The 57,337-nt window shown below is 42.9% G+C and carries 57 protein-coding genes and 9 tRNA genes (1 of these 66 cut by a window edge); 57 read left to right on the forward strand and 9 right to left on the reverse strand.

The genetic code is table 11. The annotated features are described in order from the left end of the window. Window positions 1–52 precede the first annotated feature (52 nt). The 23 genes from QM873_RS08270 to purH all read left to right on the forward strand — a co-directional run bounded on the left by QM873_RS08270 (window position 53) and on the right by purH (window position 18,037). Window positions 53–126 (forward strand) — tRNA-Pro (locus tag QM873_RS08270). A gap of 5 nt (window positions 127–131) precedes the next feature. Continuing rightward, window positions 132–205 (forward strand) — tRNA-Met (locus tag QM873_RS08275). A gap of 16 nt (window positions 206–221) precedes the next feature. After that, a tRNA-Ile gene (locus QM873_RS08280) sits at window positions 222–295 on the forward strand. 9 nt (window positions 296–304) lie between these two features. Beyond that, window positions 305–394: transfer RNA gene (locus tag QM873_RS08285), tRNA-Ser, on the forward strand. A 9-nt stretch (window positions 395–403) separates the two neighbouring features. After that, a tRNA-Met gene (locus QM873_RS08290) sits at window positions 404–477 on the forward strand. A 5-nt stretch (window positions 478–482) separates the two neighbouring features. Continuing rightward, window positions 483–555, forward strand: a tRNA-Phe gene (locus QM873_RS08295). A 17-nt stretch (window positions 556–572) separates the two neighbouring features. Beyond that, a tRNA-Gly gene (locus tag QM873_RS08300) sits at window positions 573–643 on the forward strand. 33 nt (window positions 644–676) lie between these two features. Next, window positions 677–750 (forward strand) — tRNA-Ile (locus QM873_RS08305). 3 nt (window positions 751–753) lie between these two features. Further along, window positions 754–841: transfer RNA gene (locus tag QM873_RS08310), tRNA-Ser, on the forward strand. A gap of 144 nt (window positions 842–985) precedes the next feature. Further along, window positions 986–2,230, forward strand: coding sequence for a peptidoglycan hydrolase PcsB (gene pcsB / locus QM873_RS08315; RefSeq protein ID WP_270296977.1), 1,245 nt, complete (start codon window positions 986–988; stop codon window positions 2,228–2,230). Window positions 2,231–2,390: 160 nt separating this feature from the next. After that, window positions 2,391–3,365 carry a ribose-phosphate diphosphokinase gene (locus QM873_RS08320; protein ID WP_123159759.1) on the forward strand — a complete coding sequence of 325 codons (975 nt, stop codon included), beginning with the start codon at window positions 2,391–2,393 and terminating at the stop codon, window positions 3,363–3,365. Window positions 3,366–3,744: 379 nt separating this feature from the next. Continuing rightward, window positions 3,745–4,350 (forward strand): amylase-binding adhesin AbpA, encoded by a 606-nt coding sequence (abpA, locus tag QM873_RS08325; RefSeq protein ID WP_123159757.1) that lies wholly within the window; start codon window positions 3,745–3,747, stop codon window positions 4,348–4,350. Window positions 4,351–4,443: 93 nt separating this feature from the next. Next, the gene (gene srtB / locus QM873_RS08330; RefSeq protein ID WP_123159756.1) at window positions 4,444–5,307 is read left to right on the forward strand and encodes a class B sortase, LPKTxAVK-specific; all 864 of its coding nucleotides are present in this window, start codon (window positions 4,444–4,446) and stop codon (window positions 5,305–5,307) included. Between the two features lie 162 nt (window positions 5,308–5,469). Further along, window positions 5,470–6,651: a pyridoxal phosphate-dependent aminotransferase gene (locus tag QM873_RS08335; RefSeq protein ID WP_414279142.1), complete on the forward strand. Its 1,182-nt coding sequence runs from the start codon at window positions 5,470–5,472 to the stop codon at window positions 6,649–6,651. Next, the gene (gene recO / locus QM873_RS08340) at window positions 6,635–7,414 is read left to right on the forward strand and encodes a DNA repair protein RecO (protein WP_414279143.1); all 780 of its coding nucleotides are present in this window, start codon (window positions 6,635–6,637) and stop codon (window positions 7,412–7,414) included. Before QM873_RS08335 ends, recO begins: the two co-directional genes overlap by 17 nt. Continuing rightward, window positions 7,411–8,415, forward strand: coding sequence for a phosphate acyltransferase PlsX (gene plsX, locus QM873_RS08345; RefSeq protein ID WP_414279144.1), 1,005 nt, complete (start codon window positions 7,411–7,413; stop codon window positions 8,413–8,415). Before recO ends, plsX begins: the two co-directional genes overlap by 4 nt. After that, window positions 8,412–8,657, forward strand: coding sequence for an acyl carrier protein (locus QM873_RS08350; RefSeq protein WP_006595305.1), 246 nt, complete (start codon window positions 8,412–8,414; stop codon window positions 8,655–8,657). The genes plsX and QM873_RS08350 overlap by 4 nt, the downstream gene beginning before the upstream one ends. 169 nt (window positions 8,658–8,826) lie before the next feature. Continuing rightward, window positions 8,827–9,534, forward strand: a complete 708-nt coding sequence (gene purC, locus QM873_RS08355) for a phosphoribosylaminoimidazolesuccinocarboxamide synthase (protein ID WP_414279145.1) — start codon at window positions 8,827–8,829, stop codon at window positions 9,532–9,534. A 62-nt stretch (window positions 9,535–9,596) separates the two neighbouring features. Further along, complete coding sequence (locus QM873_RS08360; protein WP_414279146.1) at window positions 9,597–13,322, forward strand: phosphoribosylformylglycinamidine synthase; 3,726 nt, start codon at window positions 9,597–9,599, stop codon at window positions 13,320–13,322. 12 nt (window positions 13,323–13,334) lie between these two features. Further along, window positions 13,335–14,774 (forward strand): amidophosphoribosyltransferase, encoded by a 1,440-nt coding sequence (purF, locus tag QM873_RS08365; RefSeq protein ID WP_048717059.1) that lies wholly within the window; start codon window positions 13,335–13,337, stop codon window positions 14,772–14,774. A 64-nt stretch (window positions 14,775–14,838) separates the two neighbouring features. Further along, complete coding sequence (gene purM, locus QM873_RS08370; RefSeq protein WP_223141487.1) at window positions 14,839–15,861, forward strand: phosphoribosylformylglycinamidine cyclo-ligase; 1,023 nt, start codon at window positions 14,839–14,841, stop codon at window positions 15,859–15,861. Then, complete coding sequence (gene purN, locus QM873_RS08375) at window positions 15,861–16,415, forward strand: phosphoribosylglycinamide formyltransferase (protein ID WP_414279147.1); 555 nt, start codon at window positions 15,861–15,863, stop codon at window positions 16,413–16,415. The genes purM and purN overlap by 1 nt, the downstream gene beginning before the upstream one ends. A 74-nt stretch (window positions 16,416–16,489) precedes the next feature. Next, window positions 16,490–18,037 (forward strand): bifunctional phosphoribosylaminoimidazolecarboxamide formyltransferase/IMP cyclohydrolase, encoded by a 1,548-nt coding sequence (purH, locus tag QM873_RS08380; protein ID WP_414279148.1) that lies wholly within the window; start codon window positions 16,490–16,492, stop codon window positions 18,035–18,037. 54 nt (window positions 18,038–18,091) lie between these two features. Here the strand turns inward: purH and QM873_RS08385 are convergent, their stop codons facing one another. Beyond that, the gene (locus QM873_RS08385; protein WP_414279149.1) at window positions 18,092–19,096 is read right to left on the reverse strand and encodes a GBS Bsp-like repeat-containing protein; all 1,005 of its coding nucleotides are present in this window, start codon (window positions 19,094–19,096) and stop codon (window positions 18,092–18,094) included. Window positions 19,097–19,290: 194 nt separating this feature from the next. On the opposite strand from QM873_RS08385, the gene purD reads away from it, so the two are divergent. From purD to purB, 8 genes are all read left to right on the forward strand, one after another. Next, window positions 19,291–20,553: a phosphoribosylamine--glycine ligase gene (purD, locus tag QM873_RS08390; RefSeq protein ID WP_414279150.1), complete on the forward strand. Its 1,263-nt coding sequence runs from the start codon at window positions 19,291–19,293 to the stop codon at window positions 20,551–20,553. Window positions 20,554–20,747: 194 nt separating this feature from the next. Further along, window positions 20,748–21,236, forward strand: coding sequence for a 5-(carboxyamino)imidazole ribonucleotide mutase (gene purE / locus QM873_RS08395; protein WP_201553411.1), 489 nt, complete (start codon window positions 20,748–20,750; stop codon window positions 21,234–21,236). Beyond that, window positions 21,223–22,314 (forward strand): 5-(carboxyamino)imidazole ribonucleotide synthase, encoded by a 1,092-nt coding sequence (gene purK, locus QM873_RS08400; RefSeq protein WP_414279151.1) that lies wholly within the window; start codon window positions 21,223–21,225, stop codon window positions 22,312–22,314. The genes purE and purK overlap by 14 nt, the downstream gene beginning before the upstream one ends. A 1-nt stretch (window position 22,315) precedes the next feature. Next, window positions 22,316–23,494 (forward strand): DUF262 domain-containing protein, encoded by a 1,179-nt coding sequence (locus QM873_RS08405; protein ID WP_414279152.1) that lies wholly within the window; start codon window positions 22,316–22,318, stop codon window positions 23,492–23,494. Next, entirely contained in the window at window positions 23,491–24,240 is a 750-nt protein-coding gene (locus tag QM873_RS08410) for a hypothetical protein (protein ID WP_414279153.1), read from the forward strand. Before QM873_RS08405 ends, QM873_RS08410 begins: the two co-directional genes overlap by 4 nt. A gap of 222 nt (window positions 24,241–24,462) precedes the next feature. After that, the gene (locus tag QM873_RS08415) at window positions 24,463–24,687 is read left to right on the forward strand and encodes a phosphoribosylaminoimidazole carboxylase (protein ID WP_414279154.1); all 225 of its coding nucleotides are present in this window, start codon (window positions 24,463–24,465) and stop codon (window positions 24,685–24,687) included. A 2-nt stretch (window positions 24,688–24,689) separates the two neighbouring features. Then, window positions 24,690–25,445: a hypothetical protein gene (locus QM873_RS08420; protein ID WP_414279155.1), complete on the forward strand. Its 756-nt coding sequence runs from the start codon at window positions 24,690–24,692 to the stop codon at window positions 25,443–25,445. Window positions 25,446–25,461: 16 nt separating this feature from the next. Continuing rightward, on the forward strand, window positions 25,462–26,760 hold the full coding sequence (gene purB / locus QM873_RS08425) for an adenylosuccinate lyase (RefSeq protein ID WP_070845603.1): 1,299 nt from the start codon (window positions 25,462–25,464) through the stop codon (window positions 26,758–26,760). A 237-nt stretch (window positions 26,761–26,997) separates the two neighbouring features. On the opposite strand, the gene QM873_RS08430 is transcribed toward purB, so the two are convergent. Next, a complete protein-coding gene (locus QM873_RS08430; RefSeq protein WP_006595289.1) occupies window positions 26,998–27,714 on the reverse strand; it encodes a GntR family transcriptional regulator in 717 nt (238 codons plus the stop codon). Window positions 27,715–27,845: 131 nt separating this feature from the next. On the opposite strand from QM873_RS08430, the gene QM873_RS08435 reads away from it, so the two are divergent. From QM873_RS08435 to QM873_RS08500, 14 genes are all read left to right on the forward strand, one after another. After that, window positions 27,846–29,633 (forward strand): glycoside hydrolase family 35 protein, encoded by a 1,788-nt coding sequence (locus tag QM873_RS08435; protein ID WP_414279156.1) that lies wholly within the window; start codon window positions 27,846–27,848, stop codon window positions 29,631–29,633. Next, complete coding sequence (locus QM873_RS08440) at window positions 29,630–30,106, forward strand: PTS system mannose/fructose/N-acetylgalactosamine-transporter subunit IIB (protein WP_023024885.1); 477 nt, start codon at window positions 29,630–29,632, stop codon at window positions 30,104–30,106. The genes QM873_RS08435 and QM873_RS08440 overlap by 4 nt, the downstream gene beginning before the upstream one ends. A gap of 39 nt (window positions 30,107–30,145) precedes the next feature. Continuing rightward, on the forward strand, window positions 30,146–31,060 hold the full coding sequence (locus QM873_RS08445; RefSeq protein WP_023024887.1) for a PTS mannose/fructose/sorbose/N-acetylgalactosamine transporter subunit IIC: 915 nt from the start codon (window positions 30,146–30,148) through the stop codon (window positions 31,058–31,060). Then, entirely contained in the window at window positions 31,047–31,868 is an 822-nt protein-coding gene (locus tag QM873_RS08450; RefSeq protein ID WP_023024889.1) for a PTS system mannose/fructose/sorbose family transporter subunit IID, read from the forward strand. Before QM873_RS08445 ends, QM873_RS08450 begins: the two co-directional genes overlap by 14 nt. Window positions 31,869–31,879: 11 nt before the next feature. Further along, the gene (locus QM873_RS08455; RefSeq protein WP_023024891.1) at window positions 31,880–32,284 is read left to right on the forward strand and encodes a PTS sugar transporter subunit IIA; all 405 of its coding nucleotides are present in this window, start codon (window positions 31,880–31,882) and stop codon (window positions 32,282–32,284) included. A 97-nt stretch (window positions 32,285–32,381) separates the two neighbouring features. Then, the gene (locus QM873_RS08460; RefSeq protein ID WP_414279157.1) at window positions 32,382–33,545 is read left to right on the forward strand and encodes an SIS domain-containing protein; all 1,164 of its coding nucleotides are present in this window, start codon (window positions 32,382–32,384) and stop codon (window positions 33,543–33,545) included. 27 nt (window positions 33,546–33,572) lie between these two features. Continuing rightward, window positions 33,573–34,613: an aldose epimerase family protein gene (locus QM873_RS08465; protein ID WP_414279158.1), complete on the forward strand. Its 1,041-nt coding sequence runs from the start codon at window positions 33,573–33,575 to the stop codon at window positions 34,611–34,613. Between the two features lie 483 nt (window positions 34,614–35,096). Beyond that, on the forward strand, window positions 35,097–36,095 hold the full coding sequence (ruvB, locus tag QM873_RS08470) for a Holliday junction branch migration DNA helicase RuvB (RefSeq protein WP_045760104.1): 999 nt from the start codon (window positions 35,097–35,099) through the stop codon (window positions 36,093–36,095). 6 nt (window positions 36,096–36,101) lie between these two features. Then, on the forward strand, window positions 36,102–36,668 hold the full coding sequence (locus QM873_RS08475; RefSeq protein ID WP_414279159.1) for a nucleotidyltransferase family protein: 567 nt from the start codon (window positions 36,102–36,104) through the stop codon (window positions 36,666–36,668). 118 nt (window positions 36,669–36,786) lie between these two features. Next, window positions 36,787–37,209, forward strand: coding sequence for a low molecular weight protein-tyrosine-phosphatase (locus QM873_RS08480; RefSeq protein ID WP_061564578.1), 423 nt, complete (start codon window positions 36,787–36,789; stop codon window positions 37,207–37,209). Between the two features lie 57 nt (window positions 37,210–37,266). Continuing rightward, window positions 37,267–37,680, forward strand: coding sequence for an MORN repeat-containing protein (locus QM873_RS08485; protein ID WP_195348269.1), 414 nt, complete (start codon window positions 37,267–37,269; stop codon window positions 37,678–37,680). Then, the gene (locus QM873_RS08490) at window positions 37,670–39,487 is read left to right on the forward strand and encodes an acyltransferase family protein (RefSeq protein ID WP_414279160.1); all 1,818 of its coding nucleotides are present in this window, start codon (window positions 37,670–37,672) and stop codon (window positions 39,485–39,487) included. The genes QM873_RS08485 and QM873_RS08490 overlap by 11 nt, the downstream gene beginning before the upstream one ends. 358 nt (window positions 39,488–39,845) lie before the next feature. Beyond that, window positions 39,846–42,497 (forward strand): bifunctional acetaldehyde-CoA/alcohol dehydrogenase, encoded by a 2,652-nt coding sequence (gene adhE, locus QM873_RS08495; RefSeq protein WP_118096325.1) that lies wholly within the window; start codon window positions 39,846–39,848, stop codon window positions 42,495–42,497. A gap of 219 nt (window positions 42,498–42,716) precedes the next feature. Further along, complete coding sequence (locus tag QM873_RS08500; RefSeq protein WP_195214398.1) at window positions 42,717–43,766, forward strand: zinc-dependent alcohol dehydrogenase family protein; 1,050 nt, start codon at window positions 42,717–42,719, stop codon at window positions 43,764–43,766. Between the two features lie 318 nt (window positions 43,767–44,084). On the opposite strand, the gene QM873_RS08505 is transcribed toward QM873_RS08500, so the two are convergent. The 6 genes from QM873_RS08505 to QM873_RS08530 all read right to left on the reverse strand — a co-directional run bounded on the left by QM873_RS08505 (window position 44,085) and on the right by QM873_RS08530 (window position 45,260). After that, on the reverse strand, window positions 44,085–44,246 hold the full coding sequence (locus tag QM873_RS08505; protein ID WP_006595272.1) for a hypothetical protein: 162 nt from the start codon (window positions 44,244–44,246) through the stop codon (window positions 44,085–44,087). A gap of 12 nt (window positions 44,247–44,258) precedes the next feature. Beyond that, window positions 44,259–44,426 carry a hypothetical protein gene (locus tag QM873_RS08510; protein WP_023024913.1) on the reverse strand — a complete coding sequence of 56 codons (168 nt, stop codon included), beginning with the start codon at window positions 44,424–44,426 and terminating at the stop codon, window positions 44,259–44,261. A 196-nt stretch (window positions 44,427–44,622) separates the two neighbouring features. Next, window positions 44,623–44,775: a class IIb bacteriocin, lactobin A/cerein 7B family gene (locus tag QM873_RS08515; RefSeq protein ID WP_195214397.1), complete on the reverse strand. Its 153-nt coding sequence runs from the start codon at window positions 44,773–44,775 to the stop codon at window positions 44,623–44,625. After that, complete coding sequence (locus QM873_RS08520) at window positions 44,776–44,946, reverse strand: hypothetical protein (protein ID WP_164555422.1); 171 nt, start codon at window positions 44,944–44,946, stop codon at window positions 44,776–44,778. It abuts the gene before it with no gap. A 5-nt stretch (window positions 44,947–44,951) separates the two neighbouring features. Next, entirely contained in the window at window positions 44,952–45,098 is a 147-nt protein-coding gene (locus QM873_RS08525; RefSeq protein ID WP_126403595.1) for a class IIb bacteriocin, lactobin A/cerein 7B family, read from the reverse strand. Between the two features lie 33 nt (window positions 45,099–45,131). Continuing rightward, window positions 45,132–45,260, reverse strand: a complete 129-nt coding sequence (locus QM873_RS08530; RefSeq protein ID WP_267472029.1) for a hypothetical protein — start codon at window positions 45,258–45,260, stop codon at window positions 45,132–45,134. A 537-nt stretch (window positions 45,261–45,797) separates the two neighbouring features. On the opposite strand from QM873_RS08530, the gene QM873_RS08535 reads away from it, so the two are divergent. The 8 genes from QM873_RS08535 to QM873_RS08570 all read left to right on the forward strand — a co-directional run bounded on the left by QM873_RS08535 (window position 45,798) and on the right by QM873_RS08570 (window position 53,077). After that, complete coding sequence (locus QM873_RS08535; RefSeq protein WP_048717101.1) at window positions 45,798–46,496, forward strand: N-acetylmannosamine-6-phosphate 2-epimerase; 699 nt, start codon at window positions 45,798–45,800, stop codon at window positions 46,494–46,496. 143 nt (window positions 46,497–46,639) lie between these two features. Beyond that, window positions 46,640–47,956, forward strand: a complete 1,317-nt coding sequence (locus QM873_RS08540; RefSeq protein ID WP_048717102.1) for an extracellular solute-binding protein — start codon at window positions 46,640–46,642, stop codon at window positions 47,954–47,956. A 205-nt stretch (window positions 47,957–48,161) separates the two neighbouring features. Further along, window positions 48,162–49,049 carry a carbohydrate ABC transporter permease gene (locus QM873_RS08545; RefSeq protein WP_048717104.1) on the forward strand — a complete coding sequence of 296 codons (888 nt, stop codon included), beginning with the start codon at window positions 48,162–48,164 and terminating at the stop codon, window positions 49,047–49,049. Window positions 49,050–49,064: 15 nt separating this feature from the next. Then, window positions 49,065–49,904 carry a carbohydrate ABC transporter permease gene (locus QM873_RS08550; RefSeq protein ID WP_048717106.1) on the forward strand — a complete coding sequence of 280 codons (840 nt, stop codon included), beginning with the start codon at window positions 49,065–49,067 and terminating at the stop codon, window positions 49,902–49,904. A 164-nt stretch (window positions 49,905–50,068) separates the two neighbouring features. Further along, entirely contained in the window at window positions 50,069–50,521 is a 453-nt protein-coding gene (locus QM873_RS08555; protein ID WP_342992199.1) for a NanQ anomerase/TabA/YiaL family protein, read from the forward strand. Between the two features lie 21 nt (window positions 50,522–50,542). Further along, window positions 50,543–51,190, forward strand: a complete 648-nt coding sequence (locus QM873_RS08560) for a YesL family protein (protein WP_306474563.1) — start codon at window positions 50,543–50,545, stop codon at window positions 51,188–51,190. Between the two features lie 45 nt (window positions 51,191–51,235). Further along, window positions 51,236–52,153 (forward strand): dihydrodipicolinate synthase family protein, encoded by a 918-nt coding sequence (locus tag QM873_RS08565; RefSeq protein ID WP_342992200.1) that lies wholly within the window; start codon window positions 51,236–51,238, stop codon window positions 52,151–52,153. A gap of 30 nt (window positions 52,154–52,183) precedes the next feature. Continuing rightward, window positions 52,184–53,077 carry an ROK family protein gene (locus QM873_RS08570; RefSeq protein ID WP_342992201.1) on the forward strand — a complete coding sequence of 298 codons (894 nt, stop codon included), beginning with the start codon at window positions 52,184–52,186 and terminating at the stop codon, window positions 53,075–53,077. Between the two features lie 174 nt (window positions 53,078–53,251). On the opposite strand, the gene QM873_RS08575 is transcribed toward QM873_RS08570, so the two are convergent. Beyond that, window positions 53,252–54,091, reverse strand: coding sequence for a MurR/RpiR family transcriptional regulator (locus QM873_RS08575; protein ID WP_048717114.1), 840 nt, complete (start codon window positions 54,089–54,091; stop codon window positions 53,252–53,254). A 267-nt stretch (window positions 54,092–54,358) separates the two neighbouring features. Between QM873_RS08575 and QM873_RS08580 the strand changes: the two genes are divergently transcribed. The 4 genes from QM873_RS08580 to QM873_RS08595 all read left to right on the forward strand — a co-directional run. Further along, complete coding sequence (locus QM873_RS08580; protein WP_342992202.1) at window positions 54,359–54,682, forward strand: hypothetical protein; 324 nt, start codon at window positions 54,359–54,361, stop codon at window positions 54,680–54,682. Beyond that, on the forward strand, window positions 54,672–56,621 hold the full coding sequence (locus QM873_RS08585; protein WP_368387527.1) for a V-type ATP synthase subunit I: 1,950 nt from the start codon (window positions 54,672–54,674) through the stop codon (window positions 56,619–56,621). Before QM873_RS08580 ends, QM873_RS08585 begins: the two co-directional genes overlap by 11 nt. 41 nt (window positions 56,622–56,662) lie before the next feature. Beyond that, the gene (locus QM873_RS08590; protein ID WP_342992204.1) at window positions 56,663–57,142 is read left to right on the forward strand and encodes a V-type ATP synthase subunit K; all 480 of its coding nucleotides are present in this window, start codon (window positions 56,663–56,665) and stop codon (window positions 57,140–57,142) included. 85 nt (window positions 57,143–57,227) lie between these two features. Next, window positions 57,228–57,337: the 5' portion of a hypothetical protein gene (locus tag QM873_RS08595; protein ID WP_342992205.1), read on the forward strand. Its footprint extends 481 nt past the window's final position; the window shows 110 of its 591 coding nt (coding positions 1–110); the start codon lies at window positions 57,228–57,230; its stop codon lies off the right edge, out of view.

A 57,337-nucleotide genomic window follows, 5' to 3' on the forward strand; every position in this document is an offset into this window, starting at 1 on the left:
AGGCGGTTAGAGGTTCGACTCCTCTAGGGTGCATAAAGCGTAAGCTTTAGTTCGGGAAGTAGCTCAGCTTGGTAGAGTACTTGGTTTGGGACCAAGGTGTCGCAGGTTCGAATCCTGTCTTCCCGATTTATGGCGGTGTAGCTCAGCTGGCTAGAGCGTCCGGTTCATACCCGGGAGGTCGGGGGTTCGATCCCCTTCGCCGCTATACTATTGATCTTGTCGGACCTTTAGCTCAGCTGGTTAGAGCTCTCGGCTCATAACCGAGTGGTCGTAGGTTCAAGTCCTACAAGGTCCATAATTAGCTGGAGGATTACCCAAGTCCGGCTGAAGGGAACGGTCTTGAAAACCGTCAGGCGTGTAAAAGCGTGCGTGGGTTCGAATCCCACATCCTCCTTAATATTAACGCGGGATGGAGCAGCTCGGTAGCTCGTCGGGCTCATAACCCGAAGGTCGTAGGTTCAAATCCTGCTCCCGCAATATTTGGCTCGGTAGCTCAGTTGGTAGAGCAATGGATTGAAGCTCCATGTGTCGGCGGTTCGATTCCGTCTCGCGCCATTTTCTTTTAATACTAAGCGGGTGTAGTTTAGTGGTAAAACTACAGCCTTCCAAGCTGTTGTCGCGAGTTCGATTCTCGTCACCCGCTTTGAACATTCGTTCAATACCAAGTTTTTTACTTGGGCGCGTAGCTCAGGTGGTTAGAGCGCACGCCTGATAAGCGTGAGGTCGGTGGTTCGAGTCCACTCGTGCCCATTAGGAGAATTACTCAAGAGGCTGAAGAGGACGGTTTGCTAAATCGTTAGGTCGGGTAACCGGCGCGGGGGTTCGAATCCCCCATTCTCCGTATAAAATTAAGTTAGCTTTCTAGCTAACTTTTTTTGTTATTTTAATACATCAATAGAAATAAAAATGTAACAAAGGCGTAACATAAAATCTTTTTTTTTCTGTTATACTAGTTAGTGTCTTATATGAAGGAGTCTTTTATTTTATGAAGAAAAAATTATTAACGACTATTTTACTTAGTACAGTTGCTTTATCACAAGTAGGTACAGTTATTTCTGTAGGAGCTGATTCTACTGATGATAAAATCGCAGCACAAGATAGTAAGATTGCTGATTTGAGTTCAAAAGAACAAAGTGCTCAAGCAGAAGTTGATCAAATTCAATCTCAAGTTTCTGAAATCAAAAAACAACAAGAAACTCTTAAAGCCGAGAATGAACGTTTGAATGAAGAGTCTGCTCGTCTCTCTGCTGAGATTGAAGAACTCTCTAAAAACATTGTTGCTCGTCAAGAATCATTGGCGAACCAAGCACGTAGTGCTCAAACAACAGGAACTGCTACAAGTTACATTAACGCTATTGTAAGTTCTGGTTCTTTGACTGAAGCTATTTCACGTGTTTCTGCTATGAATGAAATTGCTAGTGCTAACAACAAAATGCTTGAAGAGCAAAAACGCGATAAAGAAGCAATTGACGCTAAGCAAAAAGAAAACAATGAAGCAATCAACACTGTTATTGCCAACCAACAAAAATTAGATGAAGATTCGCAAGCATTGACAACTAAAGAAGCTGAGTTGAAGGTTGCACAATTGAATTTGGCAGCTGAAAAATCAACTGCAGAAAATGAAAAGAATGCTTTGCTTGCAGAAAAAGCGGCTGCAGAGAAAGCAGCAGCTGAAGCAGCAGCGGCTGAAGCAGCATACCGCGCACAACAAGAAGAGCAACGTAAGGCTGTAGAAGCATCTGCTAATACGAACTTGCAAGCACAAGTGCAAGCTGCTACTCAAACACCAGCAGCTGAAGCAGCACAACCTCAAGCAACTGTTTCAACTCCTGTAGCACCAGCAGTTCAAACTCAAACTGTTGCTACACCTGCTGCAACTAGTCGTCCAACATACAGCAGTTCTGCAAGTTCATATCCAGTAGGTGAATGTACTTGGGGTGCGAAAGTATTGGCTCCTTGGGCTGGTGATTACTGGGGGAACGGAGCGCAGTGGGCTGCAAGTGCTGCAGCAGCTGGATTCCGTACTGGTAGCCAACCACAAGTCGGGGCTATTGCTTGTTGGAATGACGGTGGATATGGACACGTAGCAGTGGTTACAGCTGTTCAGTCAACTACAAGTATTCAAGTATCTGAATCTAACTACTTAGGTATCCGTAGCATTGGGAACTACCGTGGATGGTTTAACCCAGTTAATGCACAAGGATCAGTTACTTATATCTATCCAAACTAAGAATTCAAAACACCCACTAAAAGTGGGTGTTTTTTACTATAGTTACTATTTTAATTTTTGGTGGATTATGGATTGAAAAATCATGTAAAAAGGGTTACAATGGGTAAAGAGAAGATTTGTACAATTTGTACATTGTGGTTAAATTTATGTGGAGGAAATCATGTCGTTTTCGGATTTAATGCTGTTTGCTTTATCTTCTAACCAAGATTTGGCTAAACGTGTCTCTAAGGAGATGGGACTGCCACTTGGTAAGTCGACCGTACGTCAATTTTCTGATGGGGAAATCCAGGTTAATATTGAGGAGTCTATTCGTGGTAAAGAGGTTTATATTCTTCAGTCTACGAGCTCTCCTGTAAATGATAATTTAATGGAAATTTTGATCATGGTAGACGCTCTAAAACGTGCCAGTGCTCAAACCATTAATGTAGTGATGCCCTATTATGGTTATGCTCGTCAAGACCGTAAAGCTCGTGCTCGTGAGCCGATTACATCCAAATTGGTTGCCAATATGTTAGAGATTGCTGGTGTAGATCGTCTTTTGACCATTGATTTGCATGCAGCTCAGATTCAAGGATTCTTTGATATTCCGGTGGATCATTTGATGGGAGCTCCATTGATTGCTGACTACTTTGAACGTCGTGGAATGGTTGGTTCTGACTATGTGGTAGTTAGTCCGGACCACGGTGGTGTGACCCGTGCTCGTAAGTTAGCCGAATTTTTAAAAACACCGATTGCTATCATTGATAAACGTCGGAGTGTTGATAAGATGAACACCAGTGAAGTCATGAACATCATTGGGAACGTTGAAGGGAAAACTTGTATCCTGATTGACGATATGATCGATACTGCGGGAACAATTTGCCACGCTGCAGATGCACTTGATGAAGCAGGAGCAGTAGAAGTCTATGCTAGCTGTACGCATCCGGTATTGTCTGGCCCAGCTATGGACAATATTCAGAAATCAGCCATTAAGAAGTTGGTAGTATTGGATACCATTTACCTACCTGAAGAGCGCTTAATCGATAAAATTGAACAAATCTCTATCGCAAAACTATTGGCAGAAGCGATTATCCGTATCCATGAAAAACGTCCTCTGTCTCCTCTATTTGAAACTGGAAATGCGAAAAAATCTTAAAATGTAAAAAAGAGGTTGTAGAAAGCCTCTTTTTTAAGAAAGGAAAAATATGTTTTTCAACTGGTTAAAAAAAGGAAGTAAGATCAATAATCAGAGGGAGGAGTTGCTGAAGGAAGCACAAAAAAATGAGGATAGATTGGATCCTTATCTCCCCAAAAAGACCTTGCCAAAAAGTGGTGCAATCAAATAAAAGAAGGAAAACACTTACAAAATAAAAGATTTCTACTTTAAAGGTCAAATCTTCTCTTACCTTAAAAAAATATAAAATTAATTTAAAAAATAGGTCAGATTTTATTGACAAATAAAATATATCGTAGTAAACTAATAATAGTTACGAAGTAACGAACTATTTTTTAAAATGAAAAAAGGAGATAAAACAATGAAAAAAGTTTTATTATCATCAGTAGCAGCTCTTGCACTTTTTGCAGCAGCAGCACCAGCATTTGCGAACGAAAACCCTATTAACGGTGGAGCTAACACTCCAGGTGCTTTTGATTCACGTGAAGCATACGAAAACCAATCAGAATTTGTAAGTGCTCGTACAGTTGAAGAATACCTTAACGGTCACATGCCAGACATCATGGCTGAAGCAGCTCAAGATCCTGCTGTAGTTGCAGCTAAAGCTGAATTGGATGCTGTTGAAGGTGGTTCACACCTTTACGGTGAAAAGAAAGCAGCTTATGATGCAGCATTCAACACTGCATTCTTGAACGTACGTAACAAATATGTACAACAATTCCAAAAAGTTCAAAATTCAGCTAAAAAAGCAGAAGGTCGTTACTACATCTTGAACGAAACTCCAGAACAAAAGAATGCTCGTTACTTGAAAGAACATGGAATCAATCCAGAACAAGCTAAAGCTGAACAAGAAAAAGCTAAAGAAGAAGCAGCTAAATCAGAAGAAGCAGCTAAAGCAGCAACAGCTGGTAAAGCTGGATCTAAACAAGCTGACAAAGCTCTTCCAAAAACAAGCGCAGTTAAATAATTCTTATTAATTAGCTCTTAAATTAAATATCACTGGGCCTTCGGGCTCGGTGTTATTTTTTAGATTAAACGGTATATAGGGGATCTTATTTTTATGAATCGTACAGATAAACATTCTAGTTCTAAAAGAAAGGGCATTTCGCTTATTCTTGCTTTAGTTGCTCTTGTAGCCCTTGTAGGTGGTTTTGTCCTCTTTAATCCATTTGGGAAACATACCTCATCTGATAAAAAGGATACGAGCTCATCATCTAGTGCAAGTAGCAAAGAGGTCAAAGAAGTCAAGTATGAGCCAAGTCAAGAAGAAAAAGAGTATTTAGCCAACCGCTTTGCTCAATTAACTGCTGTCAATCCAGAAGCGATTGCCTATGTTTATGCTCCAGGAACTCAGTTGGATGAGCCTGTTGTTCAAACAGGGGATAATGCTACGTATTTGGATAAAACTTTTGAGGGTGGAAACCAACCTTTAATGGGAACTGTTTTCATGGATACTGATAATAAAAAAGACTTTAGTGATCGTTTGACGTGGTTATTCGGTCATGCTCGTGGTAGCCAGGTTGAAGATCATCGGATGTTTAACGATGTTAACTTCTATGATAACCAAGAGTACTTTAATCAGCATCCTTACGTAGTTATTGAAACACCTGAACGCAAGTATTATTATGAAGCAATGGGCTTGGTCATTGTCCCTGAAACCACTGCTTTCTATCGTACAAGTTTCACGGATGATGAAGATTTCACTACCCAGTTGAAAAATATCTATGAGTCAGCTCGTACCAAGAATCCAAATATCAAAATCAATGCTTCTGATAAGTACCTAGTTTTGTCTACTTGTCGTGAAGAAGATGATACTATTCGTTCCAATCTCTACCTTCGTCAAATTCCGGATTCGGAAATGAAGGATTTCTTGGCGAAACATGGTGACCAGTTGAATTATGTGGCAACACGTGGTCAAGAATAAAAAAGATTTGGTAAAATTTATTCAATGAGAGGATTTAGCATGTGCTAGGTCCTTTTTTGATGAAAAAGGTCATTATTGTATCATTTTAGTTGGGACTACCCCCTTTTTTGCGATGGCTTTCTATTTATAGTATAATGGTGATAGAACTTTTTGGAGGTGGCTATGGATTTAACAAAACGGTTTAATCAAAATTTGAATCGAATCGAGATTTCCTTGATTCGTCAGTTTGACCAAGCCATTTCTTCTATTCCAGGTGTCTTACGATTGACCTTGGGTGAGCCAGATTTTACGACACCAGATCATGTAAAGGAAGCGGCAAAAGCAGCTATTGACGCTAATCAAAGTCATTATACGGGTATGAGTGGCTTACTACCTCTACGAGAAGCTGCTAGTCAGTTTGTTGCTGAAAAGTATAACCTAGAGTATCGACCAGAGGATGAAATTTTAGTTACAATTGGGGCAACGGAGGCCCTTTCTGCGACCTTGACTGCTATATTGGAACCTGGAGATGTGGTATTATTACCAGCACCTTCTTATCCTGGTTACGAACCCATTATTAAACTGATGGGGGCTAGTGTCGTCGAAATTGATACGACTGATAATCGCTTTGTCCTTAGCCCAGAGGCCTTAGAAAAGGCTTTAGAAGAGCAAGGGGATCGCGTCAAGGCGGTTATTCTCAACTATCCAGCTAATCCAACAGGTGTCACCTACTCTAAAGAGCAGATGCAGGATTTGGCTAGTGTCTTGAAGAAATATGAAGTTTTTGTCATTTGTGATGAGGTCTACTCAGAATTAACCTACACAGGTCAGCCTCACGTTTCCTTGGGATCCTATCTACGGGATCAAGCCATTATTATCAATGGCTTATCTAAGTCTCATGCTATGACAGGCTGGAGACTTGGTTTTATCTTTGCTCCGGCTCCTTTGACAGCTCAATTAATCAAGAGTCATCAGTACTTGGTGACTGCAGCGGGGACCATGAACCAGTATGCAGCCATTGAAGCCTTAACGGTTGGTAAAGACGACGCAGAGCCGATGAAACGGGAATACATAGAGCGTCGAGATTATATCATCAAAGAAATGTCTGCCATGGGCTTTGATATTATCCGCCCGGATGGTGCCTTCTATATTTTTGCTAAGATCCCACAAGGATATAACCAAGACTCCTTCGATTTTTTGAAGCTCCTAGCCCAAGAAAAGGCTGTTGCCTTTATCCCAGGAATGGCTTTTGGTCCTTATGGCGAAGGCTATGTACGCTTGTCTTATGCAGCCAGTATGGAAGTGATCCAAGAAGCAATGAGTCGGTTGAAGGAGTTTATGAAAGAACATGCTGGAGAGCATTGAGAGTCGTGGTATCGTCCTCTACCATCGGGATTATCGAGAGGATGATAAGCTGGTTAAAATCTTTACAGAGCAAGCTGGCAAGCTCATGTTTTTCGTGAAACATGCCAATCGTTCTCGGTTGAATTCTATGATTCAACCTTTGACTTTAGCGGATATGTATCTGAAAATCAATGATGACGGACTCAGCTATATCGAAGATATTCATGAGGTTCAAAGTTTCCAAGGGATTAATCAAGATCTTTTTCGTCTTTCCTACGCAACCTATATACTAGCCTTGGCAGATGCTAGTATACAGGATCGTCAACCTGATCCAGCTTTATTTGCTTTTTTAGAGCAGACCTTGCAATTGATGGATCGGGGCTTGGATTATGAAATCTTGACCAATATTTTTGAAATGCAGATTTTATCCCGATTTGGTGTTGCCTTAAACGTCCATGAGTGTTGTGTCTGTCATCGAGTGGGGTTGCCATTTGATTTTTCATTCCGCTTGGGTGGTGTCCTTTGCCCAGATCATTATGATCGTGACGAAAGACGAGCCCACTGGGATCCAAACGCCCTCTATTTGCTGGATCGTTTTCAAGCTGTGAAATTTGGTGAGTTAGAGACGATTTCCATCCATGATGCGATGAAGAAAGAGTTGAGAAAGTACCTAGACCAACTCTATGATGAATATGTAGGCATTCATTTAAAAGCTAAGAAATTTATTGATTCCCTGGGAAGCTGGGGAGAGATCTTAAAAGATCAGTCTGGAGGTAAGAAATGAAAAAAATTGCAGTTGATGCAATGGGTGGAGATCATGCTCCACAGGCCCTAGTAGAAGGGGTCAATCAAGCCATACAAGAATTTAAGGATATCGAAGTCATTTTGTATGGGGATGAGGCTAAAATTAAGCAATACCTGACAGCAACTGAGCGGGTATCCATCGTCCATACGGATGAGAAAATCAACTCAGATGATGAGCCAACTCGTGCGATTCGTCGGAAAAAGCAAGCCAGTATGGTCTTAGCAGCGCATGCAGTTAAGAATGGGGAAGCGGATGCGATGCTTTCTGCAGGAAATACAGGAGCTCTTCTTGCCTCTGGTTACTTCATCGTCGGTCGGATCAAGGTCATCGATCGTCCAGGTTTGATGTCGACTCTTCCTACCCTTGATGGGAAGGGCTATGATATGTTGGATCTGGGGGCAAATGCTGAAAATACGCCAACTCACTTGCACCAATATGCGATTATGGGAGCCTATTATGCAGAGAATGTCCGTGGCATTAAGCGACCTCGTATCGGTCTCTTAAATAACGGAACAGAGGAAAGCAAAGGGGATCCCCTACGCAAGGAGACCTATCAATTATTAGCAGCAGATCCTTCTCTTAATTTTGTAGGAAATGTGGAAGCGCGTGACTTGATGGATGGAGTTGCTGACGTCATTGTCACAGATGGATTTACAGGAAATGCTGTCCTTAAGACTATGGAAGGAACTGCTCTGGGCCTCTTTAAACAGTTGAAAACGGTCCTTAGTGGTGGCGGGTTGAAAGCTAAGATTGGAGCCCTCCTCTTGAAGAATAATCTACGAGGTTTGAAAAAGACCTTGGATTATTCAGATGTTGGAGGTGCGGTCTTGTTTGGCTTACAAGCCCCTGTCGTGAAAACCCATGGTTCTAGTGATGCCAAGGCAGTCTATAGTACGATCCGCCAGATCCGGACCATGTTAGAAACAGATGTTATCCGTAAATCTGTGGTTGAATTATCAGAATTGGAGGAAGAGAAATGAGTCGTCATCAAGAAATTTTTAAACTAGTTGAAGGGTTGATTAAAGATCATAAGGGATCTGAGTATGAGGTTACTTTGGATTTGGACTTACGAAAGGACTTGGAAGTAGATTCCGTTGATCTCATGGAATACATTATTTATTTGGAAGAAGCCTACCAAATTGATATCCCAGATAAAGACATTGATGCCATGGCAACTGTTGGAGATATGGTAGACTACGTTTTGAAGAAAACAAGCAAATAAAGTTCGGTTTTTACGAACGAATAAGCATCTAAAAATAAGAGGTTGAATCTTTTTGATTCAATCTCTTATTATTTTTGTATTACAAGCGAACAAGATACGGATTTAACTTGAAAAAACAACATCTCTGTGATACACTGAAAGGGATAAAAGATGAAAGGCGAACAAGAAGATGTCCGATCAATTAATTTATACGGGGAAAGCAAAAGATATTTATAGTACAGAAGACGAACATGTGATTAAGTCCGTTTATAAGGACCAGGCTACCATGCTGAATGGAGCTCGCAAAGAGACCATTGAGGGGAAAGGTGTGCTGAATAATCAGATTTCGTCTCTTATTTTTGAAAAATTGAATGCTGCGGGTGTAGCGACGCACTTTATTGAACGTATTTCTGATACCGAACAATTGAACAAGAAAGTGACCATCATTCCTTTGGAGGTTGTTCTTCGCAATGTGACTGCGGGTTCTTTCTCTAAACGTTTTGGCGTGGAAGAAGGTTTGGACTTGAAAACTCCAATCGTTGAATTTTACTACAAGAACGATGAGTTGGACGATCCATTCATCAATGATGAGCATGTGAAGTTTTTGGAAATTGCCAATGACGAACAAATTGCCTATATCAAGGAAGAAACGCGTCGTATCAATGAGTTGCTGAAAGATTGGTTTGCACAAATTGGTCTTCGTTTGATTGACTTCAAATTGGAATTTGGTTTTGATAAGGATGGCAAGATTATCTTGGCAGATGAATTTTCACCAGATAATTGCCGCCTTTGGGATGCGGAAGGGCACCATATGGACAAGGATGTTTTCCGTAGAGATTTGGGCAGTCTGACAGATGTGTACAAGGTTGTGTTGGAGAAATTACAGGGCTTGAAGTAATCTGTTTGAAGGGAAAACCTTCGTCTTTAATAACTTTTTTGAATAGAAATAAAGGAAATAAAATGGATAAACGTATTTTCGTTGAGAAAAAAGCTGATTTTCGTGTGAAATCGGACTCTTTAGTAAAAGAATTACAGCATAATCTTCAGTTGAAAACCTTGAAGGATCTTCGGATTGTTCAGGTTTACGATGTCTTTAATTTGGCAGAGGATTTGTTTGCGCGTGCGGAAAAACACATCTTCTCTGAGCAAGTGACTGATACTGTTTTCGACGAAGCTACGGTTCAGGCTGATCTTGAGAAGTATGCATTCTTTGCTATCGAAAGTTTGCCTGGCCAATTTGATCAACGGGCGGCATCTTCGCAAGAAGCTTTGCTGTTGTTGGGTAGTTCAAATGATGTAACAGTGAATACAGCACAATTGTACTTGGTTAACAAGGATATTGATGCGAATGAATTGGAAGCTGTCAAAAACTACCTCTTGAACCCAGTAGACTCTCGTTTCAAAGATATCACTGTTGGTATTGCGAAACAGGATTTCTCTGAGTCTGATAAGACCATTCCAAGCTTGGATTTCTTTGAAACTTATACGGCAGAAGATTTTGCACAGTATAAGGCTGAGCAAGGATTGGCAATGGAAGTGGATGACCTTCTCTTCATCCAAGATTACTTCAAATCTATTGGACGTGTACCAACTGAGACTGAACTTAAGGTTTTGGATACTTACTGGTCTGACCACTGTCGTCACACGACTTTCGAAACTGAGTTGAAAAATATCGACTTCTCGGCTTCTAAATTTGAAAAACAATTGCAAGCGACTTATGACAAGTATATTGCCATGCGTGATGAGTTGGGACGTACAGAAAAACCTCAAACCTTGATGGATATGGCGACTATTTTTGGCCGTTATGAGCGTGCTAATGGTCGTTTGGACGACATGGAAGTGTCTGATGAAATCAATGCCTGCTCAGTTGAAATTGAAGTGGATGTCAATGGTGTCAAAGAACCATGGCTTCTCATGTTCAAGAATGAAACCCACAACCACCCAACGGAAATTGAACCATTTGGTGGAGCGGCTACTTGTATCGGTGGTGCCATTCGTGACCCATTGTCAGGGCGTTCCTACGTTTACCAAGCCATGCGTATCTCAGGTGCTGGTGATATTACAGCTCCAATTTCAGAAACTCGCGCTGGTAAATTGCCACAACAAGTGATTTCTAAAACAGCAGCTCACGGTTATTCTTCATATGGTAACCAAATTGGTCTTGCAACAACTTATGTTCGTGAATACTTCCACCCAGGTTTCGTTGCTAAGCGTATGGAGCTAGGTGCCGTTGTCGGTGCGGCTCCTAAGGAAAATGTTGTCCGTGAAAAACCTGAAGCAGGCGATGTGATCATTTTACTCGGTGGTAAGACTGGACGTGACGGTGTCGGTGGTGCGACAGGTTCATCTAAAGTTCAAACAGTTGAATCTGTTGAAACAGCTGGTGCTGAGGTTCAAAAAGGGAATGCTATCGAAGAACGTAAGATTCAACGTCTTTTCCGTAATGGGGATGTGACCCGTCTGATCAAGAAATCAAATGACTTTGGTGCTGGTGGTGTCTGTGTGGCTATCGGTGAATTGGCAGATGGTCTTGAAATTGATCTAGACAAAGTGCCATTGAAATACCAAGGTTTGAACGGTACAGAAATTGCCATCTCTGAATCTCAAGAACGGATGGCTGTCGTGGTTCGTCCAGAAGATGTAGATGCCTTCGTCGCAGCATGTAACAAAGAAAATATTGATGCTGTTGTCGTTGCAACAGTGACGGAGAAACCAAATCTTGTCATGCACTGGAATGGTGAAACCATCGTGGATTTGGAACGTCGTTTCCTTGATACAAACGGTGTACGTGTGGTTGTAGATGCTAAGGTAGTTGACAAGGCTGTTAAGCTTCCAGAAGAACGTCAAACATCTGCTGCAACCCTTGAAGCTGATACTCTTGAAGTCCTGGCTGACCTTAACCATGCCAGTCAAAAAGGGTTACAAACCATCTTTGATAGCTCAGTTGGTCGTTCAACAGTCAATCACCCACTCGGTGGTCGCTACCAAATTACACCAACGGAAGCTTCTGTACAGAAATTGCCAGTTCAACACGGCGTGACAACAACTGCTTCTGTTATGGCGCAAGGGTTTAACCCTTATATCGCCGAATGGTCTCCATATCATGGTGCTGCTTATGCGGTCATCGAAGCAACTGCTCGTTTGGTTGCTGCTGGTGCCAACTGGTCTAAGGCTCGTTTCTCTTATCAAGAATACTTCGAGCGGATGGATAAACAAGCAGAGCGTTTTGGCCAACCAGTAGCTGCTCTTCTTGGATCCATTGAAGCTCAGATTCAACTTGGTTTGCCATCTATCGGTGGGAAAGACTCGATGTCTGGTACCTTTGAAGAATTAACCGTACCACCAACCTTGGTTGCTTTTGGGGTAACAACTGCAGATAGCCGTAAGGTTCTTTCTCCAGAATTCAAAGCTGCTGGTGAAAATATTTACTACATTCCTGGTCAAGCTTTGGCACAAGAAATTGACTTCGAACTTATCAAATCTAACTTTGCTCAATTTGAAGCCATCCAAGCTGACCACAAAGTGACAGCCGCATCAGCTGTTAAATATGGTGGTGTGGTTGAAGCTCTTGCACTTGCAACTTTTGGTAACCATATCGGAGCAAATGTCGAATTAGCTGACCTTGACACTAGCTTGACAGCCCAATTGGGTGGACTCGTCTTCACATCGCCTGAAGAAATTGCAGGTGTTGCCAAGATTGGACAAACAGTAGCAGACTTTACACTAGTTGTCAACGGTGTAACGCTTGATGGACACAAACTTGACAGTGCCTTCCAAGGTAAATTGGAAGAGGTTTACCCAACGGAATTTGCACAAGCAACAGAGTTGGAAGAAGTACCTGCTGTGGCATCAGATGCTGTGATCAAAGCTAAAGAAACAGTTGAAAAGCCAGTGGTTTACATCCCAGTATTCCCAGGTACCAACTCAGAATATGACTCCGCTAAGGCCTTTGAAAAAGAAGGTGCAAAAGTCAACTTGGTACCATTTGTCACACTCAACGAAAAAGCGATTGTCAAGTCTGTTGACACCATGGTTGACAATATTGAAAAAGCCAACATTATCTTCTTTGCAGGTGGCTTCTCAGCAGCGGATGAACCAGATGGATCAGCTAAATTTATCGTGAACATCTTGCTCAATGAAAAAGTTCGTTCGGCTATTGATAGCTTCATCGAAGGTGGTGGTTTGATCATCGGTATCTGTAATGGATTCCAAGCTCTTGTCAAATCAGGTCTTCTTCCATATGGTAACTTTGAAGATGCAAGTAGTACGAGTCCAACCCTCTTCTACAATGATGCCAATCAACACGTGGCTAAGATGGTGGAAACACGGATTGCTAATACCAATTCACCATGGCTTGCTGGAGTTGAAGTTGGGGACATCCATGCCATCCCAGTATCACACGGTGAAGGGAAGTTTGTCGTGACAGCTGAGGAATTCGCGGAGCTTCGTGACAATGGTCAAATCTTTAGCCAATACGTTGATTTCGAAGGCCAACCAAGCATGGATTCTAAATACAATCCAAATGGTTCTGTCCATGCAATCGAAGGAATTACCAGCAAGAACGGTCAAATCATTGGGAAGATGGGTCACTCAGAACGTTTTGAAGATGGTCTCTTCCAAAATATTCCAGGAAATAAAGATCAACATCTCTTTGCATCAGCAGTTCAATACTTTACTGAAAAATAAAAGGTGTACAACATGACATACGAAGTAAAATCTCTTAATGAAGAGTGTGGAGTCTTTGGGATTTGGGGACATCCAGACGCAGCAAAACTCACCTATTTTGGCCTTCACAGTCTCCAACACCGGGGACAAGAAGGGGCAGGAATCCTGGCCAATGACCAAGGAACTTTGAGACGTCATCGGGATACAGGTCTGCTTTCAGAAGTCTTTCGGAATCCTTTAAATTTGGAAAAATTGACAGGATCTTCTGCTATTGGACATGTTCGCTATGCGACAGCGGGGGAAGCGTCTGTGGATAACATCCAACCCTTCCTCTTCCGCTTTCAAGATACGCAGTTTGGTCTGGCCCATAATGGGAATTTGACCAATGCCCAATCGCTTAAATCGGAATTAGAAAAAAATGGAGCCATCTTTAGCTCGACCTCTGACTCAGAAATTCTGGCCCACTTGATCCGTCGGAGCCACAACCCTTCCTTTATGGGGAAAATCAAGGAAGCACTCAATACGGTCAAAGGTGGATTTGCTTATCTGATGTTGTTTGAAGATAAGCTGATCGCAGCTCTAGACCCAAATGGATTCCGTCCTCTTTCCATCGGGAAAATGGCCAATGGTGCCTTGGTTGTTTCTTCGGAAACCTGTGCCTTTGAGGTGATTGGGGCAGAATGGATCCGAGATGTGCATCCTGGTGAGCTCGTGATCTTTGATGAAAATGGCATTACCTATGATCGCTATACGGATGATACTCAACTAGCAATTTGTTCTATGGAGTATATCTATTTTGCTCGTCCTGATTCCAATATCCAAGGGGTCAACGTCCATACAGCTCGCAAGCGGATGGGAGCTCAGTTGGCTAGAGAATTTAAGAACCAGGCAGATATTGTGGTGGGGGTGCCCAACTCTTCTCTCAGTGCGGCCATGGGCTTTGCGGAAGAATCCGGTCTGCCAAATGAAATGGGCTTGATCAAGAATCAGTATGTCCAACGGACCTTTATCCAACCGACTCAGGAATTGCGGGAACAAGGAGTGCGAATGAAGCTCTCTGCCGTATCTGGGGTCGTGAAAGGCAAACGGGTTGTCATGATTGATGATTCCATCGTGCGTGGGACAACCTCTCGTCGGATTGTGAAACTGTTGAAAGAAGCAGGGGCTACCGAAGTCCATGTAGCAATTGCCAGTCCAGCTCTGGCTTATCCATGTTTCTATGGAATTGATATCCAGAGCCGCGAAGAGCTAATCGCAGCTAACCATACAGTAGAGGAAACTTGTGAGATTATCGGTGCGGACAGCCTGACCTACTTGTCCATTGATGGCTTGATTGATTCTATTGGCATTGATACCGATGCACCAAACGGTGGTCTTTGTGTAGCCTACTTTGATGGGAAATACCCAACCCCATTGTATGACTACGAAGAACGCTATTTGGAAAGCTTGAATGAGCAGACCTCCTTTTATTAGGAATGTTTGCAAGTGAATCTGCCCATTCACAGTAGGCTCTAGGAAGAGAAAAAGGAATAAACAAATGACAAATAAAAATGCGTATGCCCAATCGGGTGTGGATGTTGAAGCGGGTTATGAAGTTGTTGAACGGATCAAAAAACACGTAGCACGTACAGAGCGTGCGGGTGTTATGGGAGCTCTTGGTGGTTTCGGTGGTATGTTTGACCTTTCAAAAGCAGGTGTCAAAGAGCCTGTATTGATCTCAGGAACAGATGGTGTTGGAACTAAACTCATGCTGGCTATCAAGTACGACAAACACGATACCATCGGACAAGACTGTGTGGCCATGTGTGTCAACGATATCATCGCTGCAGGTGCTGAGCCTCTCTACTTCCTTGACTATATCGCAACTGGTAAAAATGAACCAGCTAAACTGGAACAGGTCGTTGCAGGTGTTGCTGAAGGTTGTGTGCAAGCTGGTGCAGCCCTTATCGGTGGGGAAACGGCTGAAATGCCTGGTATGTATGGTGAAGATGACTATGACTTGGCTGGATTTGCTGTCGGTGTTGCAGAAAAATCTCAAATCATCGATGGGTCAAAAGTAGCTGAAGGCGATGTGATTCTGGGGCTTGCTTCAAGTGGCATCCACTCAAATGGTTACTCACTCGTGCGTCGTGTCTTTGCGGATTACACAGGGGAAGAAGTATTGCCTGAATTGGAAGGCAAAAAACTCAAGGACGTTCTTTTGGAGCCAACTCGTATTTACGTCAAAGCAGCTTTGCCACTCATCAAAGAAGAATTGGTCAACGGGATTGCCCACATCACAGGTGGTGGTTTCATCGAAAATGTACCACGTATGTTCGCTGATGACTTGGCTGCTGAAATTGACGAAAGCAAAGTGCCAGTTCTTCCGATTTTCAAAGCCCTTGAAAAATATGGCCAAATCAAACACGAAGAAATGTTTGAAATCTTCAACATGGGGATTGGTCTCATGCTTGCGGTCAAACCAGAAAATGTGGAACGTGTCAAAGAACTTCTTGATGAACCTGTTTATGAAATCGGTCGAATTGTGAAGAAAGATGGCGCAAGTGTGGTGATTAAATAATGGCTAAAAGGATTGCTGTTTTTGCTTCCGGGAATGGTTCAAACTTTCAGGTGATTGCGGAACAATTTCCAGTAGAATTTGTCTTTTCAGATCACCGGGATGCCTATGTCATAGAACGTGCCGAAAAGCTTGGGGTTTTAACCTATGCCTTCGAACTCAAAGAGTTTGAAAACAAGGCAGACTACGAAGGAGCCATCGTCGAACTCTTGGATGAACACCAGATTGACCTAGTTTGTTTAGCTGGTTACATGAAAATCGTCGGACCGACCTTGCTAGCAGCTTATGAAGGTCGTATCATCAATATTCACCCAGCCTATCTTCCAGAATTTCCAGGTGCTCATGGCATTGAGGATGCTTGGAATGCAGGCGTTGACCAGTCTGGCGTGACTATTCACTGGGTGGACTCTGGTGTTGATACCGGTAAGGTCATCAAACAAGTCCGTGTGCCACGCCTTGAAGGGGATACCCTTGATACTTTCGAGACGCGCATCCACGAAACAGAGTACAAGCTCTATCCAGAAGTGTTGGAACATTTGGGAGTTGCACGAAAATAAGGAAGCCCTAGAGCTGAAAAACATTTTTGACTGTAGCAGATGAAGAACTTTTTTAAAAAAGGAAAAGAAAGAAAATGACTAAACGCGCACTAATTAGTGTTTCAGACAAAGCGGGCATTGTTGAATTTGCCCAAGAACTCAAGAAACTTGGTTGGGACATTATCTCAACAGGTGGGACTAAAGTTGCCCTTGATAATGCTGGGGTGGACACTATCGCCATCGATGATGTGACTGGTTTCCCAGAAATGATGGACGGTCGTGTGAAGACCCTCCACCCAAATATCCACGGAGGTCTCCTCGCTCGTCGTGACCTTGATAGTCACCTAGAGGCTGCTAAGGATAATCAGATTGAGCTCATCGACCTTGTTGTGGTCAACCTTTACCCATTTAAGGAAACCATCCTTAAACCAGATGTGACTTACGCTGACGCGGTGGAGAACATTGATATCGGTGGACCATCCATGCTTCGTTCAGCAGCGAAAAACCACGCTAGCGTAACGGTTGTGGTAGACCCTGCTGACTATGCTGTCGTGCTTGACGAATTGGGAGCCAACGGCGAAACCACATACGAAACTCGCCAACGCTTGGCAGCGAAAGTTTTCCGTCACACAGCGGCCTATGATGCTTTAATCGCAGAATACTTCACAGCCCAAGTAGGTGAAACAAAACCGGAAAAACTTACTTTGACTTATGATCTCAAGCAAGCCATGCGTTACGGGGAAAACCCTCAACAAGACGCAGACTTCTACCAAAAAGCTTTGCCAACGGATTACTCCATCGCTTCAGCGAAACAGTTGAACGGGAAAGAATTGTCCTTCAACAATATCCGTGACGCGGATGCTGCGATTCGGATCATCCGTGATTTCAAAGACCGTCCAACCGTTGTGGCCCTGAAACACATGAATCCATGTGGGATTGGTCAAGCTGACGATATCGAAACGGCTTGGGACTACGCTTATGAGTCTGACCCAGTATCCATCTTCGGTGGGATCGTGGTTCTCAACCGTGAGGTAGACGCTGCGACAGCTGAGAAGATGCATGGTGTTTTCCTCGAGATCATCATTGCACCAAGCTACACAGATGAAGCGCTTGAAATCTTGACAACTAAGAAGAAAAACTTGCGTATCCTTGAGTTGCCATTTGACGCTCAAGATGCTAGCGAAGTGGAAGCAGAATACACTGGTGTTGTTGGTGGTCTCCTCATTCAAAACCAAGACGTTGTCAAAGAAAGTCCAGCTGACTGGCAAGTAGTGACCAAACGCCAACCAACGGAGACAGAAGCGACAGCTCTTGAGTTTGCTTGGAAAGCCATCAAGTACGTCAAATCAAACGGAATCATCGTAACTAATGACCATATGACACTTGGTGTTGGCCCAGGTCAAACCAATCGTGTGGCTTCCGTTCGTATCGCTATTGACCAAGCTAAAGACCGTCTTGACGGCGCTGTTCTTGCTTCAGATGCCTTCTTCCCATTTGCGGATAACGTGGAAGAAATCGCCAAAGCAGGGATCAAGGCTATCATCCAACCAGGTGGATCAGTACGTGACCAAGAGTCAATCGAGGCTGCTGACAAATATGGCTTAACCATGATCTTTACAGGTGTTCGTCACTTCAGACATTAACCTAAAAAGGCACTCATCGATGGATGAGCGCCTTTTTTGTTGGTTAGGAATTCCTTAATTTGGATAGATATAGCTGACCGTTCCCCAGACAACATTCGTGGGGTCAAACCAGCCACGGAAATTGTTGATGGTCCGATTTCCATTGTAATTAGCTTCCTTCACTTGGATCTTTTGATCATGTTCGACCTCCGTCACGACTGCAACGTGGCCATAGCCTCCATTATCCCAACAGGCGATAGCACCGACCTCTGGGGTATTTCCTGTCCGGAAGCCCGCAGCGCGTGCACTAGCTGACCACATGCCACCGTTTCCCCACCAGTTTTGTGACCAAGGAGCCAGCTCTTTGGCTGCCCAGGTACATTCACCGACGGGATAGTAATTATCCGGTTGGGTGACCATTGGAGCAGATTTAGCCCGCTCGACCTGAAATTCAGTGGCAAGCAGGCCTTTTAAGTGCCCCTTGTCTTTTTGATAGACGTGGAGATGAAAGGTTCCTTTCCCTGTATGTTTCTCTGCATTGAAGGATAACTGGTAGCGACCAGGTGCCGTCTTTTTTGCGGGATACCAGATCAAGTCGTCCTGGCCATCTTGTTCAGACCAGATGGGAAAGAAGACCTCCTCCACATCTTCAAAAAGCTGGAGTTGGATCTCAAATAGCTGTGCAGTGCTAGGTCGGACGGTAATCTTGGGTTGGGAAGAAGCCAGGTCTTTTTTTTCAACGATTGTCTGTAGAGGAAACAGTCCTTCAAGGTTTCCGTAAGAATTGATGCCGTAGACATGGATATGATAAAGTCCAGCTTGATCCAAATGATTGGTCAGAGGCACTTGCAAATCAAATCCATTTTCACCTCGTTGGACAGGATACCAAATGAGGTCGTCCTGTCCATTTTGCTCGGACCAAATGGGGACGCTAACACTTTGGAAGCGGTCTGGAACGGTCCCGAGGTGGACAACTAATTGTCCCTTTTCCTTGTAGATATAATTGACGTTTTGCTCTGCTCTAGCAACTTGTGAAGCTCCTGCCCAGAAAAGACAAGCTGCCAAGAGTAGTTTCTTCATTCTCTGCATAAAACTCCTTTTTTAAAAAATATTAGAGGTCTCAATTATAATATTCGTAAAAAGGAGCAGAAATTTAAAAAATAATGAAAAAAGTTTGTTTTCTAACGAAAATCATCGGATATTCCTTGAAATATTAGAATAAAACGAACGATTATGATATAATTTAATAAAATAATTCGCAAAAGAGGTTCGAGATGAAACTTTTGGTTGTTGGATCTGGCGGTCGTGAGCATGCGATTGCCAAGAAATTGTTGGAGTCTAAAGACGTTGAGCAGGTTTTTGTGGCTCCTGGTAATGACGGGATGCGATTAGATGGTCTGGATTTGATCAATATCGGAATTTCCGAACATTCTAAGCTGATTGACTTCGCAAAAGTCAACGATATTGCTTGGACCTTTATCGGTCCAGATGATGCCCTTGCGGCTGGTATTGTGGATGATTTCAATGCGGCAGGACTCAAAGCCTTTGGTCCGACCAAGGCTGCGGCTGAACTTGAGTGGTCTAAGGATTTTGCTAAGGAAATCATGGTCAAATACAATGTTCCGACAGCAGCCTATGGAACCTTTTCAGATTTCGAAGAAGCCAAGGCCTACATCGAAGAAAAAGGCGCTCCAATCGTCGTCAAGGCAGACGGCTTGGCCCTTGGGAAAGGTGTCGTCGTTGCGGAGACAGTTGAGCAAGCCGTCGAAGCCGCTCACGAGATGCTTTTGGACAATAAATTCGGTGATTCAGGTGCACGTGTGGTCATTGAGGAATTCCTTGACGGGGAAGAGTTCTCTCTCTTTGCTTTTGTCAATGGGGATAAGTTCTACATTATGCCGACGGCTCAGGACCACAAACGTGCCTACGATGGCGACAAAGGTCCTAACACTGGTGGGATGGGGGCCTATGCGCCAGTTCCTCACTTGCCACAGAGAGTGGTTGACACAGCGGTTGACACTATTGTCAAGCCAGTTCTTGAAGGTATGATTAAAGAAGGACGTCCCTACCTTGGTGTCCTTTACGCGGGGCTAATCTTGACAGCTGATGGCCCGAAAGTCATCGAGTTCAACTCTCGTTTTGGAGATCCTGAAACGCAAATCATCTTGCCTCGTTTGACATCTGACTTTGCACAAAACATCACTGACATTTTGGATGGCAAAGAGCCGGCCATCACTTGGACGGACAAGGGTGTGACATTGGGCGTGGTTGTAGCCTCAAACGGCTACCCACTCGCTTATGAGAAGGGTGTCAAGCTTCCAGCCAAGACAGATGGTGACATCATCACTTACTATGCCGGTGCCAAATTCGTTGAAAATGGCCAAGACCTCCTCTCAAACGGCGGACGCGTCTACATGCTGGTCACAACAGCAGACACCGTCAAAGAAGGTCAAAATATCATCTACAACGAACTCGACAAACAAAACACAGAAGGCCTGTTCTATCGTACGGATATCGGTAGCAAGGCGAATAAATAATTAGCGACCGTAGGTCGTAAAAGGCGAGCGAAAGCGAGCTAGTATAGAATAATTGTCGCAGTAGTGGAACTCCTAGTAGCTTTGCTACTAGGAGCGGGAAACTGGAGACTCGGGCTCCAGTTTTAGTAATGGAACGCCCCAGGCGGTCGCTTACGTCCGCACTACAATAGACGATTATCAAAAAAGGAGAAGAAATGAAACCAGTAATTTCCATTATCATGGGCTCAAAATCCGACTGGGCAACCATGCAAAAAGCTGCTGAAGTCCTCGACAACTTCGGCGTCGCTTACGAAAAGAAAGTTGTTTCCGCACACCGGACGCCTGACCTCATGTTCAAACATGCAGAAGAAGCACGTAGCCGTGGCATCAAGGTCATCATCGCGGGTGCGGGTGGTGCAGCTCACTTGCCAGGGATGGTCGCAGCTAAAACGACCCTTCCGGTTATCGGCGTACCAGTCAAATCACGTGCTCTTAGTGGTGTGGATTCGCTCTACTCTATCGTTCAGATGCCAGGTGGAGTACCAGTCGCAACTATGGCGATTGGTGAAGCTGGTGCGACCAATGCAGCCCTCTTTGCCCTCCGTCTCCTCTCAGTAGAGGATCAGGCTATTGCAATAGCGTTAGCAGATTTTGCAGAAGAGCAAGGAAAAATCGCAGAGGAGTCTACAAATGAGCTCATCTAAAACAATCGGAATTATCGGTGGCGGTCAGCTGGGGCAGATGATGGCCATTTCTGCTATCTACATGGGGCACAAGGTTATCGCGCTGGATCCTGCGGCGGATTGCCCGGCCTCTCGTGTGGCAGAGATCATCGTGGCTCCTTATAATGATGTAGATGCTCTTCGTCAGTTGGCGGAGCGTTGCGATATTCTCACTTATGAATTTGAAAATGTCGACGCCGATGGTTTGGATGCCGTTATTAAGGATGGACAGCTCCCTCAAGGGACAGACCTACTCCGTATTTCTCAAAATCGCATTTTTGAAAAGGACTTTCTCTCAAATAAGGCCCAAGTCACCGTGGCACCTTATAAGGTCGTGACTTCTAGCCAAGACTTGGCAGATATTGACCTGTCTAAAAGTTATGTCCTCAAGACTGCGACGGGTGGCTACGATGGGCATGGACAAAAGGTCATCCGCTCGGAAGTGGATTTAGAAGAAGCCTATACACTAGCGGTTTCAGCAGACTGTGTCTTGGAAGAATTTGTCAATTTCGACTTGGAGATTTCTGTCATCGTATCTGGGAATGGCAAGGACGTGACGGTTTTTCCAGTTCAGGAAAATATCCACCGCAACAACATTCTTTCAAAGACCATTGTGCCAGCTCGTATTTCAGAAAGTCTAGCTGAAAAAGCCAAAGCCATGGCAGTGCGAATCGCTGAACAGCTGAACTTGTCTGGAACTCTTTGCGTGGAAATGTTTGCGACCGCTGATGACATCATCGTCAATGAAATTGCGCCACGTCCACACAATTCTGGCCACTACTCCATTGAAGCCTGCGACTTCTCCCAGTTTGACACCCATATTCTCGGTGTTCTCGGAGCACCACTTCCAGCAATCCACCTGCATGCTCCAGCTGTCATGCTCAATGTACTCGGTCAACACGTCGAGGTCGCTGAAACATATGTCACAGAAAATCCAAGCGCCCACCTCCACTTATATGGTAAACTAGAAGCAAAGCACAACCGCAAAATGGGACATGTGACTTTGTTTAGTGATGTGCCGGATAGTGTGGAAGAATTTGGGAAAGGAAAGGAATTTTAGTATGGAGAGCAAAGTATATTACGGTGAGTACACTTTAGAACATTGGATGAACTTAATTTTAAAAAAAAATATTATTCTTCCAGATTATCAGAGATTGTTTGTTTGGGATAAAGAGAAAACGGAGAAATTAATTGAGAGTATACGAAAAAATGAATTTGTACCACCGGTTACTATCGGTTCTTATGATAAGAGAGAAGGACGTGAAAATTTAATTTTGGATGGACAACAACGTTTGACTAGTATTTTTCTTAGTTTTTTAGGTATTTTTCCAAATAAAGAAAAATATAAAAAGAAAATTGCAAACTTGATTGATGATAATGACTCAGAAATAGATATTGATGAGTTTGACAATATTTTAGAGTGGTCGTTGAAGAAATTAACGGAGAAAGGAAACAGCAAGGAACAAATACTTTCACAAATTAAAAAAGATAATTATGATGAGATTCAAGAAATAAGTTTAGACTTCATGCGTTCTCATTATCTTGGTTTTTGTTATCTTGTGCCACAAGTGACAAATGGTGAGAGTGTTGATGATTTTTATTCGGAACAGCAAAGATATTATTCCTCTGTATTTAGAAACATAAACATCCAAGGTGAAACATTACTCCCTCAGGAAAGTAGAAAATCATTATATTTCCTTAGAGATACTCTTGTCGATTTTTTTGAACCTGAATTTAGCAAATCAATCAGAGTTAATGATGCTCAAATGGATTTTGTTCGTTATATTGCTTTAATCTCTCACTATGATAAACAGGTGAATATAAACAAGGTTGGCTATAGATATGCTCGAAGAATGGAAAAACTATATGAAGAGTTCATTTACTTTGTTGCATATGGTGAACATAGTGATTTATTTTCGTCATTACCAGAATATGTTACAGAAGAAAATTATTCAACTAAACTAACGAAAGTTGGAGAGCAGATAGCAACCATAACTAAACAAATGGATTTAAATTCAATTATTGATATAGACTTGGTTTCTTTTGGTTTGTTAAAGTATACAATTTTTGAAAATAAAGAACTAAATCCCGAATCTATAGATAACTTAGTTCAAGAATTAAAAGAGAAAATTCAAATATTTAAAGGTGACTTGAAACATACAAAGAATCCAAGTGCTTTAAGGCATTTACGTGATAGAATTCAGACATCTTATGAAATTTACAGTAGGTATATAAAATGAGCAATCATGAAGCATTTATTTTCACACCCATAACTACCGTTTTAGAAGAGGCAGTATCAGCAAGTTATGTGATTAATGATGGTGTTGAAACTTATCCTTTATCTGAGTATATTATTCATTCATTATTTTTAAAGATGACTGGTTTTCAAGAGCAAAAAATGAAATGTATAGCATGGGAAATGGCTACATATGACTATGGATATCGAAGAAGTCTTCTACAAAATGAAGACAAGTTAGGAGAGTATTCAAGTTATAAAGCTAAGTCTGCCATCTATAAGCGTTTGAATGAGCTAATAAAATCGCTAAAGGCATCTTATGATGTAAATTACTTAACAAAACAGCAATGGATTGATGAATCAGTAGAAGAAATAAAAAAAATTTTTAGTAATTCAGTTTTAGTTACTTGGACGCAAAGGAAATACGATTATTTTGTACATGGTTTTAAAATAGGAGAGGAACAGATTCTTCCCAGTGATACAAAAATGTTTAAGAACAAAGCACAACTTTCTGCTAGTGTAGAAGTTGTGTTGGAGTTACAATATGAGGAATTATACAATAATAGGAATAGGTTAGCTCATAATACTTTGTCCTATCAAGAAAACTTACCATCGTTAAAATCTCTTCAAAAAGAGGATGACACCTCAAGAAATTATTTCATCTGGTTCTTTATACTTGTTCTTATTGATAGGATATTTATGGAGATATTCAAGGTGTATTTAAAAGAATTGGAAGAAAATGATTTTTAAACGATATTATCTTGAGTAAAAATTAAATAATGGTATCACAATTTATCTGAGCAAATCAAGAAGTCTAATCTCAGATAGTGAAAAAATAGAAAACAGGAGAGGAATAGTTCAATTGTTTGAACTGGGGCTAAAATTGTGTCTCCTCCTGTAAAATATAATAGAAAGGAACAAGGGCTCCGTATCCTCTAAACTGAATATAGGTTATGGAATTGGTCAATTATTATGATTCAACTCATTGTCAACGCATTTGTTGAAAAAGAGAAGACGGGGGCAGTCGTCGAAGTTTTGTATGCTAGTAGCGATCACGAAAAGGTGAAAGCTAAGTATGAAGAGCTGGTTGCACAATACCCTGAAAACTATCTAGCTATCTATGATGTCCCGCTGGATACAGATTTGAATACACTAGATCATTATCCATCTGTGTGGATTGGGAAAGAGGAGTTTTGATATTGAATAATGTTACTAATGAGATGTTATTGGATGAAATTCAAAAAATAACAATTAAGACTAATTTACTTACCATATTACCGGGAGTATTAGCATTAATTGGTGTGATAATAACATTAATTATTCAGCAAAGAAATTTGAAAAAAACTAATAAGGAACAAAAAAAACAAGATGCTTTAACATGGTTGTTAAATCTGATTCGTGATTGCCGAGAATTTTATAATGAATTTACTCCTAAGAAAAAGATATTTAAATATGTGGGTAATTATGATGAGATAGAAAACGATATAGATTTTTCGGAATTTGAATACAATCAATTAGAGTCTATGTCTTCTAAAATTAAAGACATAGACCCATTGCTTTCAAAATCTGAGATAAAGTCTATAAGAAAGGATTTATTTGAACTGATTAAAAAGAATCCAGAAGTTTTTGATTGGTTTAAAGAGGAATTGACAAAAAGAGAAAACGGTATGGATTCGGAAATAACTGTACTTGTTAAACCTAACGCACGTAGATATCTATCTGACATAGAATTTTATCTGAGGCGAGCTCAATTAATTAAAAGTATTCAAGTTGGTTTGACATATTTAAATGTAACATTGTCAAATAGCAAGCGGTTTGCAGATTTATTACCAATTATTGACTACTTAAAAAATGAAATTAGTGTTTTCGCAAATTTACGGGATATGTCCCAAACGTTGTCGTACGATTTTATTAAAAAAGTAGATGAAATTGAAGATTTATCAAGAAGATTATAGTTAAAGGAGAAACAACATGATCGAACGTTACTCTCGCCCAGAAATGGCGAACATTTGGACTGAAGAAAATAAATACCGTGCTTGGCTTGAGGTGGAAATCTTGGCTGACGAGGCATGGGCTGAGTTGGGAGAAATTCCTAAGGAAGATGTGGCTTTGATCCGCGAAAAAGCGGACTTTGATATCGACCGTATTTTGGAGATTGAGCAGGAGACTCGCCACGATGTGGTGGCTTTTACGCGTGCGGTTTCTGAGACTCTTGGTGAAGAGCGCAAGTGGGTTCACTATGGTTTGACATCTACTGACGTGGTAGATACGGCCTATGGTTACCTCTACAAACAAGCCAACGACATCATCCGCAAGGACCTTGAAAACTTCCTCAACATCATCGCTGACAAGGCTAAGGAGCACAAGTTTACTATCATGATGGGTCGTACCCACGGTGTGCACGCTGAGCCAACAACTTTTGGTCTTAAATTGGCCACTTGGTACAGCGAAATGAAACGGAACATCGAGCGTTTCGAGCATGCGGCTGCTGGCGTAGAAGCTGGTAAGATCTCTGGTGCGGTTGGTAACTTTGCCAACATCCCACCATTCGTTGAAAAATACGTCTGCGACAAGCTTGGTATCCGTGCCCAAGAAATCTCTACACAGGTCCTTCCTCGTGACCTTCACGCTGAGTACTTTGCAGTTCTTGCTAGCATCGCAACTTCTATCGAGCGGATGGCAACTGAAATCCGTGGTCTTCAAAAATCTGAACAACGGGAAGTGGAAGAGTTCTTTGCTAAAGGTCAAAAAGGGTCTTCAGCCATGCCTCACAAACGTAACCCAATCGGTTCTGAAAACATGACAGGTCTTGCGCGTGTGATCCGTGGTCACATGGTAACAGCTTATGAAAATGTGTCCCTCTGGCACGAACGTGATATCTCTCACTCATCAGCTGAGCGCATCATTGCACCAGACACAACTATCTTGATTGACTACATGCTTAACCGTTTCGGAAACATCGTCAAGAACTTGACAGTCTTCCCAGAAAACATGATCCGCAACATGAACTCTACATTTGGTTTGATCTTCAGCCAACGTGCTATGCTGACTTTGATTGAAAAAGGCATGACGCGTGAACAGGCTTACGATCTTGTTCAACCGAAGACCGCCCAATCATGGGATAACCAAGTAGACTTCAAACCACTTCTTGAAGCAGATCCAGAAGTAACATCACGCCTCACTCAAGAAGAAATCGACGAAATCTTCAACCCAACTTACTACACCAAACGGGTGGATGAAATCTTCGAACGCATCGGTTTGGGTGACTAATCCCCCTCATAGATTTGATCAAAAAAAGACAAACATCATGAGATGTTTGTCTTTTTCTTTGCCGATATCAGGTGCTCTAGGCCCTGAATTTATCATAATAAATTTTGACTGATTAAACTATTTATAGGAAGTCTATCACTAATTATAGATTATTCGTTTTACATGTTTTAGGAACTATTATTTCATGCTATAATTTGTATCATAAAAGTCTGAGGCCAAACCCCAGACTTTGAATGATCAATGATCACGATCACAAGAGATAAATTTGATTTTATAGTAGTCGCCGCGTTTATAGGTTTCGCTATATTCGAGAATTTGACCGGTCGCTTCCAATTTTGTCGTCTTCACTTGACGGACCGTTGGGAAGTTTTCATCGATATTCAACACAGAAGCGATTTTGCTTGGTGTTGGAAATACAATATCATTGATTTCTTCAAAGTGTTCATCATTCATATGGATATGATAATCTTCTTTAAAGCGATCATAAATCGAACTATAGTAATCTAAGCTCGGATAATTTGGGTTAATATATTGCTCTGGGACATAAGTCTGGTGGTAGATATAGGTATCTTCACCAATATGACGGGTCCGATCAATCTTATAATAGAATTGAGTTGGAGCAAGTCCTAGTTTATCCAAGATGTTCAGCGCGTTGCCACGCTTGATAGAGAGAACTTTTACAGTCGCTTTTTGGATAGGGAAGGTTTCAACGTCTGAAAACTCAACCAGTTTGTGTTTTCTAGCGCGCGAAACAAAGGTTCCTTTTCCTTGTTGGCGGACGATGTATCCATCGCTGGCCAAATCGTTCAAAGCACGAACAACAGTAATCGAGCTAACATTATAAATCTTAATCAACTCGGCTTCTGTGTAAAATTTATCTCCATTTTCGAATTTGCCTGAGATAATTTGTTGCTTCAAATCATCTTTGATGTGTTGGTATTTTGGGATTGCCATGTGCTTCACCTCTTCTTTCGATATCCCTTGTTAATATTATTTTAACATATTTTTTTAAAAGTTGTTGACATTTTTTTATTAATATATTATATTAATAAATGAAAAGGGTTTCTTAGAAGGAGGTTCTCAGTATGGGGGCATTTGAAATCCGAGAAGATTTTTATTTAAATGATCAACCTTTTAAGATTTTATCTGGTGCAATTCATTATTTTCGGATCGATCGTGAGGATTGGTATCATTCCTTATATAACCTAAAAGCTCTAGGTTTTAATACTGTTGAAACCTATGTTCCATGGAATGCTCATGAGCCACAAAGAGGCCACTTTCACTTTGAAGGGAATTTGGACCTGGAGCACTTTATCCAAGTAGCTCAAGAGTTGGATCTGTATGTGATCCTCCGTCCATCACCGTTTATTTGTTCGGAGTGGGAATTTGGGGGCTTGCCAGCCTGGTTAATCGAAGAAGACCTTCGGATTCGTTCATCAGATCCGGCCTTTCTCGAGGAAGTGGCTCGCTATTACGACGAGCTCCTGCCACGTGTGGCCAAGTACCAATTGGATCGTGGGGGCAATATCCTCATGATGCAGGTGGAAAATGAATACGGCTCTTATGGCGAAGACAAAGCCTATCTTCGGGCGATCAGAGATCTAATGATCGAGCGGGATATTACTTGTCCACTCTTTACTTCTGATGGACCTTGGAGGGCGACTCTTCGAGCAGGGACTTTGATTGAGGATGGACTCTTTGTAACCGGTAATTTTGGTTCGCGAGCCAATTACAACTTCTCTCAGATGAAAGAGTTCTTTGCGGAGCATGACAAAAAGTGGCCACTCATGTGTATGGAATTTTGGGATGGCTGGTTCAATCGTTGGAAAGAACCCATCATCAAGCGGGATCCAGAAGAGTTGGCAGAAGCTGTCCATGAGGTCTTACAAGAAGGCTCTATCAATCTCTACATGTTTCATGGTGGGACCAACTTCGGATTTATGAACGGCTGCTCAGCACGAGGGACCGTGGATCTGCCACAGGTGACATCCTACGACTATGACGCTCTCTTAGATGAGCAGGGCAACCCGACTCCTAAGTATTATGCGGTCAAGCAGATGATGGCGACCCACTATCCAGAGTATCAACAGATGGATCCGCTTGTGAAGTCGAGTTTATCTGAACGAACATTGGAGTTGACCAAAAAGACTAGTTTGTTCGGCAACTTAAACGAGATTGCTCAAGTCACCGAAAGTCTTTACCCACAGACCATGGAAGAAATCGACCACCCATTAGGCTATCTGCTCTATGAGACAGAAGTGGAAATGGATGCGGAAGAAGAGCGCTTGCGTATCATCGATGCGCGTGATCGGGTACAGGTTTATGCCAATGATCAGTTGATTGCCACTCAATACCAAGAAGAAATCGGTCAAGATCTTTTTTTAAACGGAAAAAAGAAAACGATTACAAACTTAAAACTCTTGATCGAAAACATGGGACGAGTCAATTATGGGCACAAACTCTTAGCGGACACCCAACGAAAAGGAATCCGAACAGGGGTTTGTATCGATCTTCATTTCAAGCTTCATTGGAAACAACATGCGCTTGATTTTAGCCAGCTGGACCGCTTGGATTTTTCGAAAGAATGGCAAGAAGGTCAACCAGCTTTTTATCAATTTGCTTTTCATCTAGATCAGGTTGAGGATACCTTCCTTGATATGACTGGATTTGGAAAAGGGATCGTTCTTGTAAATGGCCACCATATCGGTCGTTTCTGGGAAGTCGGTCCAACACTCTCCCTCTACATCCCTCATGGTTTTCTCAAAGATGGGGAAAATGAGATCCTCGTCTTTGAGACAGAGGGCACTTGGAAGGAGACCTTGAAACTTGTTTCACAACCTACATTCAAAGAAGTAAAGGGGGAAAACTTATGACTATTGTAGGATGCCGTATCGATGGACGTTTGATCCACGGGCAGGTAGCCAATCTTTGGACTACCAAACTGAATATTTCACGTATCATGGTGATCGATGATGAAGTCGCTCAAAATGATATCGAAAAAAGTGGTTTGAAACTAGCGACACCACCTGGTGTCAAGCTCAGTATCTTGCCAGTAGCAAAGGCTGCAGAAAATATCTTGGCTGGAAAATATGACAGCCAACGTCTCTTCATCGTAGCTCGCAAGCCAGATCGTTTCCTCGGTTTGGTAGAAGCAGGTGTGCCACTTGAAACCTTAAACGTTGGGAACATGTCTCAATCAGACGAGACTCGTCCGATTACTCGTTCGATCAACGTAGTGGATGCTGATGTGGAAGCTTTCCACAAGCTAGCTGAAAAAGGAGTTAAGCTAACTGCTCAAATGGTTCCAAATGATCCAATTGAAGACTTCTTGAAGTTGCTCAAATAGTTTATAAATAAAAAAGAAAAATTTTAGGAGGAAATTGTCATGATACAATGGTGGCAAATTTTACTACTTACTTTGTACTCAGCTTATCAAATCTGTGATGAGTTGACGATTGTTTCATCAGCAGGATCACCAGTCTTTGCTGGTTTCATTACAGGACTTGTCATGGGGGATTTAAAGACAGGTCTCTTTATCGGAGCTTCTCTTCAATTGACAGTGCTCGGTGTTGGTACTTTCGGTGGAGCTTCTCGTATTGACGCCACTTCTGGTGCCGTTCTTGCGACTGCCTTCTCAGTAGCACAAGGGATTGATCCAGAGCTTGCTATTGCTACAATCGCTGTACCGGTAGCAACTTTGTTGACATACTTTGATATTCTTGGTCGTATGACTACAACTTACTTCGCTCACCGTGTAGATGCTGCGATTGAACGCTTTGATTACAAAGGCATCGAACGCAACTATCTCCTTGGTGCGATTCCATGGGCTCTTTCTCGAGCTCTCCCAGTTTACTTCGCGCTTGCTTTTGGTGGATCTTTCGTAGAAACTGTTGTTACAGGTCTTGCTAATGTACAATGGTTGGCAAACGGTCTGAAACTTGCAGGTCAAATGCTTCCAGGTCTTGGATTTGCGATCTTGCTCCGTTACCTTCCTGTTCGTCGTAACCTTCACTACTTAGCACTTGGCTTTGGTTTGACAGCTATGTTGACAGTGCTTTATAGCAATGTTCAAAGCCTTGGTGCTGCAGTGTCTAGCATTGTCGGTTCTGAAGTGTTCGCTAAACTTCCAGAAGAACAAGCTATTACTTTTGTTAACAACTTCAAGAGTGTATCTATGATTGGTATTGCCATTATCGGTATCTTCCTTGCAGTACAACACTTCAAAAACAGTCAACGTACAGTCGTAGCTGCTCCAGTAACTGAATCAGAAAGCGGGGAAATTGAAGATGACGAATTCTAAGAATTACAAACTCACTAAAGAGGATTTTAATCAAATTAACAAACGTAGTCTGTTTACTTTCCAATTAGGTTGGAACTATGAACGGATGCAGGCTTCTGGTTACCTTTATATGATTTTACCTCAGTTGCGTAAAATGTATGGTGATGGCACTCCAGAATTGAAAGAAATGATGAAATTGCATACGCAATTCTTCAATACTTCACCATTCTTCCACACCATTATCACTGGTTTTGACCTCGCTTTGGAAGAAAAAGATGGTGTCAAATCAAAAGATGCGGTCAATGGTATCAAGACAGGTCTCATGGGACCATTCGCTCCTCTTGGGGACTCAATCTTTGGATCATTGGTACCAGCTATTATGGGTTCAATCGCAGCAACTTTGGCTGTTGCAGGAAACCCAGCCGGTATCTTCTTGTGGATCGCTGTGGCAGTTGCTTATGACATTTTCCGTTGGAAACAATTGGAATTTGCCTATAAAGAAGGGGTTAACCTCATCAACAACATGCAAAGTACCTTGACAGCTTTGATTGATGCAGCTGCCGTTCTAGGTATCTTCATGGTTGGTGCCTTGATTGCCAGCATGATTGGTGTTGAAGTTTCTTGGGCTCCACACATTGGGGACAAAGCGATTGAAATTCAAGATATGCTCAACCTTATCTTCCCACGTTTGGTACCAGCTATCATCACAGGTGTGATCTACTGGTTGCTTGGACGTAAAGGTATGAACTCTACAAAAGCTATCTTGCTCATCATCCTTGCAGCAATCGCATTCTCAGCATTTGGCCACTTCTTCTTTGGAATGGCATAATGGAGTAAGGTATGGCAAAACAGTTAGTATTGGTCAGTCATGGTCGCTTCTGTGAAGAGCTCAAAGCCAGTACAGAAATGATTATGGGACCACAAGACAATATTCATGCCGTGGCCCTCTTGCCAGAGGAAGGTCCTGAGGAGTTTACAGCCAAGTTTGAAGCCTGTGTTGCAGACTTTGAGGACTATATCGTCTTTGCGGATCTTTTGGGAGGCACTCCTTGTAATACAGTTAGCCGTCTGATTCTTGAAGGACGTGCGATTGACCTCTATGCAGGGATGAACTTGCCAATGGTAATTGAATTTATTAATAACAGCCTGGTCGGAGGAGAAGAAGCTTATCCAGCGCGTGCACAAGAAAGCATCGTGAAGGTTAATGATCTTTTATCCAACTTTGATGACGACGAGGATGAATAAGATACGATAGCGAAGACCGCTTGAACATTCGGAATGGGGCTGGGACAATTGTCTCGGCCTCTTACCGCTTATAAGGCGGGTAGAAAAGAGGAAAAGCATGCTAGATTATACAAAAGAAGAACTGCTTGAACTGGGGGCTGAAATTACGACTCGCGAAATTTACCAGCAACCAGAAGTTTGGAAAGGAACCTATCGTCTCTATCAAGAGAAAGCGAAAGAAATCCAAGAGTTTTTAGAGACCATTGGGAAGCGTCATGGCTACATCAAAGTCATCCTGACAGGAGCAGGGACCTCGGCCTATGTGGGGGACACCTTGGTTCCCTATTTGCAGGAAGTGTACGATGAACGCCATTGGAATTTCCAATCCATTGCGACGACTGATATCGTGGCGCATCCACAAACCTACCTCAAAAAAGAAGTGCCGACGGTCTTAGTTTCCTTTGCACGAAGTGGCAACTCGCCTGAAAGTGTTGCGACAGTTGAGTTGGCTCAAGACTTGGTCGATGAACTCTATCAGATCACCATTACCTGTGCGGAAGAAGGCAAGCTAGCTCAGCAAGCTCACGGAGATGAGCGCAATCTCTTGCTTCTCCAACCAAAAGAAACCAATGATGCTGGCTTTGCCATGACATCCAGCTTTACTTCTATGCTCTTGACAGCCCTCTTGGTCTTTGATCCAAGTGAGGAAGAAATCAAGGAAAAACGAGTGGAAGAATTGATTTATCTGTCAGAGCAGGTCTTGGAGAAAGATCGCGAGGTCAAGGAAGTTGTAGATTTAGACTTCGAACGTGTCATCTATCTAGGAGCAGGACCTTTCTTTGGGCTAGCTCATGAAGCCCAGCTCAAGATTTTAGAGTTAACAGCTGGTAAAATCGCGACCATGTACGAGAGCCCTGTCGGCTTCCGTCACGGACCGAAATCCCTCATCAATGACCAGACACTGGTCTTGGTTTTTGGATCCATTGATCCTTATACACGCCAGTACGATTTGGATTTGGTTGGAGAAGTGGCGGGAGATCAGATTGCCCGTCAGGTCGTCCTCTTGACCGACCAAGCTGCTGGGATTGAGCATGTACGTGAAGTGTTGGTAGCCTCTTCAGCAGAGTCGCTGGATATCTACCGTGCCTTCCCATACATTATCTACGGTCAATTGATTTCCCTCTTGACTTCGCTCAAGGTTCAAAATCGCCCAGACACACCATCATCAACTGGAACGGTGAACCGTGTTGTACAAGGAGTGGTGATTCACCCTTTTCACTAGAATGAATGATGTTGGAGGAGACAACTTGTGAAACACTATCAAAAATATCTATTTGGTCAATTGGACGGTCAAGATGTAGAAGCGTATCGCCTCGAAAATGACCTGGGTTATCAATTGTCTGTCATGACTTATGGAGCTACTATTTTAGAGTATGTAACACCAGACAAACAGGACCAATTCGCTAATATTGTTTTGGGCTTTGACAATTTTGATGCCTATGTCGGCAATAGCCCTAAATATGGAGCCAGTATTGGTCCAGTCGCTGGTCGGATCGCAGGTGCCAGCTTTGACCTCAATGGGAAAACCTATCACTTGGAAGTCAATAATGGTACCAACTGCAACCACAGTGGATCGACAGGATGGGATAGTGCCTTGTTTAGCGTGGAGTCAGTGACGGACCAAGAAATCACTCTGTACACAGAGCGTGCAGATGGCACCGGTGGTTTCCCTGGAAATCTCAAGATCTGGGTGACCTATGGTTTGACCGAAGCAGGGGAGTTGGAAATCAGTTACCGAGTAGAGACAGACCAGGACACCCTAGTCAATCCGACCAACCATAGCTATTTCAACCTATCAGGCAACTTCACCCAGCCGATTAATGACCATGTCTTTCAGATCAATCATCAGGGGCTTTACCCTATCCATCCAGATGGCGTCCCTCTTCACACCGTAGATAGAGAAAGTCCAATCGTTCAGCATCTCTACCAAGCTATGCTGTTAGAGGATCTCTTCAAGGATGCTGATCCGCAAATCCGCCTGGTAGAAGGATTAGACCATCCTTTCGCTCTACCAGAAGGGCATGAAAATGCAGGTTTCTTCTACCATCAACCATCCGGACGCTTTTTGACCTTCAAGTCAGAAGCCCCAGCCTTGGTGGTATATTCAGCCAATTTTGTAGATGAAACCGTTCATCTTCAAGGCAAACCAATGGTTCAGCACAATGGCCTGGCCCTCGAATTTCAAACAGTGCCAGATGCCATTCATAGTGACCAAGCTGAAAAGGTCATCTTGAGAGCAGGTCAAGTCTTTACCAGCAAGACCAGCTACCATGCCATCGCTAAAAAATAATGAGAAAAGGGGGGCTCCAAACAAGGATGTAAAATTCTTGCTCAAGGCCCCCTCTTTTTTAGAAAATATTTTTCAAAAATAACTATAAGGAAACTTTAAGCTTCCCGTCGTATACTAATACCATCATCAAAGACCTCCTAACTTTGAATGATAAAACTCCTAAAACTTTTTCATAATAACCTCCCTATAAGAGCCACCAAAACCGGTGGCTTTTTTCTATGTACCTTAGTGAGTCAAGTCAAATAGGGACGTAGACGAGCTTAGGTACATTGACGCAGTTTGAGCGGAGCGAAAACTACGTTCCTTATTATTATGGTGAAGGCAGTCCAATAGGGTCGCAGACGGAATACGATCCTTAAACAGAAACAAGTTGTTTTAAGAGGAAAATCGGATCCGAAAACCGATAATCAATAATTAGTAATATATGAAATGGAATATGATTTTAAATCATCAGAGGCATCATTTTTTGCTATAATAGACTGTATGAGTAGAATTTTAGACAATGAAATCATGGGCGACGAAGAGGCTGTTGAACGGACGCTGCGCCCGCAATATTTACATGAATATATTGGTCAGGATAAGGTCAAGGACCAGCTGAAAATCTTTATTGAGGCAGCCAAGCTTCGGGATGAAGCGCTGGATCATGTCCTTCTTTTTGGCCCTCCGGGGCTGGGGAAAACTACGATGGCCTTTGTCATTGCTAACGAACTGGGTGTCAATCTCAAGCAGACTTCCGGTCCTGTCATTGAAAAGGCTGGTGACTTAGTAGCCATCCTTAATGACTTAGAGCCGGGGGATGTTCTCTTTATCGATGAGATCCACCGTCTGCCTATGTCCGTCGAAGAAGTGCTATACAGCGCCATGGAAGATTTTTACATCGATATTATGATTGGTGCTGGCGAGACCAGCCGGAGTGTCCACCTGGATCTTCCTCCTTTCACTCTGATTGGGGCGACGACTCGAGCTGGGATGCTGTCCAATCCCTTGCGCGCTCGCTTTGGGATTACGGGGCACATGGAATACTATGAGCAAGATGATCTGACAGAGATTGTCGAACGGACCGCCGAGATCTTTGAGATGGAGATTACCCACGAGGCTGCCGAAGAGCTTTCTCTTCGTAGTCGGGGGACTCCTCGGATTGCCAACCGTTTGCTTAAACGGGTGCGTGATTTTGCTCAGATTATGGGTGATGGCTTGATTGATGACACCATTACTGACAAGGCCCTCTCTATGCTAGATGTGGACCATGAAGGACTTGACTATGTCGATCAAAAGATCCTGCGGACCATGATTGAGATGTACGGTGGCGGCCCGGTTGGCCTTGGGACCCTATCGGTCAATATTGCTGAAGAGCGAGAGACCGTAGAAGATATGTATGAGCCTTACTTGATTCAGAAAGGTTTTATCATGCGGACCCGGACAGGGCGCGTGGCGACCCGCAAAGCTTATGAACACCTGGGTTATCCCTACAATGGAGACTAGAAGAAGATGCTGACGGAAGAAGCGATAGTAGAGCAGATCCAAGCGGATCCGGAGATGATGACTGTCTTGACTATTATTCGAGATCTCAACCTGGCAGACGCTTGGTTAGCAGCAGGTGCGGTGCGCAATTTTATCTGGAACCAGCTTTCTGGCAGACCAGGGTTTGACGCGGCGACGGATCTGGATCTGGTCTTTTATGACCCCGCGATCAGCTATGAGGAGACTCTGCAGATCGAGCAGGGATTAAAGAAGACCTATCCTCAGTATGACTGGGAAGTCAAAAACCAAGTCTACATGCACCAGCATAGCCCGGGGACGGCTCCTTATCATAGTGCCTGTGATGCGGTTTCCAAATACCCCGAGCAGTGTACAGCTCTTGCAGTTTGCTTAAGGAATGATGGTCAGCTAGAGCTCTTTCTCCCCTATGGGACAAGGGATATCGAAGACTTCATCGTTCAGCCGACTCCACATTTTTTAGCTAGTCCCGAGCGTTTGGCAGTTTATAGAGAGCGTATGCGGAAGAAAGATTGGAAACGAAAATGGCCAGCCCTTCAGATCATCCTGCCTAAATAAAAAAAGAAAGTCAGCCCACCTCAATGGTGGACAGGCTTTTTTCATCTTGCCTCAAAATTATAATTTTAGCAGATTATATTTTTCTCACATTCTGTTATAATAGAAAGGAGGTGCTGTCATGAAAAAAATTGTATTTGTGTGTTTAGGAAATATTTGTCGGAGCCCCATGGCAGAGTTTGTCATGAAGGATTTGACCAACCAGTATGAGATTGAAAGTCGTGCTACATCTAACTGGGAGCACGGGAACCCTATTCACCAAGGGACTCAAAAGATTTTTCGCAGTCATGGCGTGCCCTATGATGCGTCTAAAACATCTCTTCAAATCAGTGACCAAGATTTTCATACCTTTGATCTGATCTTAGGAATGGATGAGAACAATGTGGCTGACCTCAAACGAATGGCACCGCCTGGAACAGAGCACAAGATTCATCTCTTTGCAGGAGAAAGTGTCCCAGATCCATGGTACACAGGAGATTTCGAAGAGACCTATCGCCGTGTCCTAGCTGGTTGTCAAGAGTGGTTGGATCGATTAGAAGATTAGTTTCGGACTGGCTCCTTAAAGGACTAACCGGCTGAAGATAAAAAGAATGAACAGAGTATGGAAAAAATAAAAGAATTATATGAGACCTATAAGGTCTATGTTACGAGAGAGAATATTGAACGCTTGTCCTTGGGGATTATTGTTCTGTCTGCTTTGTGGGTATTTCTTTCCTCCATTCCTTTCAGAGGTGTGTTGACCCTCGATAAGGGAGCTATTCGCTACGAAGGAAGTGTCGTCCGAGGCAAGATGAATGGCCAAGGGACGGTGACTTTTGAGAACGGGGACACCTACAAGGGCAATTTTGTCAATGGGACCTTTAGTGGTTATGGAACCTTTACAGCCAAGGCTGGCTGGAAATATGAAGGTGAATTTGTCAATGGCCAACCAGAAGGCCAGGGAACCTTGACGACAGAACAAAATGTCGTTTATAAGGGAACGTTTAAACAAGGAATTTATCAAAATGCGAATTAAATGGTTTTCATTGGTACGGATAACGGGACTTCTTCTCGTTCTTCTCTACCATTTCTTTCAAAAAGTTTTTCCTGGTGGATTTATTGGAGTCGACATCTTCTTTACTTTCTCAGGATTTTTGATCACGGCTCTGCTGATTGATGAGTTTGCCCGTCATCAAAAAATTGATCTCAAGGGCTTTCTTCGACGACGCTTCTACCGGATTGTCCCTCCTTTAGTCTTTATGGTCTTGCTGGTCATGCCTTTTACCTTCTTGGTCAGACGAGACTTTATTGCTGGGATTGGGACGCAGATTGCAGCCGTCTTTGGTTTTGTGACCAACTTCTATGAGATGTTAAGTGGCGGAAGTTACGAAAGTCAGTTCATCCCCCATCTGTTCATTCATACTTGGAGTTTGGCTCTTGAAGTTCATTACTATGTCCTCTGGGCGCTCTTGGCTTGGTTTTTGGGTAAAAAAGCTAAGTCAGTTGGCCAATATAGAGGCTATATCTTCCTATCTTCGACAGGTCTCTTCTTGGTGACCTTCCTGACCTTCTTTGTCGGAGCGCTGGTCACCAAGAATTTGTCCAATGTCTACTTTTCTAGTATCGCTCACGTCTTTCCTTTCTTTGTGGGGAGTGCTTTAGCGACAGTGACAGGGATTACAACGACCAGCCCAAATCTTACTCAATTAGTGAAGAAGCTATCTCTACAGAAGACGTTAGCGATTTTAGCGGGTGCTTTTCTAGTTTTATTGGTCTTGACCTTTATTCTTCCATTTGATAGTGTTTGGACCTATTTATTTGGCTTTTTAGTAGCAACTCTTGCTGCATCTGTGATGATTGTGATGACGCGTGTCCTCCATGAAAAGACACCGAATCAGAAAGAACCAGCAGTGATTACCTTTATTGCAGATACCAGTTATGGGGTCTATCTCTTCCACTGGCCATTTTACATCATCTTTTCTCAATTAATGACCAATGGCTGGGCTTCTCTACTAACAGCGCTTGTATCCTTTAGTCTTGCTGCCTTGAGTTTCTATATTATTGAACCAACCTTGGCTGGACGTGAACCGAAGATTTTTGGGATCTCGATGGATCTCAGAAGTTTCACGAAACCACTCTTTTATAGCGCGATTCCCTTGACCTTGCTCATGTTTGGAATTGCACTCTTTGCGCCACGCGTCGGAGCCTTTGATGAAAACCTGATTACCGAAGGGCTTCGTCAATCCGACAGCAAGATGCAGATCACGCGTGCCCAAGTCGACAATGCTTCAGCGACTTCCTACAATGTATCAGATGGCGTGACCATGATCGGAGATTCTGTAAACCTCCGGGCATCAGATTATCTGAAACAAGTTCTGCCAGATATCCAACTAGACGCTTTGGTGAGCCGCAATCTGGACTCAGGCTTAAAAGTATATGAAACGGATATTGCCAATAGAGTCTTGCTCAAGAACGTGGTAATCGCACTTGGAACCAACTCTTCTAATAATTATCAAGAATTGTTGGATAAGTTTGTTCAAGAACTACCAAAAGGACATCGCCTAATCTTTGTGACCCCATATGATGGGCGTGAAGCCAATGATAGCAATAGCGTTACCGTTCAGACTCGGCAGTATGAGCTGGAATTGGCTAAAAAATATGACTATGTCTATGTAGCAGACTGGTACCAAGTGGCTGTCGATAATCCAGAGATTTGGGCTGGAACGGATAATGTCCACTTTGGTTTAGAATCAGATGGTTCCATCGATGTCGGAGGAAACCTGTATGCCAACGTCGTGAAAGAAGCAGTTGATCAAGCCAATCAGGGACCGGTTAAACCCTAAAATTTACTATATAATTTAAGCAATTTTCACTTGAAGAAAATTGCTTTTTTTAGTAAAATTAAGAAAACGCTTACAAAAATTGCGTGAAAATATTTGTTTGTGAAATTGAAGTGATTTCTCAAAAAAATCCTTCAATTTTTTCTTGAAAATACTCCTGTATAGAAGGAGAAGGAGGGTTCATGGAAAAAAGTTAAAAAAATCTTTGTGAAACTATTTACAAATTTTCTAAAATAGAGTACAATAATATTGTGAAATAATTAACAAATCGAAATTTCTTACACTATTCTTGAAAGTTTCTGAAAACAAGAAAAAGTTCCGGAAAAGGATAAGGGTTTCAAACATTGGAGGAAAGCATCAAATGGCTGATAAAAAAACTCTCTCACCTGAAGAAAAGAAACTCGCTGCTGAAAAACACGTAGACGAGTTGGTGCAAAAAGCGCTCGTAGCGCTTGAAGAAATGCGCAAATTGGATCAGGAGCAAGTAGACTACATTGTGGCGAAAGCATCTGTAGCGGCTCTTGACGCTCACGGTGAGCTCGCTCTTCACGCCTATGAAGAAACTGGTCGTGGAGTCTTTGAAGACAAGGCGACGAAAAACTTGTTCGCTTGTGAACACGTCGTGAACAACATGCGCCACACCAAGACAGTTGGTGTCATTTCAGAAGATGACGTCACTGGTTTGACCCTTATTGCTGAGCCAGTCGGAGTTGTCTGCGGGATCACCCCTACAACCAACCCTACTTCAACAGCAATCTTTAAAGCTTTGATTTCCTTGAAGACACGGAACCCTATCGTCTTTGCCTTCCACCCATCAGCTCAAGAATCATCTGCTCATGCGGCACAAATCGTCCGCGATGCAGCGATTAAAGCAGGAGCTCCTGAAAACTGTGTGCAATGGATTACGCAACCATCTATGGAAGCAACCAGTGCCCTTATGAACCACGAAGGAGTTGCGACTATCCTTGCGACCGGTGGGAATGCCATGGTTAAAGCGGCATACTCATGTGGGAAGCCAGCACTTGGGGTAGGTGCCGGAAACGTTCCTGCCTATGTTGAAAAATCAGCTAACATCCGCCAAGCAGCACACGATATCGTTATGTCTAAATCATTTGACAATGGTATGGTCTGTGCATCTGAACAAGCGGTCATCATCGATAAAGAAATCTACGATGAGTTTGTTGAAGAATTCAAATCTTACCATACTTACTTTGTTAACAAAAAAGAAAAAGCCCTTCTTGAAGAGTTCTGCTTCGGCGTAAAAGCTAACAGCAAAAACTGTGCGGGTGCGAAATTGAATGCGGACATCGTTGGGAAACCAGCAGCATGGATCGCAGAACAAGCTGGCTTCTCAGTTCCAGAAGGAACCAATATCCTTGCGGCAGAATGTAAAGAAGTTGGCGAAAAAGAGCCTTTGACTCGTGAAAAATTGTCACCAGTCATCGCTGTCTTGAAATCTGAAAGCCGTGAAGACGGAATTAACAAAGCTCGCCAAATGGTTGAATTCAACGGTCTTGGTCACTCAGCTGCCATCCATACAGCAGACGAAGAATTGACCAAAGAATTTGGTAAAGCAGTTAAAGCCATTCGTGTGATCTGCAACTCTCCTTCGACTTTCGGTGGTATCGGGGATGTTTACAATGCCTTCTTGCCATCATTGACACTTGGATGTGGTTCTTACGGACGCAACTCTGTTGGGGACAACGTTAGTGCCATCAACCTCTTGAATATCAAAAAAGTCGGACGCCGGAGAAATAACATGCAATGGATGAAACTTCCTTCAAAAACATACTTTGAACGTGATTCAATTGAATACCTACAAAAATGTCGTGACGTTGAACGTGTCATGATCGTTACAGACCACGCTATGGTAGAGCTTGGTTTCCTTGATCGTATCATCGAACAGCTTGACCTTCGTCGCAATAAGGTAGTTTACCAAATCTTTGCAGACGTAGAACCAGATCCAGATATCACAACTGTTGAACGTGGTACAGAGATTATGCGTGCCTTCAAACCAGATACTATCGTCGCTCTCGGTGGTGGATCTCCAATGGATGCGGCTAAAGTAATGTGGCTCTTCTACGAGCAACCAGAAGTGGACTTCCGTGACCTTGTACAAAAATTCATGGATATCCGTAAACGTGCCTTCAAATTCCCATTGCTTGGTAAGAAGACTAAATTTATTGCGATTCCAACAACATCTGGTACAGGATCTGAAGTAACGCCATTTGCCGTTATCTCTGATAAAGCAAACAACCGTAAATACCCAATCGCTGACTACTCATTGACACCAACCGTTGCCATCGTAGACCCTGCTTTGGTATTGACAGTTCCAGGATCTGTTGCGGCTGATACTGGTATGGACGTGTTGACTCACGCGACTGAAGCTTACGTATCTCAAATGGCTAGCGACTACACTGATGGTCTTGCTCTTCAAGCCATCAAACTTGTCTTTGAAAACTTGGAAAGCTCAGTGAAGAATGCAGACTTCCACTCACGTGAGAAAATGCATAACGCTTCAACTATTGCTGGTATGGCCTTTGCGAATGCCTTCCTAGGTATTTCTCACTCAATGGCTCACAAGATTGGTGCGCAATTCCACACCATTCACGGACGGACCAATGCGATCTTGCTTCCTTACGTTATCCGCTACAACGGTACACGCCCAGCTAAGACAGCAACATGGCCTAAGTACAACTACTACCGTGCAGATGAAAAATACCAAGACATCGCTCGTATGCTTGGCCTTCCATGCTCTACACCAGAAGAAGCAGTTGAAGCTTACGCGAAAGCTGTTTACGAACTCGGTGAACGTGTAGGTATCGAAATGAACTTTAAAGCACAAGGAATCGATGAAAAAGAATGGAAGAAACATTCTCGCGAATTGGCCTTCCTTGCTTACGAAGATCAATGTTCACCAGCTAACCCACGTCTTCCAATGGTAGACCACATGCAAGAAATCATTGAAGATGCATACTATGGTTACAAAGAACGTCCAGGACGTCGTAAATAAGGCGTTACGGAACAAATGATGTTTATCAGCTATCCCTCGCTCAAAAGAGCGGGGGATTTTTCTTTATTTTAATGCTAGAAATTGGTTTTTGTGATCGAAAATTATCTTTTAAAGAAATCTAATAAATATGTTGCAAGCGCTTACCTTGTATGTTATAATATTCACAAAGTAAAAACTGTAATAAAATGGTTTGATAAAACCAACAAAAAGGAGTCGCTTATGAAAGCAGCAACATATGTATCCGCAGGAAATCTTCAGTTGATTGATCAACCAAAACCAGTGATCAAGAAACCAACTGATGCGATTGTTCGTTTAGTGAAAACGACCATTTGTGGAACAGATCTCCATATTTTGGGTGGTGATGTTCCAGCTTGTAAAGAAGGGACCATCCTGGGTCACGAAGGAATTGGGATTGTCGAAGAAGTCGGCGATGCGGTTACGAACTTTAAGGTAGGAGACAAGGTTATTATCTCTTGCGTAACAGCTTGTAACACTTGCTACTATTGTAAACGTGGCTTGCCTTCCCACTGTGAAGATGGGGGCTGGATTCTTGGTCACTTGATCAACGGTACCCAAGCAGAGTATGTCCATATCCCTCACGCAGACGGCAGTCTTTATCATGCACCTGCTTCTGTAGATGACGAAGCCCTGGTTATGCTCTCTGATATTCTGCCTACTTCCTATGAAATTGGTGTTCTCCCTTCTCACGTGAAACCTGGAGACAACGTTTGTATCGTTGGTGCAGGGCCAATCGGTTTGGCAGCTCTCTTAACCGTACAATTCTTCTCACCAGCTACCATTATCATGGTAGACTTGTCAGAATCTCGTCTCGAAGCTTCTAAGAAGTTTGGGGCTACTCATACCATCTGTTCAAGTGATATTGATGAAATCAAGGCCTTTATCAATGAAGTGACCGATGGTCGTGGTGTTGATATCTCTATGGAATGTGTGGGCTATCCAGCTACCTTCGATGTCTGCCAAAATATTATCTCGGTCGGCGGTCATATTGCCAACGTCGGAGTGCATGGTAAACCAGTTAGCTTCAATCTTGATGACCTTTGGATCAAGAACATCACGCTCAATACTGGTTTGGTTAATGCCAATACAACTGAAATGCTTCTTAATGTATTGAAGTCAGGTAAGATTGATGCGACGAAGTTGGTGACCCACCACTTCAAACTTTCAGAAGCAGAGAAGGCATACGAAATCTTCAAACATGCTGGGGAAAACAGTGCTTTGAAAGTCATTATTGATAATGACCTCAGCTAAGAAGTTGGATGGTTCCATCACCTAAATAAGGTAGAAAAATGAGAGTGGGACAGAAATCGGTAATTCGTTAGAATTCGATTTCGTCGTCCCACCTCCGCACAGTTGAGTAGGGCTGTAAAAGCTGATGAAATCAGCGTGGTAGAGCCCACTCAACCACTGTGTCTTGCTCGACAATCAAAAAATAATTGAGAGGCTAGGACTTTTGTCCCAGCCTCATTTTTTTTTGCTTAAAAAGATCGTTTTAGCAATAGAACATCCCAGCTATAGAATGATAGCTGGGATGTTTGTACTGTTTAGTGAGATGATAAAGAAGTGTTACTATTTGCCTCGTTTGCGAGCGTATTCGTCAAAGGCGCCAGCGAAGGTTCCCATGAGTAGGGGAGTTGCGATTAGTCCAACAGTGATCCATACGGATCCACCATCTACATGGCTGAGTTCCTGCTCGGATAAGCTTCTAAAACGTGTTTCTTCGAGTTTCATGCTTGCTCCTTTCTAGTGCATGATGCCATTGATGATACTACGGCCAAAATCACGTCCGGAATTGTATAAAATATTCCATGTTTGAACGATGAATTTTGCCGAGTCAAAGACGGAGGCTCCTCCATCAATGGTCGCCAGTTCAGCTTCTGTTAGGCAAGTATAATGGATGCTTGTATCCATAAGTGTCCTCCTTAATGTAAGATTGTGTAGAGTAAATCAATTGCCTCGTTCAGAATGGTGAAAGTGACCATGAAGGCAATAGCAAATTTAGGAAAGTACCCTTCTACCTGTTTGGGTGCTTTTTTATCAAGAATGCAGTATCCTGTCAAAAGGATGAGGGTGATAAAGGGCAGAGAAATCATAGAAATGCCTCCTTTTAGAAGAATTTCTTTTTGATATCTTTGCCAATTGTATAGCATAGAGCGACGAGGGCGACGCAGACTCCTGCTGAAACTACTGCTCCGCCGTTAACATCGACTAGTTCATCTTCCGTCAAGGTTACAAAGTTTTGTGTGAATTCTGTTGTCATTTAGTTTTCCTTTTTATTTTTTACTTGTTTTAGGGTAGCATCGACTGCCAAATAGATTGTGGCTGCAATGGCTAAATTCATATTTGGTTGAAATGCAATCAGATGTGCATCGTGTAACATGGTTAATCCGATAATGATGGCGAAAATAATGGTGTGTAAATGTCGTTTCATAAGCCTTATCCTAAAATGAAGCCAAGGGCTAGACCAGTGATGATGCATCCTCCGTAGACGATAAAAGGTGCTACCCCACCGTTGACATGAGTTAACTCTTCATCCGTCAGAGTAGTGAATTGATTGTCAATCAGTTGATTTGTTTGTGTCATAAGCTATCTCCTTTTCTAATGTATTGTCTGTTATTACTTTCTTTGGCAACTACTTAAAGCCAAAAGTCCAAGAGGAATCAAGATGAAAGGGATGAAACCTCCAGTACATTCTTCTAATTCAGCGTCGTTTAGTTTTGAAAACTTTTTATCAATTGTTGTCATGATATTTCCTTTCTGTTAGAGCACATTGGCTAGTGTTTTTCCTAGTTCGTAGCCTACTTGATAGATGCCATACATCAAAACGGGTGCTAGAATGCTAGCGAGTATGATGAGTGCCATTTTTTTATTTTTCCTTGTTTTCATGATTTCTCCTTACAGGATGATCAGTGATAAGAATAGTAATAGAATAAAAAATTGTGTATTCTTTTTCATGTTCGGTATTCCCTTTTCTTATTTATTTACGGAAGAAGTAATACAAAAACCATGGGATGATAATGGGAGTATAGTACATCTGAGGTCCTCCTTTCTTTTTGTTTGGTCACTTATACTATTCGTATAAAAATCTGGAAATGGAAAAAATTTCTTAAAAAATTTTAGAATGTTTGCATCTCTGAAACTAGTTTCAGAGGAATGGAAGAATAGTTTAAAATATGAAACTATAATCAAAATGGCTCCAGAATATTGTAAGCGCTTTAAAAATACTATATAATAACCTTACAAGTACTCGAGTTGACGTAATAAACAAAGGAGATGGAATGTATGTCCAAGATCACAAAAGAAGAATTAATTCAACAGATCAAAGACGGCATTATCGTTTCTTGTCAGGCGCTTCCTCATGAACCTCTCTACACAGAGGCAGGAGGTGTGATTCCTCTCTTGGTCAAAGCAGCTGAGCAAGGAGGGGCGGTTGGAATCCGGGCGAATAGTGTCCGCGATATCAAAGAGATCAAGGAAGTGACAAAGCTTCCGATTATCGGGATCATCAAGAGAGATTATCCTCCTGAAGAACCATTCATTACTGCTACCATGAAAGAAGTAGATGAATTGGCCGAATTAGATATCGCAGTGATTGCCCTGGATTGTACCAAACGTCCGCGTCATGACGGTCTATCGATTGTCGACTTTATCCAGCAAGTGAAGGAGAAATATCCTGATCAACTCTTGATGGCAGATATCAGCACCTTTGAAGAAGGCTTAACAGCTGTCGAAGCAGGGGTTGACTTTGTCGGAACGACCTTATCGGGCTACACAGATTACAGCCCGAAAGTAGACGGACCTGACATTGACTTGATTCGCCAACTTTGCCAAGCGGGTGTCGATGTGATTGCGGAAGGTAAGATTCATTATCCTGCACAAGCCAAAGAAATTCATGACCTGGGTGTCAGAGGGCTTGTGGTAGGGGGAGCTATTACGCGACCTAAAGAAATTACAGAACGCTTTGTTGCGGCTTTAAAATAGAAAAAAGAACAGTAAAAAGAGACAAGGAGGAAGCTAGGAAGAGAGAAATCATCCAGTAGAAATGAGAATACTTAACAATCACCGTCCTCAGTGAGGATATACTAAGTAAGAGAAATCTTACCGCAAACGTGAGGAGAAATCACATGAAAATGAAAAAAGTACTGTGCTCGTTGGTAGCTGGTGCAGCGGTGCTAGCACTTGCAGCTTGTGGATCTGGAGGAGGATCTAAGTCTGAATCTTCAAGCGATAACTCTGGTAAAACAGAAATCACTTGGTGGGCCTTCCCAGTCTTTACCCAAGAAAAAGCTGATGATGGTGTAGGAACCTACGAAAAATCAATTATCGAAGCTTTCGAAAAAGCCAATCCAGATATCAAAGTCAAACTAGAAACCATCGACTTCAAATCTGGTCCTGAAAAGATTACGACAGCTATCGAAGCTGGAACTGCTCCAGACGTGCTATTTGACGCACCAGGGCGGATTATTCAATACGGTAAAAATGGTAAATTGGCTGACTTGAACGACCTCTTTACAGAAGATTTTGTAAAAGATGTCAACAACGACAATATCATCCAAGCTAGTAAAGCTGGCGACACTGCCTACATGTACCCAATCAGTTCAGCACCATTCTACATGGCGATGAACAAGAAGATGTTGGAAGATGCAGGAGTTCTAGACCTTGTCAAAGAAGGCTGGACAACAGACGACTTTGAAAAAGTCTTGAAAGCTTTGAAAGACAAAGGTTACACACCAGGATCACTCTTCAGTAACGGTCAAGGTGGAGACCAAGGTACTCGTGCCTTTATCGCTAACCTTTACGGTGGTTCTGTAACAGATGAAAAAGTAACTAAGTATACAACAGATGATCCAAAATTTGTCAAAGGTTTAGAAAAAGCTTCTAAATGGATTGAAGATGGTTTGATGATGAATGGTTCCCAATTCGACGGTGGAGCAGACATCCAAAACTTCGCTAACGGTCAAACTTCTTACACCATCTTGTGGGCACCTTCACAAAACGGTATCCAAGCTAAATTGTTGGATGCAAGTAAAGTTGAAGTAGTCGAAGTACCATTCCCATCTGATACAGGCAAACCAAAATTGGAATACCTTGTCAATGGTTTTGCAGTCTTCAACAACAAGGATGAAAAGAAAGTAGCAGCAGCTAAGAAATTTGTTCAATTCATCGCAGACGACAAAGAATGGGGTCCTAAGAACGTTGTTCGTACAGGTGCCTTCCCAGTTCGTAGTTCATTTGGTAAATTGTATGATGACAAACGGATGGAAACCATCAGTACTTGGACTCAATACTACTCACCATACTACAACACAATCGACGGCTTTGCAGAAATGCGTACACTTTGGTTCCCAATGTTGCAATCTGTTTCAAACGGGGATGAAAAAGCAGAACCAGCTTTGAAGACCTTTACTGAAAAAGCAAACGAAACGATCAAGAAAAAATAGATCATCTATGAAACTCAAATGATTCTTTCATAGAAATAAGAAAGCATAGGCCCCCTCGATTTCTTATCTCCATGTGTAGATTGAAAGAGGGGGCCTTCGTGTTTTCATTCTTCCTATTGATTCTTTATTTGAAGCAACATGGAATTGCTTCAAATAAAGAATCAAGTAATAAAAATAGAAAAAGAACATCAGGAGGTGCCTTATTGTGAAGGTAAACAAAATCCGAATGAGGGAGACGCTGGTTTCCTACGCATTCTTAGCACCCATTTTAATCTTCTTTATTGTCTTTGTATTAGCACCAATGATTATGGGGTTTGTCACTAGTTTCTTCAACTACTCGATGACCTCCTTCAAATTTGTTGGTCTTGAAAATTACTCCCGCATGTTTGCGGATAAGGTCTTTATCAAGTCCTTGATCAATACTGTCATCATCGTTATCGGATCCGTTCCAATCGTAGTATTGTTCTCCTTGTTTGTGGCTTCTCAGACCTATCATCAAAATGCCATTGCGCGTTCCTTCTATCGTTTCGTCTTCTTCCTTCCAGTTGTTACAGGGAGTGTAGCGGTAACGGTTGTGTGGAAATGGATCTATGATCCGCTATCAGGGATTTTGAACTTTGTATTGAAATCTGGACATGTCATCAACCAAAACATTTCTTGGTTGGGGGACAAGCACTGGGCTTTGATGGCCATCATCATCATCTTGTTGACCACCTCTGTTGGTCAACCGATCATCCTCTACATCGCTGCTATGGGAAATATTGATAATTCTCTCGTAGAAGCAGCGCGTGTCGATGGTGCGACAGAACTTCAAGTTTTCTGGAAGATCAAATGGCCAAGCTTGTTGCCAACAACTCTTTATATTGCGATCATTACGACCATTAACTCTTTCCAATGTTTCGCCTTGATCCAATTGTTGACATCCGGTGGTCCAAACTACTCAACGAGTACCCTCATGTACTACTTATATGAAAAAGCCTTTAAGCTCTCTGAATACGGTTATGCCAACACCATGGGTGTCTTCCTTGCGGTGATGATTGCTATTATCAGTTTTGCGCAATTCAAGATCCTCGGAAACGACGTAGAATACTAAAGAAAGGAGCCTCAGATGAAACCAACACAAAAGAAACCCATCACTGCCTTTACAGTGATTTCAACGATCATTTTGCTCCTTTTGACAGTCTTGTTCATTTTCCCATTTTATTGGATTTTGACAGGGGCCTTTAAGTCTCAGCCAGATACCATTATGATCCCACCTCAATGGTGGCCAAAGACACCAACCATGGAAAACTTCCAACAGTTGATGGTACAAAACCCAGCCTTGCAATGGTTGTGGAACAGTGTCTTCATCTCTCTAGCAACCATGCTTTTGGTGTGTATGACCTCTTCCTTGGCAGGATATGTCTTGGCTAAGAAACGCTTCTATGGGCAACGAATTCTCTTTGCTACCTTTATCGCAGCCATGGCCCTTCCAAAACAAGTTGTCTTGGTTCCATTGGTACGCATTATCAACTTTATGGGAATCCACGATACTCTTGCAGCGGTGATCTTGCCACTGGTCGGATGGCCATTCGGGGTTTTCTTGATGAAACAATTTAGTGAAAACATCCCAACAGAACTCTTAGAATCTGCTAAGATCGATGGTTGTGGAGAGTTACGGACTTTCTGGAGCGTTGCCTTCCCAATTGTCAAGCCGGGATTTGCAGCCCTTGCCATCTTTACCTTCATCAACACCTGGAACGACTACTTTATGCAATTGGTAATGCTGACCTCTCGTCAAAACTTGACTATTTCACTAGGGGTTGCGACCATGCAGGCTGAAATGGCCACCAACTATGGCTTGATCATGGCTGGGGCAGCCCTAGCTGCGGTGCCAATCGTTACAGTCTTCCTAGTCTTCCAAAAATCCTTCACTCAAGGGATTACCATGGGAGCGGTCAAAGGATAAGCCATCTGCTTGGACAAACGATAGTAGTGTACAGATACTTTTTTCTAGGCTGAGAGGTGTAGGGCTCTTGCGAGCTCCACACCTCATCGGTGCCCAAGAAGGGGCTAGGGAAGAAATCACTTGTTTTCTTTTCTCGTCCTAAGAAGTGTCGAAAGGAAAAGTGTATGATATTTGATGATTTAAAAAACATCACCTTTTACAAAGGGATCCATCCCAATCTAGATCAGGCCATTGATTTTCTCTATGAGTATCGGAAGGATTCTTTTGAATTAGGGAGATACGACATTGATGGAGATAAGGTCTTTCTCGTCGTTCAAGAAAACACCCTCAATAAAGAAGAAAGCAATCGCTTTGAGCACCACAAAAGATATGCCGATTTACATCTTTTGGTAGAAGGACATGAGTTTTCGAGTTATGGATCTCGTGTGACAGGTGAGGCGCTCGCCTTTGATGAAGCATCGGACATCGGTTTTGTCCATTGCCAGGAGTCTTATCCACTTCATCTGGGGTATCATAATTTTGCGATTTTCTTCCCAGGGGAACCTCATCAGCCCAATGGCTATGCGGGTCAAGAAGAAGTCGTTCGAAAACAGTTAGTGAAAATTTTAATCGATTAAGAGAGTCAGAAAGGAGACGGTATGTCACAAAGAGAAACAGGATTGATCAAAACAGTCTTTAATACTGACAATCTGGTGATGCGAATCAGCGAGAAAATAGCGGACTTAGTCACAGTCAATCTTCTTTTTGTGCTGAGCTGTCTGCCGATTGTCACAATCGGGATCGCAAAGATTAGTTTGTATCAAACGGTTTTTGCCATCAAACACCAGCGTCGCCTACCAGTCATTCGGACTTATATCAACGCCTTTCGAGAAAATTGGAAGTTGGGGCTTCAGCTCGGAGGGATAGAGTTGCTCATTTCAGGGATATGTCTCTTTGACTTGTTCCTCTTTTGGAGTCAGACAGCCTTGCCAATGCAGGTGTTAAAAGCTGTTTGTCTAGGGCTCTTTATCTTCCTAGTTCTGGTCATGCTAGCGGCCTATCCAATTGCGGCGCGTTATCGATTGACTTGGACAGAGTGTCTACAAAAAGCTCTGATTGTATCTGGTTTGTATTTCCCATGGTTCTTCGTTATGGGGGCTCTCTTGTTGCTAGTAGCTATGGTGTTTGTGACTTCTGTCTTAAGCTTTTTACTAGGACTCATGGTCTTCTTCTTGATTGGTTTTTCTAGCCTGACCTTCCTACAGGTTGGATTGATGGAAAAGATATTTGCTCGTTTTAAAGAATAAAAAAGAAAAATAGGATTTGGTAAACATTCGTGAAAGGAGAAAAGAATGTCAGATTTAAAAAAATATGAAGGAGTCATCCCGGCTTTTTATGCCTGCTATGATGACCAAGGAGAAATTAGCCCGGAGCGGGTACGTGCGCTGGTAGAATATTTTATCGCGAAAGGTGTGCAGGGCTTGTATGTCAACGGATCTTCCGGCGAATGTATCTACCAGAGCGTAGCCGATCGTATGCTTGTCTTAGAAGAAGTCATGGCAGTGGCTAAAGGAAAATTGACCATCATCGCTCACGTGGCCTGCAACAATACCAAGGACAGCGTGGAATTGGCACGACATGCAGAAGAGCTAGGAGTAGATGCCATTGCGGCCATTCCGCCAATTTATTTTCGCTTGCCAGAATACAGTGTTGCCCACTACTGGAATGAAATCAGCGCAGCAGCACCAAACACAGACTTTGTCATCTACAATATCCCGCAATTGGCAGGGGTAGCTTTGACACCGAGTCTGTATACAGAAATGTTGAAAAATCCACGGGTGATTGGGGTGAAGAATTCCTCTATGCCTGTTCAGGATATTCAGACCTTTGCTTCTTTGGGAGGCGATGACCATATCGTCTTTAATGGTCCAGATGAACAATTCTTAGGTGGCCGCCTTATGGGAGCAGGAGCTGGTATTGGGGGCACCTATGGTGCTATGCCGGAGCTCTTCTTGAAACTCAATCAGCTGATTGCTGAGAAAGACTTGGAAACTGCGCGTGACTTGCAATTTGCCATCAACGGTATTATCGGAGTCTTGACGTCTGCTCATGGAAACATGTATGGCGTCATTAAAGAAGTCTTGCGGATCAATGAAGGTCTAGAACTGGGATCTGTTCGGAGTCCATTAAGTCCAGTAACTGAAGGAGACCAGGAAGTGGTCCAAAAAGCAGCTAGCTTAATCCGTGAAGTCAAGGAACGTTTCCTTTAAAAAAGAGTGTAAATCGGAAAGGAGAGGTGTATGGCCTATTACCTAGCGATTGATATCGGTGGGACCAATATCAAATATGGTCTGATTGATGAAGCAGAGAATCTGATCGAGTCGCATGAAATGCCGACAGAAGCTGAAAAAGGGGGCCCTGGGATTCTAGGGAAAACCAAAGCTTTGGTAGAATCTTACCTCGAAGAAAATAACATCCTTGGAGTCTGTATTTCGTCAGCTGGGATGGTTGACCCCGATAAGGGGGAAATCTTTTATGCGGGCCCTCAGATTCCCAATTATGCAGGAACTCAGTTCAAAAAAGAAATTGAAGAGACCTATCAAATTCCCTGCGAAATTGAAAATGACGTCAACTGTGCTGGTTTAGCAGAAGTGATGTCAGGGAATGGCCAGGGGGCTCAAGTTGCCGTCTGTTTAACGGTCGGTACTGGCATTGGTGGCTGTCTCTTGATCAATGGGGAGATTTTCCATGGTTTTAGCAATTCTGCCTGCGAGGTAGGTTACCTTCATCTTCAAGATGGTGCCTTCCAAGATTTGGCTTCGACGACAGCTTTGGTTGAATATGTTGCCAAGCAACATGGAGATCCTGTCGAACAATGGAGTGGTCGTCGCATATTCAAGGAAGCGACCCAAGGAAATACCATCTGTATGGCAGGAATCGATCGCATGGTCGACTACCTAGGCAAGGGGCTTGCCAATATTTGTTATGTTGTCAATCCTCAAGTGGTTATTCTTGGTGGTGGAGTTATGGGACAGGAAGCTATTTTGAAACCCAAAATTTCAGCAGCTCTCAAGGCTTCTCTTGTTCCGAGCCTAGCAGACAAGACACAATTGGAGTTTGCGCATCATCAAAATACGGCAGGGATGATAGGAGCTTACTACCATTTCAAACAACAACAAGCTAGACGCAATTAAATCAAAAAAATGCTCACCACTTAGGTGAGCTTTTTTGAATGTAGACAAACTATTGTTTTACATAAAACAGCTAGATAATTTTCAAAAAATGACTTATATTTATAGTCATTTAAGAAGATTAAAAACCAGGAGACCAAGGAAAGGATCCTCAGCTCCTGGTGATAAATCAGAAGACTAGCGTCTACGTGAATCGTAGCCATTGAGTTTTTTGTTTTCCCAATAGCTATTGAAAATTCTTTCTTTACGTTCCCGATCCATTTCGAGGAAGTGAGCATAGATTAAATCAATCATGGTTAAGAAGGGAAGGGTTGCCGTAATACGGTCGATATAGGTGCTTCCAGGTAGAGGAGCAACTGGTAAAATTTCCGTAAAGTCATCTTTGATAGCGTCTGGTTGAGCAGTAAGAAGAACGGTTTTTGCTCCCATTTCTTTAGCATCCAGAAGGCTGTGGATAATCGAGCGGGTAGTTCCCGATAGAGAGAAGGCAATGACCAGGCAGGATTTATCCAAGATACTGGTCGTCCATGCAAAGCCGTCTTGATCGGTTAAGGCCTCGCAAACAACGCCCAGTCGAAGGAAGCGAAGTTTCATCTCAGAAGCCACCAATCCTGAGCTTCCTTTTCCAAAGAAGTAGACCCGATCTGCTTGAGTGATTAAGTTAGCGACTTCTTTGATTTGCTCGTCTTTTGCTAGGGTTTCTGTAGCCTGAAGGACCTGCTGGTAGCGACGCAAGACATCCTGTGTTAATTCGCCGTGCGGGGATTGTTGCTTTTGAGATTTGGTTTCTTCGTTAAAGTGATATATAAATTCCCGGTAGCCTGTGAAGCCACACTTTTGGGAAAAACGGGTCAAAGCAGCTTTTGATACATGCAAAAGTTCCGTCACTCTAGACGAGGAAAGAGAGTGTTGCTGCGCTTCGGGAGATAAAAAATAGCGGGCAATGTCTAGCTCTAGCTCCGTCATTTCTTCTTGATGGCTCTTAATAATGCTTCGGAGATCACGATCTTGTTTCACAGCAGTCCTCCTTTCAACCGAGGTTACACCCGGAGAAAATCCTATAATATATTTCACAGTATAACATAAAAAACCGGGATATACAAGGAATACGACCAGCGAACGACTGAAAGAAGGAACAGAATCCGCATCTTTTTTGAATCACCTTTGTTAAAAAAATAACCTCTGGAAACAAAGGAAAGACGCTGAAAAAAGTTGATGAAATATGTTATAATTTACACAAGAATTTGTTCCTTCTTGTAAAGGAAGAGGTAAGGAGGTGGAGTGATGGCCAACGCAACTCTCGAAATGATGCAAGAGATTGAAATGGCGGCAGAAGCCGTTGTCGCAAGTTACGAGAATCAGGTCCAAGATTTGCGCCAACAGCTAGGTAATCACCTACAGGAGGTAGCAGCATCCTATGACAAAGAGACTGCTAAGCTAGTTGCAGAGCGGGAAGAGTCCTCGAAAGCGACGATTGCTAGCTTGGAAGCAGACCTGGCAGTGACCAGTCAACGCAATGACGAAAAGGTGCAGCAAGCCATGACAGATAAGCGTGCAGCTTTGGTAGACGAAATTGTAGAAAAGGTGGTAGCAACCTATGGCAATTAGTCCAATGCAACACCTTTCTCTGGTCTTGCCCACAAATCTAATGGACGAGCTTCTCTTGTCGCTCCAGTCAGAGGAGTCGGTCCAAATCTATGATTTGAGCGAGCAAGAGGATTGGCAGGTTGCCTTTCAGACGAGTGATGGGTCCAAAGGATCAGCTCTAAGAATGGATGAACTAAGACGTCGGGAAGAGCAGTTAGAAAAGGCTATTCAGGCCCTGGAGCCTTTTATTCCTCAGAAGAAGGGATTAGAAAAACTAAAAGAAGCTCCCTTGTCCTTGTCTTTTCACGATTTAGAGTCTCATGGGGTCATCCGTGATGAGCAACGTCTTTTACAGTCCGTACAAAAACAATTGGCTGTCTTAGCAAAGGCTCGGGATCGCATCCAGCAAGCCCAAGAGGAAATCGCCTCTTTAGAAAAATGGGCTGCCTTGACGACAACACCTGACCAGCTCAAGCGTTTCCGTTATGTTCGTGGCTTAATCGGTACCATTCCGAATAGTGAACAGGATCAGGCGCGACAAGCCTTGCTGGCTCATCCAGATGTAGAGGTCGATGTGGTCTTTAGCTCGGAAACGGAGCATGGGGTGGTAGTCTTGTATAAGTCTGGGGATTTAACAGACCTTCAAGATACGCTGGCCAGTTCGCATTTCAAAGAGTTTGATTACCAAGGAGAAACGCTACCAAAAGAACGTTTGGAGCAACTCAAGAGAGAAATCAAAGAACAAGGTGCTGTCGAAGCAGCTACGTTGGAAACGCTCAGTCAAGCCAAGGAAGACCTCAACCAGCTCAAGTATCAACTCGATTATGTCTTGAGTCTAGGAGCCCGGGAAGAGGCCAAAGGCTCTCTTGCCAGTACAGCCCATTTGGTTGCCCTAGAGGGATGGATTGAAACTACTCAACTCGATGCTTTAAAAGCCAAACTTCAAAAGGAGTTTGGGAACCAAGTCGTCTTGCAGACACGTGAAGTCGCTCAAGAAGAATGGGACCAGGTACCAATCAAACTGAAAAACAATGCCTTGGTGGAGCCCTTCGAGTTAGTGACGGAGATGTATGCTTTGCCCAAGTATTACGAGAAAGATCCGACCCCAATCGTCTCCCTCTTCTACTTTGTTTTCTTCGGCATGATGGTAGCAGATATCGGCTATGGTCTCTTGTTGACATTGGCAACTGGCTTTGCTCTAAAAGCTTTCCAGCTTCAGCCGAGCGTAGCAAAAAACCTTCGCTTTTTCTGCCTCTTAGGAATCTCGGTAGCCCTTTGGGGAGTCGTCTACGGTTCCTTCTTCGGCTTTGAGATGCCATTTGCTTTGATTAGTACGACGACCAATGCCATGACTATCTTGATCCTATCGGTCGTCTTTGGTTTCATCACCGTTTTGGTCGGTCTCTTCCTAGGTGGAATGAAAAACGTTCGCCTGAAAGACTATACGGAAGCCTACAACGCAGGCTTTGCCTGGGTCTTGATCTTGTTAGGCTTGATGCTCTTAGCAGTCGGAAACATCCTACCAGGTTTATCCTATCTAGTCCCCATTGGCCAGTGGCTAGCCATTCTCAATGCGATTGGCATTTTGGTCGTGTCCATTGTCAGTGCAAAGAAATTATCAGGACTTGCAGCAGGTCTCTTTAATCTTTACAACGTCAGTGGCTATGTCGGAGACTTGGTCAGCTTTACTCGTTTGATGGCGCTTGGTTTATCAGGGGCCAGCATCGGTTCAGCCTTTAACCTGATTGTCAATCTCTTCCCAACCCTGGGACGATTCACCGTCGGCCTTGTCCTCTTTGTCCTCCTCCATGCCATCAACATGTTCCTGTCCTTTTTATCAGGCTATGTGCATGGAGCGCGTTTGATCTTTGTCGAGTTCTTTGGCAAGTTCTACGAGGGTGGTGGCAAGCCCTTCCGACCTCTAAAACCGTCGGAACGCTATGTCAAAACAAAAAAATAATTCAGTAAATCAATCATAAAAAATTTTATAGGAGTATATTCATGGAATCTTTAGCTTCATATTTCTCAACCCATGGGGGTGCCTTCTTTGCAGCACTTGGTGTAGTCATTGCAGTGGCTCTTAGTGGAATGGGTTCAGCCCTCGGTGTTGGTAAGACTGGTCAGGCAGCTGCCGCACTCTTGAAAGAACAGCCAGAAAAATTTGCCCAAGCCTTGATCTTGCAATTGTTGCCAGGTACACAAGGTTTGTACGGTTTCGTTATCGGGATCTTGATCTGGTTGCAAATTAAACCAGATATGGCTCTTGAAACAGGAGTTGCTTACTTCTTCACAGCCCTTCCAGTAGCGATCGTCGGCTATTTCTCAGCAAAACACCAAGGAAATGTCGCAACTGCTGGGATGCAAATCTTGGCAAAACGCCCTGAAGACATGATGAAAGGGGTTATCCTTGCGGCCATGGTTGAAACCTATGCCATCTTGGCCTTCGTTGTGTCCTTCCTTTTGACTCTTCGCGTCGGCTAATCTAGACACACCTCAGTCAAAGAAGAGGAATGTTCTCTTCGTCTATTATCGGTGGCGAAGAACTCCAAAGGAGGAAATAAAAACAATGACGGATTATTCCCAATTAAAGGATTCCATCCTTGAACAGGCCCATGAAAAAGGTCGGAAATTAGTAGCGGAAGCAACGGCTAAGGTTCAAGAAGAGTCCCAGTTGCA

Source organism: Streptococcus australis, from assembly GCF_047463015.1.
Taxonomy (GTDB): Bacteria; Bacillota; Bacilli; order Lactobacillales; family Streptococcaceae; genus Streptococcus; species Streptococcus australis_F.

Excerpts from the sequence above, each read along its gene's own strand:
- QM873_RS08570 (WP_342992201.1), top strand. The coding sequence starts at position 52,184 with ATGGCCTATTACCTAGCGATTGATATCGGTGGGACCAATATCAAATAT.
- QM873_RS08510 (WP_023024913.1), bottom strand. The coding sequence starts at position 44,426 with ATGGATACAAGCATCCATTATACTTGCCTAACAGAAGCTGAACTGGCG.
- purH (WP_414279148.1), top strand. The coding sequence starts at position 16,490 with ATGACTAAACGCGCACTAATTAGTGTTTCAGACAAAGCGGGCATTGTT.
- QM873_RS08455 (WP_023024891.1), top strand. The coding sequence starts at position 31,880 with ATGGCAAAACAGTTAGTATTGGTCAGTCATGGTCGCTTCTGTGAAGAG.
- QM873_RS08450 (WP_023024889.1), top strand. The coding sequence starts at position 31,047 with ATGACGAATTCTAAGAATTACAAACTCACTAAAGAGGATTTTAATCAA.
- QM873_RS08550 (WP_048717106.1), top strand. The coding sequence starts at position 49,065 with ATGAAACCAACACAAAAGAAACCCATCACTGCCTTTACAGTGATTTCA.
- purE (WP_201553411.1), top strand. The coding sequence starts at position 20,748 with ATGAAACCAGTAATTTCCATTATCATGGGCTCAAAATCCGACTGGGCA.
- recO (WP_414279143.1), top strand. The coding sequence starts at position 6,635 with ATGCTGGAGAGCATTGAGAGTCGTGGTATCGTCCTCTACCATCGGGAT.
- QM873_RS08430 (WP_006595289.1), bottom strand. The coding sequence starts at position 27,714 with ATGGCAATCCCAAAATACCAACACATCAAAGATGATTTGAAGCAACAA.
- QM873_RS08530 (WP_267472029.1), bottom strand. The coding sequence starts at position 45,260 with ATGACAACAATTGATAAAAAGTTTTCAAAACTAAACGACGCTGAATTA.
- QM873_RS08490 (WP_414279160.1), top strand. The coding sequence starts at position 37,670 with ATGCGAATTAAATGGTTTTCATTGGTACGGATAACGGGACTTCTTCTC.
- QM873_RS08520 (WP_164555422.1), bottom strand. The coding sequence starts at position 44,946 with ATGAAACGACATTTACACACCATTATTTTCGCCATCATTATCGGATTA.
- QM873_RS08560 (WP_306474563.1), top strand. The coding sequence starts at position 50,543 with ATGTCACAAAGAGAAACAGGATTGATCAAAACAGTCTTTAATACTGAC.
- plsX (WP_414279144.1), top strand. The coding sequence starts at position 7,411 with ATGAAAAAAATTGCAGTTGATGCAATGGGTGGAGATCATGCTCCACAG.
- pcsB (WP_270296977.1), top strand. The coding sequence starts at position 986 with ATGAAGAAAAAATTATTAACGACTATTTTACTTAGTACAGTTGCTTTA.
- QM873_RS08525 (WP_126403595.1), bottom strand. The coding sequence starts at position 45,098 with ATGACACAAACAAATCAACTGATTGACAATCAATTCACTACTCTGACG.
- QM873_RS08485 (WP_195348269.1), top strand. The coding sequence starts at position 37,267 with ATGGAAAAAATAAAAGAATTATATGAGACCTATAAGGTCTATGTTACG.
- purC (WP_414279145.1), top strand. The coding sequence starts at position 8,827 with ATGTCCGATCAATTAATTTATACGGGGAAAGCAAAAGATATTTATAGT.
- QM873_RS08515 (WP_195214397.1), bottom strand. The coding sequence starts at position 44,775 with ATGACAACAGAATTCACACAAAACTTTGTAACCTTGACGGAAGATGAA.
- QM873_RS08415 (WP_414279154.1), top strand. The coding sequence starts at position 24,463 with ATGATTCAACTCATTGTCAACGCATTTGTTGAAAAAGAGAAGACGGGG.
- QM873_RS08445 (WP_023024887.1), top strand. The coding sequence starts at position 30,146 with ATGATACAATGGTGGCAAATTTTACTACTTACTTTGTACTCAGCTTAT.
- srtB (WP_123159756.1), top strand. The coding sequence starts at position 4,444 with ATGAATCGTACAGATAAACATTCTAGTTCTAAAAGAAAGGGCATTTCG.
- QM873_RS08535 (WP_048717101.1), top strand. The coding sequence starts at position 45,798 with ATGTCCAAGATCACAAAAGAAGAATTAATTCAACAGATCAAAGACGGC.
- ruvB (WP_045760104.1), top strand. The coding sequence starts at position 35,097 with ATGAGTAGAATTTTAGACAATGAAATCATGGGCGACGAAGAGGCTGTT.
- QM873_RS08435 (WP_414279156.1), top strand. The coding sequence starts at position 27,846 with ATGGGGGCATTTGAAATCCGAGAAGATTTTTATTTAAATGATCAACCT.
- QM873_RS08480 (WP_061564578.1), top strand. The coding sequence starts at position 36,787 with ATGAAAAAAATTGTATTTGTGTGTTTAGGAAATATTTGTCGGAGCCCC.
- QM873_RS08350 (WP_006595305.1), top strand. The coding sequence starts at position 8,412 with ATGAGTCGTCATCAAGAAATTTTTAAACTAGTTGAAGGGTTGATTAAA.
- adhE (WP_118096325.1), top strand. The coding sequence starts at position 39,846 with ATGGCTGATAAAAAAACTCTCTCACCTGAAGAAAAGAAACTCGCTGCT.
- QM873_RS08405 (WP_414279152.1), top strand. The coding sequence starts at position 22,316 with ATGGAGAGCAAAGTATATTACGGTGAGTACACTTTAGAACATTGGATG.
- QM873_RS08460 (WP_414279157.1), top strand. The coding sequence starts at position 32,382 with ATGCTAGATTATACAAAAGAAGAACTGCTTGAACTGGGGGCTGAAATT.
- QM873_RS08410 (WP_414279153.1), top strand. The coding sequence starts at position 23,491 with ATGAGCAATCATGAAGCATTTATTTTCACACCCATAACTACCGTTTTA.
- QM873_RS08440 (WP_023024885.1), top strand. The coding sequence starts at position 29,630 with ATGACTATTGTAGGATGCCGTATCGATGGACGTTTGATCCACGGGCAG.
- abpA (WP_123159757.1), top strand. The coding sequence starts at position 3,745 with ATGAAAAAAGTTTTATTATCATCAGTAGCAGCTCTTGCACTTTTTGCA.
- purM (WP_223141487.1), top strand. The coding sequence starts at position 14,839 with ATGACAAATAAAAATGCGTATGCCCAATCGGGTGTGGATGTTGAAGCG.
- purN (WP_414279147.1), top strand. The coding sequence starts at position 15,861 with ATGGCTAAAAGGATTGCTGTTTTTGCTTCCGGGAATGGTTCAAACTTT.
- purD (WP_414279150.1), top strand. The coding sequence starts at position 19,291 with ATGAAACTTTTGGTTGTTGGATCTGGCGGTCGTGAGCATGCGATTGCC.
- QM873_RS08555 (WP_342992199.1), top strand. The coding sequence starts at position 50,069 with ATGATATTTGATGATTTAAAAAACATCACCTTTTACAAAGGGATCCAT.
- QM873_RS08505 (WP_006595272.1), bottom strand. The coding sequence starts at position 44,246 with ATGAAACTCGAAGAAACACGTTTTAGAAGCTTATCCGAGCAGGAACTC.
- QM873_RS08475 (WP_414279159.1), top strand. The coding sequence starts at position 36,102 with ATGCTGACGGAAGAAGCGATAGTAGAGCAGATCCAAGCGGATCCGGAG.
- QM873_RS08360 (WP_414279146.1), top strand. The coding sequence starts at position 9,597 with ATGGATAAACGTATTTTCGTTGAGAAAAAAGCTGATTTTCGTGTGAAA.
- QM873_RS08580 (WP_342992202.1), top strand. The coding sequence starts at position 54,359 with ATGGCCAACGCAACTCTCGAAATGATGCAAGAGATTGAAATGGCGGCA.
- QM873_RS08500 (WP_195214398.1), top strand. The coding sequence starts at position 42,717 with ATGAAAGCAGCAACATATGTATCCGCAGGAAATCTTCAGTTGATTGAT.
- QM873_RS08590 (WP_342992204.1), top strand. The coding sequence starts at position 56,663 with ATGGAATCTTTAGCTTCATATTTCTCAACCCATGGGGGTGCCTTCTTT.
- QM873_RS08385 (WP_414279149.1), bottom strand. The coding sequence starts at position 19,096 with ATGAAGAAACTACTCTTGGCAGCTTGTCTTTTCTGGGCAGGAGCTTCA.
- QM873_RS08540 (WP_048717102.1), top strand. The coding sequence starts at position 46,640 with ATGAAAATGAAAAAAGTACTGTGCTCGTTGGTAGCTGGTGCAGCGGTG.
- purK (WP_414279151.1), top strand. The coding sequence starts at position 21,223 with ATGAGCTCATCTAAAACAATCGGAATTATCGGTGGCGGTCAGCTGGGG.
- purF (WP_048717059.1), top strand. The coding sequence starts at position 13,335 with ATGACATACGAAGTAAAATCTCTTAATGAAGAGTGTGGAGTCTTTGGG.
- QM873_RS08585 (WP_368387527.1), top strand. The coding sequence starts at position 54,672 with ATGGCAATTAGTCCAATGCAACACCTTTCTCTGGTCTTGCCCACAAAT.
- purB (WP_070845603.1), top strand. The coding sequence starts at position 25,462 with ATGATCGAACGTTACTCTCGCCCAGAAATGGCGAACATTTGGACTGAA.
- QM873_RS08320 (WP_123159759.1), top strand. The coding sequence starts at position 2,391 with ATGTCGTTTTCGGATTTAATGCTGTTTGCTTTATCTTCTAACCAAGAT.
- QM873_RS08565 (WP_342992200.1), top strand. The coding sequence starts at position 51,236 with ATGTCAGATTTAAAAAAATATGAAGGAGTCATCCCGGCTTTTTATGCC.
- QM873_RS08335 (WP_414279142.1), top strand. The coding sequence starts at position 5,470 with ATGGATTTAACAAAACGGTTTAATCAAAATTTGAATCGAATCGAGATT.